We start from the raw sequence: 45,697 nt of genomic DNA on the forward strand, positions 1-45,697 counted from the left end.
CCATCCCGTCCCACTCAGAGGGCGTCGGCCGTCGTCACGGACGTTGGACGGGTTGCGGTGGACGCTGGTTTACGCCTCGACGACGGCGTGGATAAGCGTACGGCAAAACCGTGTGGTCCTGGCACCCGTTGCAGGTGTCAAGCTGTCGGAGAAGCGCAAGCGGGAACGGCGGCGACGGAGTCAACCAGGAACTCGTCTCCGGGGAGATCACGGCATAAGCCGTAAAGCCATTGCGCAGGGAAGGCCGGGTGTTCTCCGCTGCCCTGTATGCTCGTGTGCACTTTGTTTTGTGCAAACCGCACGCGAGACCGCGGGTGCAGCGCGCACCCGGTCTTCTCTGCGCCCTCTGTTTGGAGGGCAAGGAAGTTTCTGGCAAAGCTCGGGCGCAATGCGTCGCGAGGACGCGCAGCCACGTTTGGACCTCGGTGCAACAACAAGCACCGCCGTCGTCCCGGCCTTGAGCCGGGACCCATAACCACAGGAGGAAGTTTGGCGAACGGTCTCTGTTACCGAGCCTCATCGAGAAATGGGTCCCGGCTCAAGGCCGGGACGACACCGTGATCCCAGTTCAATACCCACGTTGACGCCTCGTTTGACCTGCGCCAATCTCTTTCAAAACCAATAAACAAAACTCCGGAGGTCACGCCATGCTCCGCGCCGAAGACAACGCCTTCCTGACCGAAAGCGGTGCGGGAACGGGGATGGGCGAATTGCTGCGCCGGTTCTGGATGCCGGTGCTGCTGTCGGCGGAATTGCCTGAGGCCGACGGCACGCCGAAGAAGATCATGGTCATGGGCGAGGAGCTCCTGGCGTTCCGCGACAGCAGAGGCGTGGTTGGCGTGATCGATCAATATTGCCCGCACCGCGGCGCCAATCTCTGGCTCGGCCGCAACGAGGAGTGTGGCATCCGCTGCGTCTATCACGGCTGGAAGTTCGACACGTCAGGCAATTGCGTCGACATGCCGACCTCCTATCCCGATCTCAACGCCAAGGACCTGATCAAGATCAAATCCTATCCGGTGCGTGAATGGGGCGACATGATCTGGGCCTATATGGGCCCGGCCGATCAGGTGCCGGAATTGCCGGCGCTGGAAATGGCGCTGCTGCCGGCCTCGCACCGCTACGTCACCAAGAAATGGCAGGACTGCAACTGGGTGCAGGCGCTCGAAGGCTCGATCGACACCGCGCATTTCACCTTCGCGCATCTGAGCTTCGAGAAGGAAGAGAACGAGATCCTCGACATCAAGAAGCATTTTGTGAATCCGCTCACACGGGTTGCGACCGACCATATGCGCTGGATCGCCGAGGACCCGCGCCCGGTGATCAAGATCAGCCCGCACGCGGCCGGCCTCACCGTCGCCGGCGGGCGGCTCACCGGGTCCGACAACATCTACTGGCGCATCGCTCAGTTCCTGATGCCGGTGCATGCCTATGCGCCGAGCTCGATGCCGGGCGAGAACATCTTCGGCCAGAGTTTTGTTCCCGTGACCGATACCAGTTGCTGGATCTACACCTATGCGTGGAATCCGGAGCGGCCGCTGACGCAGGCCGAGCGCGACGGCTACGATCGCGGCAACGGCGTGATGTCGGAGGTCGACGAGAATTACGTTCCGCTGCGCAACAAGGCCAACGACTATCTGATCGATCGCAAGCTGCAGAAGACGAAAAGCTACACCGGCATCAAGGGCGTCTCCGAACAGGATGCCGCGGTGCAGGACAGCCAGGGCCCGATTGCCGACCGGACGCGAGAACATCTCGGCCCGACTGATTTGGGCATCATGCATTTCCGCAAACTGGTGATGGAGGCCGCCCGCGCGCTGCAGCAGGGCGAGGCACCGCCGCATGTCGCGCGTCAGGACCGCTACACCGTACGCTCCGGCGCCTGCGTCACCAGCAAGACGAAAGACCTCACCGCCGTGATGATCGAGCGCTTCGGCGATGCGGCGGGGTTCGTCGGCGGTCCCGGGCGGAATGTTGCGGCGGAGTAGGGGCGGGCTGCTTCTCTCGTGTCGTCCCGGCGAACGCCGGGACCCATACGCCGCGGCGGGCGTTGTTGAAAAAGAAAGACAACGATCAGCGTGTTAAAACAATGATCGCTGGTGGTTATGGGTCCCCCGATGCGCAATTGCGCATCTGAGCTCAAGGCCGGGACGACGTGTGGATGGATACGGGCCTACAACGGAATCCTCCGATACTCCCGATTGCTCAAACTCGCTTCCTCCAGATCGAGGTCGCGCTCGATCCGGCGCCGGGTCTCGTCGGTGATCTTGCCGTCGCGCAGCAAGGCGTGAATGAATTTACGCTCCGTCGCGATCAGCTCGCGGGTCAGTTCGGTGCCGGCCGCCGAGGCGTCCTGCACGTCGGGATCGAACGCATCTGGCAGCTGGTTGGTGCGGGATTCGTGCCGTGCGCGGAGCAGCTTGACGACTTCGTCGGTCAATTCGCGGTCGTTGGTAATGGCATCGAGCGATTTGAGCGCGGCATCGAGCGCCTCGCGCCGCGCAGCGATTTCGGCTTCGTGCTCGGCGATGTGTTCGTCGTGGCCGGCCTGCGTCAGGCCGAGCCACCGCACCACCAGTGGCAGGCCTGACCCCAATCCGACCAGGGTGATGAAAATGACGCCGAAGGAAACGAACAGGATCAGGTCGCGATGCGGGAACGCGTCGCCATTCGGCAGTGCAAGCGGCAGCGCCAGCGCCGCGGCAAGCGACACCGCGCCGCGCACGCCGGTGAAGGCGATCACGAATGTGTTTCGCCATGGAGGACTGGGATCGCGCGCCCGCAGGCGCGGGTTCAGCAGGCGCGGCAGATAGATGGCAGGAAAGACCCAGGCGAACCGCGCGACGATCACGATGACCGTGACCAGCGCGGTGGCGAACAGGATCTCGTCCAGCGGGAACGCCTTCGATTTCTCGAACAGCGAGCGCATCTGGAAGCCGGTCAGCAAGAACAGAAAACCCTCGACCAGATAGATCACGAGGTCCCAGAAGAAGATGCCCTGCAGGCGCGTCGCCGATGAGATCAAAAGCGGCCCGTTCCAGCTCATATAGAGCCCACAGGCGACGGTGGCGATCACGCCGGAACCACCGAAATGGTGGGGAATCCAGAAGGCGAGGTAGGGCGTGAGCAGCGACAGCGTGATCTCGACCTGCGGATCGCGGGCGCGGTGGCGCATGCGCAGGCTGAGCCAGCCTACCGCGAGACCGAACAGCAACTCGCCGACGACGATGACGGCGAACGTGCCGGTGGCCTTCGGCAGCGAGAACATGCCGGTCAGGATCGCCGCGACCGTGAAACGATACAGAATCAGCGCGGTTGCATCGTTGACCAGGCCCTCGCCCTCGAGCACGACCAGGATCCGGCGCGGCATGCCGAGCTTGCGGGCAATCGCCAGCGGCGCCACCACGTCGGGCGGTGCGACGATGGCCCCTAACAGGAAGCCGACGGTCCATGGCAGCCCGATCAGGTAATGCGTGGCGGCGGCGACCGCGAAGGCGGTGAAAATCACGCAGCCGACGGCCAGCAGCGTGATCGGGCGGAGGTTGAACTTGAATTCGCGCCAGCTCATGGCGACGCTGGCCGAATAGATCAGCGGCGGCAGCACCACCAGCAGCACCAGTTCCGGCGGCAGTTCGATCGACGGCATGCCCGGCACGAAGGCGAGCACGATGCCGACGAGCATCATCAGGATCGCCGACGCGACATTGATTCGCCGCGCCAGCAGGGCGGTGCCTGCCAGCACGGCGAGCAGGATCAAAAAGATCTGAAATTTGGCGTCCATGATCTCCCCAATTCGCAGGGAAACCCCTCGGACGTCAATCCGGTCGGATGGACCCGCGGACGGGCGAGGCTACCCGCGCAGATCGTAGCGGTAGGACTTTGAGACGATCTTCCAGCCATCCGAGAGCTTCATCGCCACCAGATAGTCGGTGAAATAGAGCGGCGGCAATTGGCAGCGCACCTTGATGAAGGCGGTGGATTGGTCCGAACGGTCGATCGTGACGACGAAATCCTCACGCGGCTTGCCTTCGGCCTTCGCCGACGGCCGCTTGCGGAAGTAATCCAGCCAGTCGGGCATGGCGAGGACCTTCAGCCTGCCCTTCTCCAGCGAGCGCAGGTCGGCGGAGGGGTGGAAGATCGCGCCGAGCTTGTCGACGTCGCCTTCGTAGACGGCGTCGAAGTAATGCTGGACCACGGCTTCGACGGTCGAACGGTCGTAGCTCACGGATCGGTCCTCCTATGCAGGCTTAAGCAGCGGTTACTCGCGCAGATCGTAGCGGTAGGATTTTGAGACGATCTTCCAGCCGTCGGAGAGCTTCATCGCCACCAGATAGTCGGTGAAATAACGCGGCGGCAATTGGCAGCGCACCTTGATGAAGGCGGTCGACTCGTCCGAGCGGTCGATGGTGACGATGAAATCCTCGCGCGGCTTGCCTTCGGCCTTGGCTGACGGGCGCTTGCGCACGCGATCCAGCCAGTCCGGTACGGTCAGCACCTGCAATTCGCCCTTCTCCACCCAGCGCAAGTCGGCGGTGGGGTCGAAGATGGCGCCGAGCTTGTCGGCATTGCCTTCGTACAGGCCGTCGAAATAATTCTGGACGACGGCTTCGACGCTCGATCGGTCTTCGCTCACGGTAGTCCTCCCCAAAGGTGCAGGATTGTTCGATCTGAAGTAAGCCACGAACGGATGAATTTCGCTACGGGTGAGTGCAAGACCGCGGGAGGGAATTGATCATGACGGGTTCAGTTAGTTCGAATGCTCGCATTCTGACCGGAGAATGCTTCTGCGGCGCGGTGCGTTACGCCGTGGCCGATTCATTCGAATATGCCCTCAATTGCCATTGTTCGAATTGCCGGCGGACCACCGGTTCGGCGTTCAAGCCGTTTGCCGGCATCGCGCGCGACAGGCTCAGTATCACCGTGGGTGACGACAATGTGATGATCCATGGCGACGATGCCGGTCATAACGCGCACTGTCGGCGATGTGGCTCCTTGCTCTATTCGGTGGTGCGCGATGGCGCCTTCGTCCATGTCACGATGGGTACACTGGTCGATGCTCCCTCGATCCGCCCGTCCGCCCACATCTTCGTGGGTTCCAAGGCGCCCTGGTTCTCCATCACCGACGATTTGCCGCAGTACCGGGGTCACGTTGTCCGGGCTGAACGCCCGGAATAGGCGTAGCAATTGGCGGGGCGCGGCCGGACGAGCCCGGCGTTAAACATGACCGGCCAACGGGCGAACCCGTGGCCTGTTTGCCGGATTGGCGGTAAAATGGCCGCGCGATCCGGGTCGATGCGGTTCGTGACCCAACTCACAAAGCCCGGCCCTATGCCCATGATAGGTATACCCGGTGCGAAAAAGTGCGAGGCTCCGGAAGCGTCATGTTCAGATCTGGATCTCTAAACTTGCATCGATGGGTGCTTGCCGCCGCGGCGCTGCTGGCCGTGTGCCAGCCGGCGCTTGCCGAGAAGCGCGTCGCCCTGGTGCTGGGCAATTCCGCCTACAGGAATGTCCCGCAGCTTGCCAATCCGGTTAACGACAGCGCCAAGATCGCCGCGACGCTGAAGGAGGCCGGCTTCGATGTCGTCGATTCCCGCCGCGATCTGCCCGCGGCCGAAACCCGGCGCGCGCTGCGCGACTTCGCCGACCGTGCCCGGGACGCCGACATCGCCGTCGTCTATTACGCCGGCCACGGCATCGAGGTGGACGGCTCGAACTATCTGATTCCGGTGGATGCAAAACTGGAACGCGACACGGACGTTTACGATGAGGCCCTGTCGCTGGATCGCGTGCTGATCGCGATCGAGCCGGCCAAGAAATTGCGGCTCGTCATTCTCGACGCCTGCCGGGACAATCCGTTTGCCAAGACCATGAAGCGGACCGTGGCCTCGCGCGCGATCGGGCAGGGCCTCGCCAAGGTCGAGCCGAGCAGCCCGAACGTGCTGATCGCCTATTCGGCCAAGGCCGGATTCACCGCCGCCGACGGCGACGGCCAGAACAGCCCGTTCACAGCAGCGCTGTCGCGCCATATCGCGACGCCGGGGCTCGACGTGCGCCGCGCTTTCGGATTTGTCCGCGACGAAGTGCTCAAGACCACCGGCAACCGGCAGGAGCCGTTCGTCTATGGTTCGCTCGGCGGCGAAGACGTGCCGCTGGTGCCGGCCCCTGCCAAACCGGCGCCCGCCGCCGCGGCGCCCGCGCCGGCGCTCAGCGCGCAGGCCGAAGCCCGCCGCGATTACGAACTGGCGCTTCAGCTCGGCAACAAGAACGCGCTCGATGCCTTCCTCAAGCAATATCCCGACGGCTTCTATGCCAGCCTCGCCAAGCTGCAGCTCGACAAGATCGCCGCCGAGGAAATCCGCATAGCCGCCACCGAGAAGGCGCGGCTGGCCGAGCAGGAGCGGGCACGGCTGGTCGCCGAAGGGGCTCAGAGATCGGAGCAGTCGAAGGCCGAGGCTGATGTCAGGGCCACCGAGCAGGCGCGTATCGCCGCCGAAAAAGCCAAACAGATTGCGCAGGACCAGGCTGCCGCGGCCGAACAGAAGCGCCTCGCGGCTGACGCGCCGGCGTCCGCCAAGGAAGCTGTCAAGGAAAAGGCCGTCAATCTCGCGGCCCTGCCCCCCGCCTCGGCCCCGGCCGACATCACCAAGTCGGTGCAGGCCGAACTGCGCCGCGTCGGCTGCCTGACCGGCGCTGCCGATGGCGACTGGAACGCGGCTTCGCAGCGCTCGCTGACGCTGTTCAACCGCCACGCCGGGACCAGGCTTGATGCCAAAGTGGCCAGCGTTGACGCGCTGGATGCGATCAAGCTGAAACCGTCACGCGTCTGTCCGCTGGTCTGCGAACATGGCTTCAGGGCCGATGGCGACCGCTGCAGCAAGATCACTTGCGCCCAGGGGTCGGTGCTCAACGACGACAATGAATGCGAAAAGCGCCGCGCCAACAAGCCGGTGGCCAAGCGCGATACCGATGATCGCCCCGAGCGTCCGGTGCGGGAACGGCCGCGGCCCGAGGTCAGTGCGCCCAGGCCTCAGGCATCCGGCCGGGCATCCGGCCAGGTCGTATGCGATCAGGCCGGTTGTCGCTCCGTGACCGCCGGCTGTCGCCTAGAATACAAGACGTTTGCCCAGGGCGGCCCGTATCCAAGCGGCGGCAATGTCGAGGTATGTCGCTGAGGCTCTAGATCGCACTCGCGGCGATATTGACCATCAGTGCGACCAGCGCGGTATTGAACACGAACGAGATGATGCCGTGGACGGTCGCGGTGCGGCGGATGATCTTGTCGGTAATCCCGACATCGGAAACCTGCGCGGTCATCCCGATCACGAACGAGAAGTAGACGAAATCCCAGTAATCGGCGTCCTCATGCTGGTCGCCGCTCGGGAACTGCAGGCCGCCCGGTTTGCCGCCGCGGTAATACTCATGCGCGTAATGCAGCGAGAACGCCGTGTGTACCGCCGCCCATGACAGGACGATGGTCACCGTCGCCAGCACCAGCCCCGGCGCGCTGCGGTTGGAGGCGCCGAGTTCGAACACGATGGCGGCGATGCTGGCAAACGCGCCGAGCGCCGTCAGCAGCAGAATCAGGAAACGGCCGTCGTCCTGCAGCGCCGCGTTGCGGCGGATGTGCAAAATGCCGCTGCGAAACACCATGGTGAAAACCAGCACCAGATACAGCGCGACGAAGATGTCCCAGCTGACCAGCAGCCGCGTTACCAGCCGCAGCGAGCCCGGCAGCAAAAAGAACGCAACGATACCGACTGCGATCGCGATGAAGGTGCGTGGCCGCCCATAGACCACACGGAGCAGAACCGGCTTTTTCCTGAACCGGTCGAGGAGCTCGTCGAGTTCCTTCTTCTGCGATGGCACGTCAGCTCTTGCGATCGGCGACGAAGCGCGACGCGGCCTTCAGTACGTCACCCTTGGCTCCGAAGATCGACAGCGCGGAATCCGCGCGCGCCAGCAAGTCGCGCACGCGCTGCTTGGCGCCGTCGATACCGAGCTGGGTGACGAAGGTGGTCTTGCCGAGCGCCGCATCGGCGCCGGCCGGCTTGCCGAGGGCTGCGGCGTCGCCTTCGACGTCGAGCAGATCGTCGGCGATCTGGAACGCCTCGCCGAGCGCGCGGCCGTAATCGTCGAGCGCCTGATATTCCTGTTGCGTGGACTGGCCGAGGATCGCGCCCGCGATGCAGCCATAGCGCAGCAGCGCGCCGGTCTTCATCTGCTGCAGCCGCGCCACGTCGACCGGTTCGCGGTCGCCGAACCGGCCTTCGCCGGCGAGGTCGAGTATTTGTCCACCGACCATGCCGCCGATCCCCGAGGCGCGGGCGAGCGCACGGGTCAGCAGCAGGCGCACGGTGGGATCCGAATGAATCTCGTCGCGGGTCACGATGTCGAACGCCAGCGTCAGCAGGCCGTCACCGGCGAGGATCGCGGTGGCGTCGTCGGTCTTCTTGTGCAGCGTGGGACGGCCGCGGCGCAGGTCGCTGTTGTCCATCGCCGGCAGATCGTCATGGATCAGCGAATAGCAGTGGATGCATTCGAGCGCGGCGCCCGCGAGCAGCGCCGCGTCGCGCGGAACGCCGAACACGGCCGAGCTCTCGACCACCAGAAACGGCCGCAGGCGCTTGCCGCCGCCGAGGCTTGAATAGCGCATCGCGTCCATCAGCCGCTTCGGCCGCGCGATCTCGTCTGATAACAGCGTATCCGACAGCAGCTTCGCCAGCAGGGCCTCGGTATCTTCGGCGGTCTGATCCAATCGTGTGGAGAAATCGGCAGTGGCGGTCGTCATTTAAGAATGGCTCCAGATCAATTTTGCCGGACAATCGTTGATGGCAGGGCGTCAGTCAATTCCGCTTCCCGGCTTGAGGCGCCTTAAAAGCGCTGGAAAACCCGCGAAATATCATGGTGATGTCACCTATTAAGGGGTCTGTTGACCGATCCTTACGCCGGCTGGGCTGAACCGGAAGCATCCGAATTTGCGCTTTGTCCGAATCTTATTGCTGATTTTGCTGGTGCTGCTGCTGTTGCCGTATCTGGTGACGCCGTTCTATCGCACCGGCCATCCGGTCTCGACGCTGATGGCCTGGCGCTGGCTCAAGGGCGCGCCGGTGTCGCGGCAATGGATCGATTTCAAGGCGATTTCGCCGGCGCTGCCGCGTTCGGTGGTGGGCTCCGAGGACGCCAAATTCTGCGGCCATCGCGGGGTCGATTGGAGCGCGCTGCAGGATGCGATCGAGGATCACGAAGAAGGCGAGGTGTCGGGTGGCGGCTCCACCATCACCCAGCAGGTGGCCAAGAACCTGTTCCTGTGGCCGGGCCGCAGCGTGGTCCGCAAGGCGCTGGAGCTGCCGCTGGCGATGTGGATCGACCTGGTGCTGTCCAAGCAGCGGATTCTCGAAATCTACCTCAATATCGCCGAACTGGGCCCCTCCGGGCAGTTCGGCGCCGAGGCAGGGTCCCAATACGCGTTCGGTCGTTCGGCTGCGACCCTGTCGCCGCGCGAGGCGGCCCTGCTGGCGGCGATCCTGCCCAATCCGGTCAGGCGCAGCGCCCGTAATCCCGGCCCCGGGGTGCGGCGTCTGGCCGGCACCTACATGGCGCGGGCGAATGCATCCGCGCTGCAGCGGTGCTGGAGCGAAAATCGTGCATTTTGAGCCAATTTTCGGCCGATTTAACCTTGGCAAAGCCTAGCTTTACGTCATCCCTTCCTCTATAAGCGCGGCCTTATCGGCATCGCAGCCCGTGCTTTGAAGCGCTGGGCGGTCCGCTACCAGGACGATGCCCTCCGACAACACCCCTAGAGGACCGTTATGGCCGTTCCCAGAAGAAAAACATCGCCCTCGCGGCGTGGCATGCGCCGCTCGGCGGACGCCCTGAAGAAGCCGACCTATGCCGAAGACAAGGATTCGGGCGAATTGCGCCGTCCGCACCACCTCGACCTGAAGACCGGCATGTACAAGGGCCGGCAGGTTCTGAAGGCCAAGAAGGAATCCTGATCGGGCCCAGGCTTGGCGCGGCGATTCAGCCGTGCCTGCCTGAATTCGGCCAACGGATGGGGTAAGACGGTTCCCGGTGGCGAAGCGCGATGCTTCGCCTTAGGAGCGTTCAAGTTTCCTTTAGTAAGGCCTCGCCGATGTCCATGGTCGGATTTCCGCTACTCCTGATTCCGCTCGCGATCTACAACATCATCGCCTTCCTGATGCCGGAAGTCGCTTTCAGCACGCCGCTGCTGAAGCTGATGCTGATGTCGGGTGTGGAATGGCAGGTGACGCTGAGCGACGTTCTGGTCGCGGTCGGCATCTTCCTGTTGATGTTCGAAGTCATCAAAGGCGCGCGTCCCGGCGCGAAATATCTCACCGACCATCTGCTGTCGCTGATCGTGTTCGGCGCGGCCGCTGCCGAATTCGTGCTGTGGCCGAAGTTCGGCACCTCGACCTATTTCCTGCTGACGTCGCTTGCGCTGGTCGATTTCCTGTCCGGCCTTGCCTTGCGCACGCGGCGGCGCGCGGTCGTTGCGCCTGCGGTGTCCGCCAAGGGCGCCAGAAGACCTGAGCCGAAAGCTGAGCCGCAGGCCGAGCCACCGGTGGCCGAGCCGAAACCCGAGCCTGTGCCGGCACAGGCGACAGCGCCGCCCGCGGCATCGGTTGCTGAATCAGTGTTGCTGGATCACCCCGAACCGGCGTCCGCGCCGGCTGTCGCGCCCCATGCGGCCTCGCCGGAAGTCCCCTCGCCGGGGATACAGCCAGGCAGCGGTACGACACCGTCGCCGGACAAGCCGCCGCGCTGACCGGTCGTCGGCTCAGATTTCCTGCTCAGATGACCTGCCGGGTTCGCCGTGCCACGCTGCGGCGTTCCTGCGGGTGTGCGCCATAGGCGGCCTGCGCATCCTCGATCGAGGCACGTCGCATGCAGCGCGTTTGTGGGGCCTGGTCGGCGGTCGCGATCAGTTGAGTCAGAAAGGTCGGGTCGGGTCGCGCCATGGTCGCTTTCCGCGACCAGTGCACCGTTTGGGTCACCGGCACGAGCGCGACACAGGCCGGCGCGTCGGCGTCGGAGACGTCTACGTCCAAAATATCTTCTGATCGTTCGGTATCGAGCATCGCACTGAACCGGCTAAAACTGTCACGTTTTGGGACGTGACACCCTACTGCGATTCGCTCTTCGCAAGGCCTATGCCGATGCGTCCCGGTTGGTTCCCTCAAGGTTTGCGACAGCCGTAAAACGTGGTTTCCAGATTATTTATGAACTTTGCCTAGCCTCTGATTCGATAGAACCACTATCCTCAGGCTAGCCAGAATCACCGTGCCTGTCTTTGGGCTGTCCCGAATCGAGGCGACTTTGATGTCCGCTGTCCCGCAAGCCTCCAGCATCCTCGCTTCGCTCGGGCAGGCCACGTTCGTCTGGGATCTCGCCGCCGACAGCATCGCCTGGAGCGACAACGCCGCCTCCGTCTTTACCGACATCGCCCCGGAAGCGCTGGCCAGCGGCGCCGCGTTCGCCAAGCTGATCGAGCCGAAAGGGTCGATCCGGTCAGACGCGCTGGGTCACACCGCCCCGGCACGCGGCGGCGAAGGTGTCGCCTACCGGGTCGAATATGGCGTGCGGGCCTCGACCTCCGCGCCCGTGATCTGGATCGAGGAAACCGGTTGCTGGTTTGCCGGCGCCGACGGCAAGCCGGCGCGCGCGCAAGGCGTCGTCCGCGTCGACAATGAGCGCCGCGCCCGCGATGAGCAGCTCGTGCGGCTCTCGCGGCACGACCCGCTGACCGGCGAACTCAATCGCACCCACCTGATCGCAGCGCTCGCCGAGGCGATCGAGGAAGCCGCGCGCTTCCGTTCGTCATGCGCCTTCATGCTGATCGGCATCGACCATCTGGCGCGCGTCAACGACGCTTTCGGCTTCGATGTCGCCGATGGCGTGATCGCGGAAGTCGGAAAACGCATTCGTGCGCGGCTGCGCGGCGGCGACGTGCTCGGGCGATTCTCCGGCAACAAATTCGGGCTGATCCTGCGCAACTGCACCGTCGACGACACCAATGTCGCGGCCGAGCGGTTTCTCGCCGGTATTCGTGACGAGGTGGTGCCGACCGTGTCCGGGCCGGTGTCGGTAACGGCGTCGATCGGCGCGATCAGCATCCCGCGTTATGCCCGCAGCGCCGATGAGGCCGTCACCCGCGCCCAGGAAACGCTGGATGGCGCCAAGAGCCGCCGGGCCGGATCATTTGCGCTGTGGAAGCCGAATGTCGAACGCGACGCCCAGCGCCGCGTCAACATCCGCGTCACCGATGAAATCGTCACTGCGCTGAATGAGCGCCGGATCGTGACCGCGTTCGAGCCGGTGGTCGAAGCGCGCTCGCGCCAGCCGGCGTTCTACGAATGCCTGGTGCGGATGGAGCAGGACAACGGCCAGGCGTTGCTGGCACCGGATATCGTTCCCGTCGCGGAACGACTTGGCCTGATCCGGCTGGTCGATCACCGCGTGCTGGAACTCGCGGTCGCCGAACTCGCGGCGTCACCGAACGTGCAGCTCAGCCTCAACATCTCACCCGACACCACGATGGATCCGGACTGGTCGGCTTCGATCGAATCCCTGATGCGTGCGCATCCGGGCGTGGCCGAACGGCTGATCGTGGAAATCACCGAGACCGTGGCGATCCAGGATATCGACGACATCAGAGGCTTCGTCACCAGGCTGAAGAATTTCGGCAGCCGGATCGCGATCGACGATTTCGGCGCCGGCTACACCTCGTTCCGCAATTTGCGCAAGCTCGGTGTCGACATCGTCAAGATCGACGGCGCCTTCGTGCAGAACATCGCGCGCTCGGCCGATGACCGCGCCTTCGTGCAGACGCTGATTGATCTGGCGCGGCGGCTGCAGATCAAGACGGTGGCGGAATGGGTGCAGGACGAAGAGTCCGCGGTCATGCTGCGCGAATGGGGCTGCGACTACATCCAGGGCCGCCTGATCGGCCTCGCATCACCGGAGCGGCCGTGGGCCGTGCCGGCCGAGACGGTGTTGCCGGCGGCGAGTTGATCAGCGTAGCGTTGAAATGTTTCCGTCGTCCCGGCGAAGGCCGGGACCTATACGCCGCGGCTCATCGATGGGGCGCGGTGGTAGACGCCCTCACGCGACAACAAAGATTTGTGGTTATGGGTCCCGGCTCAAGGCCGGGACGACGTATGGAGAGAGTGGAGCGCGGAAAAAAAACTACTCTTCCTTCTTCGGCTCTTTCGACATGCGCTCGAGGCGGTCCTGCATGTCTTTCATCTGACGGCGAAGATCATCGATATTGTCTTCGGCAGCCGCCGGCTCCGGCAGCTTCTCGGGTTCGACTGACGTCACGCCGCCGCGCGGCGGCACGAACGGCTTGAACATCGAGAACGTCTGCTGAAACAGTTCCATGTTGCGGCGGACGTGTTCTTCGAGCGGCGCAAATGGCGTTCCCGAGAACGTGTTGGTGAGCTGCTTGCGGAACTTTTCCTGCTCGCGCGTCAGCGTGTCGATCGATTGTTCCAAATATTTCGGAACCACCATCTGCATGCTGTCGCCGTAGAAGCGGATCAGCTGGCGCAGGAACGTGGTCGGCAGCAGATTTTGCCCCGCCTTGTTTTCCTGCTCGAAGATGATCTGCGCCAGCACCGAGCGGGTGATGTCGTCACCGGTCTTGGCGTCATAGACGAGAAAATCCTCGCCATCCTTCACCATCGCTGCGAGATCCTCGAGCGTCACATAGGTGCTGGTGCCGGTATTATAGAGCCGCCGGTTAGCGTATTTCTTGATCGTGGTGGGTTGGTCTGACTTGGCCATGGCCATGGGGCTCACACATCGATACCGAGAGCGGGGAACCCGACGGCATCGCCGGCGGGCAGACGAGCAACGCAACGCAGCAAAGTAAGCATTTTCAATGCGGCTCGGCTACCGTTTTGTGCGGCACGGTTAATTCCAAGGCATGGGTACTGCTATGGAAACTGCCAAGGACGCTATTTTGAATGCGCCGCGGCGTGATTTTCCCCTCTGGCCGATTGACACAGGATGCCTAGGTTAACAGGATAGTCCCAAGAGACAGGCCCGCCATCCGGCCGCCCGCCGTCGAGAAACCTCAAGCCCACAGGAGATGTCCATGTCAGACGATGTCGTCATCGTCAGCGCCGCCCGCACCCCGGTCGGCAGCTTCAACGGCGCGTTCGCCACCACCCCGGCCCATGATCTTGGCGCCATCGCCATCAAGGCCGCGCTGGAGCGGGCTGGCATCGAGCCGGGCCGCGTGTCCGAAGTCATCCTGGGCCAGATCCTGACCGCGGCGCAGGGCCAGAATCCCGCCCGCCAGGCCTCGATCGCGGCCGGCATCCCGGTGGAAAGCCCGGCCTGGGGCGTCAACCAACTCTGCGGCTCGGGCCTGCGCACCGTTGCGCTCGGCTATCAGGCGCTGCTCAACGGCGATTCGGAAATCGTCGTCGCCGGCGGCCAGGAATCCATGAGCATGGCCCCGCACGCGCAATATCTGCGTGGCGGCGTCAAGATGGGCGGCCTCGAACTGGTCGACACCATGATCAAGGACGGCCTGTGGGATGCCTTCAACGGCTATCACATGGGCAACACCGCCGAGAACGTCGCGCGGCAGTACCAGATCACCCGCGCGCAGCAGGACGAGTTCGCGGTTCACTCGCAGAACAAGGCCGAGGCCGCTCAGAAGGCCGGCAAGTTCAATGACGAGATCGTCCCCGTCACCATCAAATCCCGCAAGGGCGACATCATCGTCAGCGCCGATGAATATCCGCGCCATGGCGCCACCGTCGATGCGATGGCCAAGCTGAAGCCCGCCTTCGAGAAGGACGGCACGGTCACCGCCGGCAGCGCGTCCGGCATCAATGACGGCGCCGGCGTGGTGGTGCTGATGACCGCCAAGCAGGCCGCCAAGGAAGGCAAGAAGATCCTCGGCCGCATCGCGTCCTGGGGCCAGGCCGGCGTCGATCCCAAGATCATGGGCACCGGGCCGATCCCTGCTTCCCGCGCCGCGCTGAAGAAGGCCGGCTGGAACATCGCCGATCTGGACCTGATCGAGGCCAATGAAGCGTTCGCGGCGCAGGCCTGCGCCGTCAACAAGGACCTCGGCTGGGATACCTCCAAGGTCAACGTCAATGGCGGTGCGATCGCGATCGGCCATCCCGTCGGCGCTTCCGGCGCCCGCGTGCTGGTGACGCTGCTGCACGAAATGCAGAAGCGCGATGCCAAGAAAGGCCTCGCCACGCTGTGCATCGGCGGCGGCATGGGCATTGCCATGTGCATCGCACGCGACTGAACCATAGCGTTTTCAAGCGAAGCGGGTATCGGTTCGCGTCAAGAAAACGCGTACAGATAAAAGGCAGATAGGATGCGTTGTTGATGAAAAGTTCATCTGTCAACCACGGCTCAAATCGATAAAACTGAAATGCCCGGTCTTGCGCCGGGCATTTTCATCTCTGGTGCGTTATCGAGTGAGAAAACGCGCCGCACTTTGAAGAGCAGGCTTCGTCAAAAGACCGGGACAATTCCGGCTCGTAAAAAAACCACCAAGGAGGACTACGCATGGCACGTGTTGCATTGGTTACGGGGGGCACGAGAGGCATTGGTGCTGCGATCAGCAAATCGCTGAAGGCGGCGGGCTACAAGGTTGCGGCGAGCTATGCCGGGAATGACGCCGCGGCGGAGAAATTCAAATCGGAGACCGGCATTCCCGTTTACAAATGGGACGTCAGCTCGTTCGACGCGTGTGCGGCCGGCGTCAAGCAGGTCGAGGCCGATCTCGGCCCGGTCGACGTGCTGATCAACAATGCCGGCATCACCAAGGACGGCGCCTTCCACAAGATGACGCTCGAGCAGTGGAACGCGGTCATCAACACCAATCTCGGCTCGCTGTTCAACATGACCCGCCAGGTGATCGAAGGCATGCGCGCCCGCAAGTTCGGCCGCGTCATCAACATCTCCTCGATCAACGGCCAGAAGGGACAGTTCGGCCAGGTCAATTACTCGGCGGCCAAGGCCGGCGACATCGGCTTCACCAAGGCCTTGGCGCTGGAGAATGCCAAGGGCGGCATCACCGTGAACGCGATCTGCCCCGGCTACATCAACACCGAAATGGTGCAGGCGGTGCCGAAGGACGTGCTGGAGAAGAGCATCCTGCCGCTGATCCCGGTCAATCGCCTCGGCGAGCCCGAAGAAATCGCCCGCGCGGTGGTCTTCCTCGCCGCCGACGAGGCCGGCGCCATCACCGGCTCGACGCTGACGATCAACGGCGGGCAGTACATGGTGTGATTGCTGCGGTCCCGTCGGATCCTCGCAGCTACAATCTATCAAGAAGGCGTCATGCCCGGCCTTGTGCCGGGCATCCACGTCTTTACTACTCCATAACAAGAAGACGTGGATGGCCGGGACAAGCCCGGCCATGACGGAAAAATCTCGCACCGTTGCCGGCCAAGATGACTCCCCGTACCGCCACACTTATCGGACTGACCGCGATCCTGATGTGGTCGCTGCTGTCGGTCCTCACGGTTGCGACCGGGAAAATTCCGGCGTTTCAGCTCGCGGCGATGACGTTCGCGATCGGGGCGGCGGTCGCTTTCATCAGCTTCATCTGGCGGCCCGCGGCCTTCGCCGCGTTACGGCAATCGCCGACCGCGTGGGTGGTCGGCGTCGGCGGGCTGTTCGGCTATCACGCGCTGTATTTCCTGGCGCTGCGCTTTGCGCCGCCGGCCGAAGCCGGGCTCTTGAACTATCTCTGGCCGCTTTTGATCGTGCTGTTCTCCTCGCTGCTGCCGGGCGAGCGGCTGGCGGCGCATCACATCATCGGCGCGCTGCTCGGTCTCGCCGGCACGGTGTTGCTGTTGTCAGGCAATAGCGGCGGCGGCTTTGCGCCGGCGCAGATTCCGGGACTGGCGGCGGCCTTCGTCGCCGCCTTTGTGTGGGCGGCCTATTCGGTGATGTCGCGCAAGCTCAAGGCGGTGCCGACCGACGCGGTGGCCGGCTTTTGCCTCGCCACCGCACTGCTCGCGGCTCTCGTCCACGGCATGGTCGAGACCACGGTCTGGCCTGAAACGTCAGGGCAATGGCTTGCCATTATCGCACTCGGCGTCGGTCCGGTCGGCGCTGCGTTCTTTACCTGGGACATCGGCATGAAGCGTGGCGACATCCGCGTGCTCGGCGCGGCATCCTATGCGACGCCGTTACTGTCGACCGCGTTCCTGATTCTCGCAGGCTTTGCCACGGCGAGCGCCACGATTGCGATTGCCGCGATCCTGATCGCCGGCGGCGGCCTGATCGCGGCAAAGGATATGGTGTGGAGAAAAAGACCGTAGGATGGGTGGAGCGCAGCGATACCCATCATCTCACCGCACGGACGCAATTGATGGGTATCGCTTCGCTCCACCCATCCTACGAAGAAGGCTCCCAATCCTTCGGCGCCATCTCGAACGTTGCAAAATCGAATCCCGGCGCAACCGTGCAGCCGACCAATGTCCAGTCGCCGGTGCTCTCGGCGGCTTGCCAGGTGTCGGGCGGCACGATCGCCTGCGGCTGTTCGCCGGCGGCGAGGTTCGGGCCGAGCCTGAAACTCCATTGCCCGTCATCGTCGGCGATTTTCAACGTCAGCGCGCTGCCGGCGTAGTAATGCCAGACCTCGACGGCATCGATGCGATGCCAGTGCGAGCGCTCGCCGCGCGCCAGCAGGAAATAGATCGCGGTGGACCGCGAACGGCCGCTCGCATCGGTGCGGGAATCGCGAAACGTCTCGCGATAATGCCCGCCTTCCGGATGCGGCTTCAGCTCGAGCCGCGCGATGATCTCGGCGGCACTTGTCTCGGCAGTACTTGCCGGGAGCGTCATCAGGACTTGTTCTTGCGTTCACGCAATTCGCCGAACACGTCGGCGGCGTTGGCGCCCTTCATGTGCAGCTTGGCGGCGACCGACGGCTCGTCGGCGCGCAGGAACACGTTGGCCTTCTTTTCCTCGCCGAGCAGGGTTGGAATCGTCGGCTTGTTCTCCGCGCGCAGTCTGGTCACTTCCGCGGCGCGCGCGACCAGCGCGGCATTGTCGGGCTCGACCGTGAGCGCGAATTTGACGTTGGATGCGGTATATTCGTGGCCGCAATAGAGTTTGAAATCATCCGGCAGCGCGCGCAGCTTCAGCAGCGAATCCCACATCATGGGATAGTCGCCTTCGAACACCCGGCCGCATCCGATCGAGAACAGCGTGTCGGCGGCGAACAGCGCTTTCTCGCTGTCGAACACATAGGAGATGTGGTCGAGCGTGTGGCCGGGCGTTTCCAGCACACGCACCAGGAGGCTGCCGACCTTGATGACGTCGCCATGGGCGGCGCGCAGATCGACATTGGCGATCGCGGCGGATTTGTCGTGCGGGGCGACGACGCGGCAATTGTACTTCTGCTTCAGCTCGGCGACGCCGCCGACATGGTCGTGGTGGTGATGGGTGATCAGAATATCCGTCAGCGTCCAGCCTTCGCGCTCCAGCGCCTTGAGGATGGGGCCGGCTTCCGGCGCGTCGATCGAGGCGGTCGCTTTGGTCGCGGGATCGTGGATCAGATAGCCGAAATTGTCGTTGAGGCAGGTAAAGGTGCGAATTTCCGAAGCCATGGTATCTCCACGAACAGTATGAGTGATTTCTTGCTTGAGCATGATCTCTTCGGAAAACCGGGGCCCACCCCGCCATTGAAGTGAGGGGCGCGCCTTTCCCGATCAAGCTCTAACACGCCACATATGGGCAGGAAATATGGCGTTAACGCTCCTGCGGCAATGCAAATTTCCAGGCTCCGCGGGGAACAGCGGCGTGATAGATTGAACCCATGACCATCGACGTCATCGACCTCCGCGATTTCTATTCGCGCCGCCTCGGCATCGTGGCGCGGCAGCTGATCAATCGCGGCATCCGGGCGCGATGGCCCGATGCGGATGGGCTTCGCGTGCTCGGGCTAGGTTATCCCACGCCCTATCTCGGGCTGTTTCGCGAAGATTCCGAACGCTGCATCGCGTTCATGCCGGCGGCGCAGGGCGTGCTGAAATGGCCGACGGCGCGGCCGGCGCTGGCGACCCTGATCGATGAATTCTCGATGCCGTTGCCGGACGCCGCCGTCGATCGCATCCTGCTGGTGCATGCGCTGGAAATGTCGGACGATCCGGAACGTTTGCTGCGCGAGGTGTGGCGTGTGCTGGCGCCGTCGGGGCGCCTGATCGCGGTGATTCCCAATCGCCGCGGCGTGTGGACCCGCACCGACAACACGCCGTTCGGCCATGGCCGGCCCTATTCGCGCGCGCAGATCACGCAATTGCTGCGGCAGACCTGGTTCACGCCGACGGCGTGGGGCGAGGCGCTGTTCCTGCCGCCGGTCGGCAAAGGCTGGTTCCTGCGTTCGGCGATGGCGTGGGAGCGCGTCGGCGCTGCGCTGTCGCTGCCGTTCGCCGGCGTGCATATCGTGGAAGCGACCAAGCAGGTCTATCGCGCGATTCCCGCGCATCGCGAACGCACGCGGCTGATTCCTTCGCTGCAGCCGGTGCTGGTGCCATCGTCGACGACGGCGACGCGGGCATGAAAAAGGGCGGGCACGCTTGCGCGATGCCCACCCTTTGAAAACTGCCTGTGCGCAGCTGGCGCTTACGCTGGTTACTCATTCCCCGGATTGAAATCTTCGCTCGGGACCGGCGCGGCGGCTGCGTTGTCGGGACGCGGGCCGTGCGGCCGGCGGCGCCGGCGCGGGAAACGTTCACCGCCGCCATTGCCTTCGAAGGCGCCGGGCGCGGCGTTCACCTGCGGCTGCGGCCCGGTGATGAATGACGGCAGACGATCGACACCGCCGGTATCGGCAATCACCGGCTGCGGCTGGGGCTGCGGCTGATATTGCGGCTGCGGACGATGTTCGCGCTGTTCGCGATGATGCTCGCGCGGCTGCTGGTCGCGGTCGCGCGGGAAGGGTTGCCCCTCACGCGGCTGGAAATCGCGCTGCTGATTGTTCTCGCGTGGCACGAACGGCTGTTGCTGCTGCGGCACGAAGCCCGGCTCCTGGCCGAAATGATTGAAGTTCTCGCCCTCTTCGTCGTGCTCCTCGGCCGGCATTTCGTTTTCGGTGCGCGGCTGCGGCTGGTTCTGCCGGAATTGCTCCTGGGCGGCAGCGATCAGGCGGAAATAATGTTCGGCGTGCTGGTAGTAATTCTCGGCCGCAACCGGGTCGCCGGATGAGCGTGCGTCACGCGCCAGCTGGACGTATTTCTCCGCAACGTGGGAGGCGGTGCCGCGAATCTTGATGTCGGGTCCGTTCGATTCGAACACCCGGGTCATCGGGTTTTGACCGCGCCGGTTATTATTATTGTTGTTGTTGTTATTGTTGTTATTCCGGTTACGCATCCGCTTGTTGTTCTGACCGTTTCTCATGTCTCGCCTTTATTCCAGCCCTGAAGTTATGCCGTTGCCGTCGTAGCCTCACCGGATAGGGCACACGACTGTGCGCACCGATTCACGGTGTCGTTCAAATTCATGACGTCGATTTCGCCAACCCTCGCGTTCAACAAGGACGCGTTCCCCAACCGCCGGCGTTCACAGCCGGCCGGACCAAATGACTTAGCCTGCCAAAACCAGCCCAACAGAAACACGCCCGGCCGAAACAAGCTCAACAGCCGCTGGAGCACAGGCTCTACGTAACTGTTTTGCGTGACTGTTTCTTGCGTAGGTATTCAAGCGCAATATCAGGCTTTCGTTCGCTTTGCGGTCGAGAGCAGCACAGCTCAGGCTATTGCGCTCGATTGGACCTGCGTTTTGGAACCTTTCACTCGGCGGGCTCTCGTTTCGAGAACTCAGGCCTCCACCCGTTATTACGGGGGCGGCAACCCTGGACCGATGTTGTGAGCGGAACGTAGTCGCTCCCGGGCAATATTCCAAGAGGTTTTTTTGCGTTCCAATAGGACTTTATCTAGGCATTTTGCGTCCCGCGACCGCCCTCTGGATGCCCGCCAGATCGGCTTTGGGAGCGCCTGCAGGCGATAATCCCGCCCCTGTCATGATACCTTCAATTGGCCCGCTTTGGCCCTCGCCGGCCTCCACAACCAGCACGGCGCCCGGCGCCAGAAGACCCGCGGCCTGGGGAATCAGGGCGCGGTAGGCATCCAGCCCGTCGGCGCCGCCATCGAGCGCCGCCCGCGGGTCATATTCCCTGACATCGGCGGCCAGACCCGCGATATCAGCCGAGCGGATATAGGGCGGGTTGGACACGATCAGGTCGAAGGGTGCGGACAACCCGGTGGCGTAATCGCACGCGACGAACGTTGCGCGATCGGCAAGGCCCGCATCCGCGGCGTTGGTCTCGGCGGTCTGCAAGGCCGCCACCGAAATATCGGTGCCGAACCCGTGCGCGCCTGGCAATTCCGACAACAGCGCTAGCAGAATCGCGCCCGAGCCGGTGCCGAGATCGGCGATGCGCAATGTGCGACCTGGCGCGCCGTCGGCACGCAGCAATTCCAGCGCCAGCTCGACCACCGTCTCGGTATCGGGCCGCGGCACCAGCGTCGCTGCCGAGAGTTTGAGCGGCAGGCCCCAGAACTCCTTGTGACCGACAATGCGCGCGACCGGCTCGCTTTGCAGCCGACGCTGCGCGAAATGGTCCAGCCGCGTTGCTTCATCTGCCGTGAGCTGCCGCTGTGCGGCCGTGATCAAACCAGTGAGATCGAGGCCAAGCACCGCGCCAATCAGCAAACGCGCATCGATTTCGCTGGAGTCGATCGCGCCGGTTTTGAAGCGCGCGGCGAGCGTGCGCCGCGCCGTCTCGACGGTTTGTCCGGCGAAAGCGTCGTCGGCGCTCACGCCGCCGTGCCCTGGGCGGCGAGTTGAGCGGCCTGGTGCTCGGTCGTCAGCGCGTCGGTCAATTCGCTCAAGCTTTCGCCCGCGATTACCTGCGGCAGTTTGTAGAGCGTCAGATTGATGCGGTGATCGGTGACGCGGCCTTGCGGGAAATTATAGGTGCGGATGCGCTCGCTTCTGTCGCCGGAGCCGACCTTCTCGCGGCGGTCGGCCGCGCGGGTCGCATTGATGCGCTGTTGCTCGGCGTCGTAGATGCGCGAGCGCAGGATGTTCATCGCCGAGGCGCGGTTCTTATGCTGCGAGCGGCTGTCCTGCATCATCACGACGATGCCGGTCGGGATATGGGTGATGCGGATCGCCGATTCGGTCTTGTTGACGTGCTGGCCGCCGGCGCCCTGTGCGCGCATGGTCTCGATCCGCAGATCGTCGTTCTTGATGTCGACGTCGACATCCTCGACCTCGGGCAGCACCGCAACCGTTGCCGCCGAGGTGTGGATGCGGCCCTGGGTCTCGGTGTCGGGCACCCGCTGCACCCGATGCACGCCGGATTCGAATTTCAGTTTGGCGAACGCGCCGCGGCCCTGCACCTCGGCGATGATTTCCTTGTAGCCGCCCATGGTGCCCTCGCTGGCGGAGATCACCTCGACCTTCCAGCCCTGCAGCGCGGCAAAACGCTCATACATCCGGAACAGGTCGCCGGCGAACAGCGAGGCCTCGTCGCCGCCGGTGCCGGCGCGGATTTCCAGCATCACGTTGCGGTCGTCCATCGCGTCTTTCGGTAACAGTGCGACGCGGATCTTCTGCTCGAGTTCGCCAACGCGCGTCTGCAGCGTCTCGAGCTCGGCTTCCGCCATGCCGCGCATGTCAGGATCGGCCGCGGAATCCGCCAGCAACGTCTCGGTGTCTGTTATCTCGGCGCGCGCCGCGCGATAGGCCTTGACGGCATCGATCAGTGGATTGAGCTCGGCGAGCTCGCGCGTGATCTGGACGTATTTCTCTGAGCTCAATTGACCGAGCAGCTCCGCCTCGAGCGAAGCGTGATGGGCGAGCAGGATATCGAGTTTGGCTTCGGGTAACATGTCGGAGTTCTCAATGGCGCAAAGGGAAGGGGGCGTTGCCGGGGCAGAGCCTCGCTACAACGACAACCCTTCGGCTTCCGCGAATTCCGTCAGCTTCTGCCGGATCGAGACGCTGCCGGACGGCGCTTCAAGTAGCGGCATCATGACGGCCTCGGCCTTCCTGGCATCGAGATCGAGGATCAGCGCTTTCACCGGGCCATGCGCGGTCGCCGACAGCGACAGCGAGCGGTAACCAAGCGCGATCAGCGCCAGCGCGCCGAGCGGTTTTGACGCCATCTCGCCGCATAGCGAGGCGCTTTTCTTTGCTGCATCGGCCTTGCGCACGATGTCGCGCAAGGCCCTCAAGATCGGCGCCGACATCGTGTCGAACCGTTCGGAGACCTTGGCATTGCCGCGGTCGACCGCGAACATGAACTGGAACAGGTCGTTCGATCCGATCGAGATGAAATCGACCTTCTTCAGGAGTTCGTCCATCTGGTAAAGCAACGCCGGCACTTCGACCATGGTGCCGACGTCGATGCGTTCCGGCAGCGCGTGGCCGTGCTGACGCAGATAGGTCAGCTCGCGCTCGACGATGGCCTTGGCCTGATCGAACTCGGCGACTTCCGAAATCATCGGGAACATGATCTTCAGCGCGCGGCCGCCGCCGGCGCGCAATAGCGCGCGAATCTGGCCGCGCAACAGGCCGGGACGGTCGAGCCCGAGCCGGATCGCGCGCCAGCCGAGCGCGGGATTTTCCTCGATCACGGTCTCCATGTAGGGCAGCGCCTTGTCGCCGCCGATGTCGAGCGTGCGGAACGTGACCGGTTTCGATCCCGCTGCGTCCAGCACCGTGCGATACAGCGCGAGCTGGTCAGAGGTACGCGGCAGGCTCTGGCCGACCATGAATTGCAGTTCGGTGCGGAACAGGCCGATGCCGGCGCTGCCGGTGTCGTCGATATGCGGCAGGTCGATGACGAGGCCGGCATTGATCATCAGCTCGATCTTCTGGCCGTCCCTGGTCACGCAGGGCTTGTCGCGCAGCGCCGAATATTGCGCCTGCCGCCGCGCGCGGAACCGGACCCGCTCGGCATAGGCCGATTCGATCTCGGCCGAAGGGCGCACATAGATCGAGCCCGAGGTGCCATCGACGATGATGGCGTCGCCGGGATCGGCGAGCCCCGGCGCGTTGGGGATTTCGCCGACCGCGGGAATGCCGAGCGCGCGCGCCACGATCGAGACGTGGGAATTGGCGGTGCCTTCCTCCAGCACCAGGCCGCGCAGGCGCTTGCGGTCATAGTCGAGCAGGGCGGCCGGGCCCATCGCGCGCGCGATCAGGATCGCATTGTCGGGCAGCTGTTCACGTGACGGCGCGTGGTCCTGGCCGACCAATTGCCGCATCAGGCGGTGGCCGAGGTCTTCGAGGTCGTGCAAGCGATCGCGCAAGTAGGGATCGGTCGAACGTAGCATGCGCGCGCGGGTGTCGGACTGCACGCGCTCGACGGCGGCTTCCGCCGTGAGGCCGGTGGCGACCGCCTCGTGCAGCTTGTGCGACCAGCCATGGTCGTTGGCGAACATGCGGTAGGCTTCCAGCACCTCGCGGTGCTCGCCGCCCTCGGCGACGTCGCCGCGCTCCAGCATGCGGTCGAGATCGGCGCGCAGCTTGGTCAGCGCCGCGTCCAGCTTCTTGATTTCCTTCGGCAGGTCTTCGGCAATGTAATTGGTGATGACGACGCGCGGCTCGTGCAGCACGACGTGGCCGAGCGCGATGCCGTCGGACAGGATCGCGCCGGCCTTGTGCAGGGAATGCCGCGCCGCGGGTTCCGCGCCGGGCTGCGCCAGCGCCGCCAGTTCGCCGGAGGCGATCATCTCGGCGACCACCATCGCGGTGGTCTGCAGCGCCTCGACCTCTTCCTCGACGTAAGTGCGCTTGGCGCGGTTCTGCACGACCAGCACGCCGAGCGTGTTGCCGGCGCGCAAGATCGGCACGCCGAGGAACGAATGATAGATTTCTTCGCCGGTTTCCGGGCGGAACGAGAACGCCGGGTGGGTTTGCGCGTCGGAGAGGTTGAGCGGGGTGGCCTCGCTGGCGACCAGGCCGACCAGGCCCTCATGCGCGCTCAAGACCGTTCTATGGACAGCGTCGCGGTTCAGACCCTCGGTGGCGTAGAGTTCGAGCGTGTTATCGACGCGCAGCACGTAGGTCGAGCACACCTCGGCCACCATGTTGGCCGCGATCAGGACCACGATCTTGTCCAGCCGCTCCTGGGCGGAGACCTGCTCCGCCATGGTTTCGCGGAGCCGTCTCAACAAGACGCGGGGGCCTCCCGACGTGCTCCGCATCTGTCAAAATCCTCCCCCGCGAGGCCAGCGTGCCGGGTGGCCGGGCGCTGGCGTGAAACTCAACAATAGCAACAATTTTATTCATTCGGCGCCGCCGCAAGCCGCCCCAAAACCATCGTTCCCGGCCGAATCGGGATCGCCAAACTGTGGCACAGTTTGCGGCAGCTCACCTGTCAGGCCGTATAGCCAATCGAGGCTTGCTTTGCCAAGCAAAACGCCTGCCAGTAGCAATAACGTCTGTGTAAGGCCAATGCTGCGGGCGCTAAGAGAAAGTAATTCTAGAGCAGAACCGATGCTCTAGGTCTGGTCGAGCCCATAGAGCGTGTGCAGCGTGCGCACCGCAAGCTCGGTATAGGCGGCGTCGATCAGCACCGAGAACTTGATCTCGGAGGTGGTGATGGCGCGGATATTGATATTTCGCGCGGCAAGTGCGGTGAACGCCTGTGCGGCGACGCCGGCATGGCTGCGCATGCCGCTGCCGATCACCGAAACCTTGGCGACGTCAGTGGCACTGTCCAGCCGCTTATAGCCGATCTTGTCCTTGGCCGAGGCGATGGTGTCCCTGGCGCGGGTATAGTCGGAGGCCGGCACCGTGAAGGTCAGGTCGGTGGTCTTGCCGTCCTCGGAGACGTTCTGCACGATCATGTCGACATTGATGTTGGCGTCCGCGAGCGGTCCGAAGATCGCGGCGGCAACGCCCGGCTTGTCCTCGATCTGGCGCACGGAAATCTGGGCTTCGTCCTTGGAGAAGGCGATGCCGGTGACGACGTGGTTTTCCATGATTTCCTCCTCGCTGCAGATCAGCGTGCCCGGCGGCGTGGCGTGCGGGTCGATATCCTCGGGCTTGTCGAAGCTGGAACGGACGAAAACCGGCATACTATGCACCATGCCGAGTTCCACCGAGCGCACCTGCAGAACCTTGGCGCCCTGGGAGGCCAGTTCCAGCATGTCCTCGAAGGCGATCTTGTCGAGCCGCCGCGCCTTGGGAACCACGCGCGGGTCGGTGGTATAGACGCCGTCGACGTCGGTGTAGATGTCGCAGCGGTCGGCATGGATGGCGGCCGCGATCGCCACCGCCGAGGTGTCCGAACCGCCGCGCCCCAGCGTGGTGATTCGGCCCGTCTGCGGATTGATGCCCTGGAAGCCGGCGATGACGGCGACTTCCTTGCGGTCCTTGAAACGGTTGATGATCTCGCTGCCGTCGATTTCGAGGATCCGCGCCGAGGCGTGCGCGTCCGAGGTCCGGATCGGAATTTGCCAGCCCTGCCAGGAGCGGGCCTGAATGCCGATCGCCTGCAGCGCGATCGCCAGCAGTCCGGACGTGACCTGTTCGCCGGAGGCCACCACCGCATCATATTCGCGGGCGTCGTGCATCGGCGAGGCGTCGCGGCACCAGTCCACCAGCTCGTTGGTCTTGCCGGACATCGCCGACACCACCACGGCGACGTCGTGCCCCGCATCGACTTCGCGCTTCACGTGACGCGCGACGTTGCGGATTCGGTCGATATTGGCGACGGATGTACCGCCGAATTTCATCACGAGGCGGCCCATGACGACGCGTGCATTCCCTGTGAGGATAAGTATGGTGACCCGCACGAAAATGGAGCGCCCGGGCCGAAAGCGGCGTATACATAGCGGCGCGTCCCGGGGCAAGCATCCGGGTGCATTTTCGGTCTAAAATGGCGCAAAATGCTGTGGTAGCGGGTTAATTCAGGTCAGGCGCAATTTAGGTCAGGTGCAAGGTTAGGTGTATGGGGCGTTATATCGACGATATCCTGCAGCCCGGCGAGAAGGTGCTGTATTCCACCAATGCACACTGGATCTTCTTTCTGCCGGCGATCGTGCTCTGGGCCGCGGCACTGGCGCTCTTCGTGGGCTCGGGAATGATCCCGGCGGGGCCCATGGTTTTGGTCCTCTGGTCGCTGTCGGCGATCGTGGCCATTGGCGCGTTGTACAAGACGGCTACCGCCTGGTTCCATCGCTGGACCACCGAAACCGACGTCACGAATTTCCGTGTCATCCACAAGACCGGTTTTGTTAAGCGGCAAACGTTCGAGATGAGCGTGGACAAGGTCGAGAGCGTCGACGTCAACCAGAGCATCCTCGGCCGCATCCTCAACTACGGCGACGTGACGGTGCTTGGGGTCGGCGAGGGTGGCAAGACCCTCGACACCATTGCTTCGCCGTTGGCATTTCGCAATGCCATCACGGCACGACCGGCCGGTGCGTAAATCATGGCCATGCAAACAAATCACGCCGGCGCATCGGGCAGCACGGTCGATCCTGCCGAAGTCGCAAAATTCTCAAAGCTGTCGGACGAGTGGTGGGACCCCAAGGGCAAGATGGCCCCGCTGCACAAGATCAATCCGCTGCGGCTGACCTATATCCGCGACGCCGCCTGCCGCAAGTTCGAGCGCAACGTCAAAAGCCTGAACTGCCTGGGCGGCCTGCGCATCCTCGATATCGGCTGCGGCGCCGGCCTGCTCTGCGAGCCGTTCACGCGGCTGGGCGCGCAGGTGATCGGGATCGATCCCTCCGCCACCAATATCGCGGCCGCCAAGCTGCATGCCGACAAGGGCCATCTGTCGATCGATTACCGCTGCACCACGGCCGAGGAGATGGACGTGCGCGAGCGCTTCGACATCGTGCTGGCGATGGAAGTGGTCGAGCACGTCACTGACGTCGGCGTCTTCCTCAACCGCTGCGCGGCGATGCTCAAGCCGGGCGGCATGATGGTGCTCTCGACGTTGAACCGCAACTGGAAGAGCTTTGCGCTGGCGATCGTCGGCGCCGAATATGTGCTGCGCTGGCTGCCGCGCGGCACCCATGAGTGGAACAAATTCGTCACCCCCGACGAACTCGCCCAGCATCTGGCCAACAACCGGCTTGCCATCACCGAACAGGCCGGCGTGGTCTACAACCCGCTCGCCGACAAATGGAGCATCTCGTCCGACATGGACGTGAACTACATGGTGGTCGCGGAGGAGATGTAATTTTACCTCGCCCCGCTTGCGGGGAGAGGTCGGCGCGTAGCGCCGGGTGAGGGGGTACAGGTCTAGCGATACATCGTGCTCGCGGTGAGAGCCCCTCACCCCAACCCTCTAAGAGCGAGCTTTGCTCGTCTCAACCCCGTAACAACGGGGAGAGGGAGCAGATCGCAATCCTGTCATGCGCCGTTCCGGTTGACCGCGTGCGCTGCGCCCGGCACGGTGCGGTACCCCTCCGACGGTATCCCCATGTTCACGGTCGCCTCGCTCTGGATTCCCTTCACCATCATTGCTGCGCTCGGCCAGGTCGCGCGCAATGCGATGCAGCGGTCGTTGACGGGGCCGCTCGGGACCTGGGGCGCGACCAATATCCGTTTCCTGTTCGGCTTCCCGTTCTCGATCATCTTCTTTGCGGTTGTCGTGACAGTCACCGGCGACCATATCCCGTGGCCGACGGCGGCGTTCTGGCCCTGGCTTTTGCTGGGTGCGCTGAGCCAGATCGTCGGCACCGGCATGATGCTGCTGGCGATGAACGACCGCTCGTTCGTGGTGACGACGGCGTACCTGAAAACCGAGGCGATCCAGACCGCGATCTTCGGCTTCATCTTTCTGGCCGATCATCTGACGGTGCTGAAAGTGGTCGCGATCCTGATTGCGACCGCCGGTGTCGTCATCGCGGCGCTGCGGCCGGCTGGCGGTAAGGGTTTTGCCGACCTGAAGCCGACGCTGCTGGGCCTTGGTGCCGCCGCGGCATTCGCGTTATCGGCGGTCGGCTTTCGCGGCGCTGTCATCGTGGTGCCCGGCGTTTCCTTCGTGACGGCCGCGTCCTACACGCTGGTGTTCGGCCTGTTCGTGCAGACGCTGGTGCTGTCGATCTATCTGCTGATCCGCGCGCCCGACGTGCTCAAGAAAATCCTGGGTCTGTGGAAGCCCTCGATGCTGGCGGGCTTCATGGGCGCGTTCGCCTCGCAATTCTGGTTTTTGGCGTTCGCGCTGACGGCAGCTGCCAATGTCCGCACGCTGGCGCTGGTCGAGGTGCTGTTCGCGCAGGCTGTGGCGTATTATTCGTTCAAGCAACCGCTATCGGCGCGGGAATTGGCGGGGATCGTGCTGATCGTGGCAGGGGTGGCGCTGCTGGTGGCGGCGTAGCTGCCGTCATTGCTCACGCAAGCCTGGACAGCACGTCAGGCGCGATGGTTGCCAATCGGCCACGAAGCTCAGGGTTTGCAAGATCGTGTATTGCGGCCGCTATTGTCTCCTCGTGGCCGGCTTCAGACTGAATATCCTCGCGGCATTCCACAAGGTTCGCCCACTCTTCGACGACGGCAGCGTCAATCTCGCCACGGACGAATCGCTGCAGAACGGTAGCGATGTCCTGCCGTGCCAGTGTGATGGTTGGTTCAGCATCCCAGGAGATTGAAGCAAGTGCCAGCTTCAAGTCGGCCAGTGGCGCATCCAGATGGATCAGCGAGGAGAGGATCGCCTGTCGGCTCATGTCGGGGACGAGATCAGTTTCTGTCGTCCGGCAGCACCGGCAGCGGCGAGACCTCGACGCCTTCGTCGATCAGGGCGCGGGCTTCGTCGGGCGACGCCTCGCCATAGATCGGGCGGTGCTCGATATCGCCGTAATGCATCTTGCGCGCTTCGTTGGGGAAGCGCTCGCCGACATTATCGGCGTTCTTTACGATGTGATCGCGCAATTCCTTGATCTTGGCGCGCAGCTCGAGTTCCTGCGCCATCAACAGCGGCGTGGCCTCGGTTGCCGTACCTTCGGTGCTTGCGACTTCCGCAGGCGGCACGGCGCGCGCGTCCTCGCGGCCCTTTTTGCTGACGATCTGCGGAGCCATGATGGCGCGCTCGACCTTGACCGAGCCGCACGACGGACAGCTCACCAGCTTGCGCTTCTCCTGGCTCTCATAGGCCGACGAGCTCTGAAACCAGCTTTCGAAAGCATGGCCCCGTTGGCAGCGCAGGCTGTAGCGGATCATGCCGAGCCCCGGACCAGATGCAGATGTTCAGGGCCGGCCTTGGGATCGGCGATGCCAAAGCGACGTCCGTGCTGCAGCGACGGCACGGTCTTGCGTGCGGTCTCGACTTTGGAAGTGTCGATCTCGGCGAGGAACACGCCGGGTTCGACGCCGCCCTCGGCGAGGATCTCGCCCCAGGGCGCGACGATCAGCGAATGCCCATAGGTCTCGCGCTTGTTCTCATGCAGGCCGCATTGCGCGGCGGCGAACACGAAGCAACCGGTTTCGATGGCGCGGGCGCGCAGCAGGATGTGCCAATGCGCTTCGCCGGTCTTGCGGGTGAAGGCGGACGGCACGGTGAGGAACGACGCGCCGCTTTCGGCGAGCGCGCGGTAGAGCGCCGGAAAGCGCACATCGTAGCAGATCGTGAGCCCGATCCGGCCCCACGGCAGGTCCGAGATCACGGCGGTTTCGCCCGGCTGGTAATTGGCTGACTCGCGATAGCTCTCGCCGCCGGGCAGGTCGATGTCGAACATATGGATCTTGTCGTAGCTGGCGAGCAGATTGCCGTCAGGCCCGATCAGGAACGAACGGTTGACCGCGCGCTCCGGCGAGAAGCGCAGCGCGAGCGAGCCGACATGCAGATGGATCTTCAGCTCCGCCGCCAGCGCCCGATAGGCCTTCAGCGACTTGTCGTCTTCCTCAGCTGCCAGATGCTCGAACAGCGCCTTGCGGTTCAGCTGCATCATGTTGCTCACCTCGGGGGTTTGCACATAATCAGCGCCCTGCGCCGCCGCTTCGCGGATCAGTTTCATGCCCTGCTCGAGGCTCGGCTCCGGCAGCAGGGAGGTGCGCATCTGCACCATCGCGGCGGTGAAGGTCGTGGCAGCGCTCATGACGAGGCCTTTTCTCCCGCCAGCAACGCATCGAGCCTGCCCGCGCGATCCAGCGCGTAAAGCTCGTCGCAGCCACCGACATGGGTTGCGCCGATGAAGATTTGCGGAAACGTCGAGCCGGCGCCGGCCCGATCGTACATCTGTTCGCGATAGGAAGGGTCGTTGGATACGCTGAGTTCGGTAAACGCGGCATTCTTGCGCGTCAGCAGGGATTTGGCCGCGGTGCAGTAACCGCAGCCGGGGCGGGTGTAGATTTCAATGGCAGCGGTCATGGAGCGCTCTGGTTCGCAAGTTCCGGAAATGGCAAGTCTTTGAATTATATGGGAGCCCGGTGGGTGTCCACAACCCGCGCGAATACCAGCACGTCGACCTGCGCGGCCTTGGCGCGCAATAAGGCACGGGCGCAGGCGTCGGTCGTCGCGCCGGAGGTCAGGACGTCGTCGATCAGGACCACGCGGCGGCCCTGGATGTCAGCGCTGCGGTCAGGGGCGACCTTGAAGGCGCCCTGCACATTGCTGGCACGCTGCGACCGCGACAGCCCGATCTGCTGTTCGGTCGCCCGGACCCGCCGGAGCGCCTCGGAGGCCAGTTTCACCCCGGTTTGACGCGAAATCACCCGCGCCAGCGCGCCGGACTGGTTGTAGCGGCGGCTCCAGCCACGCCGCCAATGCAGGGGAACCGGGACCAGCACGTCGGCTTCCCCAAGCAATTCCTGGCCCGCGCGGGCCATCCAGCGCCCCATCGCGGGGGCCAGATCGGTGCGGTCCTGGTATTTCAGCGAATGAACCAGCGTGCGCGCGACATCGTCGTAGCGCACGGCGGCGCGGGCGCGCTGGTAGGCCGGCGGATTGGCAATCGCCTCCATCGACAGCAAATCGGGACCGGGGTCGTAGACAAAGGGAATGCCGAGCCGCGGGCAAAATGGCGGCGCGATGAACGACAATTTGGCCCAGCATTCCGAGCAGACGCCCTCGCCATCGACCGGCTCGCGGCAGGAAACACACAGCGTCGGCAGCGCGATGTCGAGCGCCAGCCTTGGAATATGCGCAAACACGCCGCGCGCGGCGTTCAGCACGCCGCGCAAATGGGTGGAGATGGAGCGTGCTGGTGATGCCTCGGCGTCCATGGGGTGAGGCTAGCGCCGCGCGGCGCAGTGCTCAAGCGACGAAAACCGGTCTCCGTTCCCCGGATGCTGCGCAGCGCGCCGCACTTGCGGCGTGGTGCGCTGCTGATCCGGGGTCCATCTGACTGCGAGTCTGGGTCCCGGTTCTGCGAAGCACCGCTGCGCGCTGCATCGCGCCCGGGACACGAGATAGGCGCATCCCAGATTGCCAGAGACGCGCTAACCAGCGTACCAACCGCCATGGCTCCGAGCCCGACCGCCGCACCCATCCTGTTCGACCGCGCGCTGTTGCGCGCGCGGCAGGATCGTGCGCGCCGCCTTGGGCCAGCGACGTTCCTGCTCGATCGCGTCACCGAGGATATGGAAGAGCGGCTGGCGGCGGTGACGCGGGATTTTTCCGACGTCGCCGAAATCTGGACGCCGGTCGAGCTGCTGCGCAAGCCGGTGGCGAATCGTTTCAAATCCATCACCCGGGTCGAACCGGATGAAACGGAAACGCTGCGGCTTGCGCCGGAATCGCTCGATCTTGCGGTCTCCGCGCTCGCCTTTCAATTCGTCAATGATTTGCCTGGCGTGCTGGCGCAGATCAGGCGCGCGCTGCGGCCGGATGGATTGCTGCTGGCGGCGATGATCGGCGGCGATACGCTGACCGAACTCCGGCAGTCGTTTGCGGCGGCGGAGGCCGAATGCGAGGGCGGAGTGTCGCCGCGCGTCGCACCCTTTGCCGATCTGCGCGATGTCGGCGCGCTGCTGCAACGCGCGGGCTTTGCGCTGCCGGTCACCGACGTCGATCGCGTCGTGGTGCGCTACGACAGCGCATTGGCGCTGACGGCCGATCTGAGAAGGATGGGCGCGACCAATATTCTGGTCGAGCGCCGGCGGGCACCCACCCGCCGCGCCACGCTGCTGCGGATGGCGCAGATCTACGGCGAACGCTTTGCCGATTCGGACGGCCGTATCCGCGCCACCTTCGACGTGATCTGGCTGTCCGGCTGGGCGCCACATGAAAGCCAGCCCAAACCGCTGCGGCCGGGTTCGGCGAAAGCCAGCCTGGAGGCGGCGGTGAAGGGGAAGACGAAGTAGAATTGTGATTCGTGAGCCGTCTGGTCAGGCTACGATGGAGGACAGGGTCAGCGTCGAAATCACCCCCGCAAGCAGGCCGAGGCCCGCCGCAAACCACACACGGTATCCGGCAAGCCACATCAGCAGGAGATGCCTGGCAGGAAATGCGCCGATCTGGGTCAGGATCGTGAGCATGTCAGCGCAGATCCACTCCTCGGCGATCTTGCCATCAGCAATGCGGTACAGTTCGCAGCTTTGGTAATCGACGCGCTTTCCGGTCGGCTGATTTCCCAGGAACTCGCCGGTGTGCGTTCCGGTAAAGCGAAGACGCACCGCCACCTTGTCATCGGCTGCAAACATGTCCTGCGCTTCGATCTGAATGTCGGGAAAAGCGTTGAAGAAGGCTTCCGAATTCCTTCGCCATATGCGCCGGCCGCGCATTTGATGCGGCACCCCGGCCAAGTTAATGATGAAGTCCGGCGACAGGAACTCGGCAGCAGCCACAATGTCCCTGCGGCTCAAGGCGGCGAAGGCGCTACGCATCAATGCGATATTTCCCTGGGATGCGGTATTGGTGGCGAGCACGACGGGACTCCAATTGATAATCGAATTGGTATAAAGCACATCGTGAATATGATACACAATGTAGATAATACATCACTTTGCAGCGACGTGCTGTCGCAGCTATTCCTGGTCACAACGCTGATGTCGGCGGATATGCAGCGTGGCTTGGCCGAGCGCGGCCTGACGCAGACAAGGGCGCAAGTGTTGTGGGTGCTGGGTGGGGCCGAGCGTATGACGCAGGCGGAACTGGCCGCGGAATTGAAGGTCACGCCGCGTAACGTAACCACGCTCATCGATGCGCTGGAGGAGACCGGTTTTGTCCGTCGCACGGCACACCCGACGGATCGGCGTGCTGCCGTCATTGTTCTGACGGCGAAAGGGCAAAAATCCTTCGCAAGACTGCAATCGGAGACGACCGAGTTCGCCAAACTGCTGTTCGGCAACCGGTCCGAACGCGATCTGAAGACATTCCAGGGGATACTTCACGACGTCGCTACGAAGCTGACCGAACTGGCGAAGGAAACTGGCGGCCGGTAGCGCCACCGGCGGCGGCTCTGACAATGGCGCTCATGTGCTGGTCCTTTCCTGACTTGTTCGCAGATGCCCGATCCCATCGGGCGACGTTGGCCTGGCTTTGCACGAGCCGTTGTCACGCCGCGCGAGAACAGGACTATGCGGCCTTCAAACTCTCGATCGCGGCCTGCGGCGTGTTGCGAAAACTGATGGCCAGGCGGTTGTAGGCGTTCATCAGGCCGATCGCGATCGTGAGGTCGACGAGCTCGCGCTCCTCGAACACGGCGCGGGCGGCCTGATACGCCTGATCCGGCACGCCGGTATCGGCAACGCGCGTCACCGTCTCGGCCCATGCCAGGGCGGCGCGTTCGCGCGCATCGAACAGATTGCCGGCTTCCGCCCATGCCTGCAGCAGCGCGAGCTTCTCGATCTTCTGCCCCTTCTTGAGCAGGTCGCGCGTGTGCATGTCGAGGCAGTAGGCGCAGTTGTTGATCTGGGAAATCCGTAAGTAGACCAGGTCGACCAGCACGGGCGAAAGACCGCTCTGCATGACGTAGCCGTAGACGCCGCCCAGCGCTTTCACGCCTGCCGGTGCAACCTGGTTGTAGTCCAATCGCTTGCTCATGTTCGTGCTCCATCTTGTTTGGAAAGGTTGATCACTTGCGAACCGCGGTCTTCAGCGAGTCGACGAGCACCCAGAAGGAGGCGGCGAACAGGCCGACGTCTTTCAGGAGGAACTGACCCGGCGCGACCGAGATCGCGGGGAAGCCGAGCTCCGGCACGACGACATCAGGCGTCGAGATCATGAAGCTGAGGGTCGTGACGAAGAGCCCGGCCGAGAGAACGCCGCCGGCCGCGGAAAAGATCGGGCTCGCCAATCTGAGGGCGATCAGCAGACCGATGCTGAGTTCGACAAAGCCGAGGAAGGTGGAGAAGCCGCGGACCGAAAGCAGCGCATAGAACCAGCCGACCAGCGGGCTGTTCTCCACCAGCGGCACCAGCCCGTTGGCCTCGTATTCGGTAAACTTCATCCCGCCGAACCAGGCGTAGATGACCGCGAGCGAGACGTAGAGGCCGGCGCGGCTGACCGGTTCGGCATAGGCGAGCAGGTGTTCGGCATGATCGCGCCAGTTGGAGGCGGTGCGCGATGCCAGGGCGGGGGTCGGAAGCTGAGTTGTAATGTACGACATGGTGAACTCCGTTTTCAGGGTGATGGTTTCAATTCGATGTTCGGCTGGACTTGTTGCCCGTCGCCTAGGCGCTGATGCGTTCGTGGTTGCGCAAGTTGTAGCGGGGGGCCGGGATGGCGCTCGAAATCTTGTCCGACATTGCGCGGCGCGCCGCCTCATAACGATCCCATTCCGCCTGGTTGGGCAGCGACGGGATGGTCACGGTCTCGCCAAGGTCGAGGCCCGCAAGGGCAGCGTCGACCAGGTCGTTGGCCGACATCACCATCTGCTGCGGCAAATGATGAACCGGCATGCCGGCGACGTCCCAGAATTCGGTGGCCGTGGCGCCCGGCAGCACCGCCTGCACGCGGACGCCCTTGTCGGCGAGCTCGTGAACCAGCGAGTGGTTGAACGCGAGCACGAACGCTTTCGTGCCGCCGTAGACACCGTTCAGCACCTCCGGCGCGATCGCGACGATCGACGAAATGTTGATGATCGTGCCGTGGCCGCGGGCAACAAATCCCGGCGCCGCTGCATAGGTCAGGCGCGTCAGCGCTGTGACGTTCAGGCTGATCATGTCGTCCATCTTGTCGACGTCGGAGGAGACCAGGGGCCCGGTGGCGCCCACGCCCGCATTGTTGACCAGCATGGAGATGCCGGCGTTGGTCCGCAGGATGTCCCCGACGCGCCGGAGATCCGCAGCGACGGTGAGATCGGCTTCGACCGTCTCGACCTTGCGGCCGGTGTCGCCCGCGATCCGGCGCGCCAGGGAGGCGAGCCGATCCTTGTTGCGGGCGACCAGAATGAGGTCATGGCCGCGCTTCGCCAGCCGGTCGGCGTAGATTGCGCCGATGCCGGTTGATGCGCCGGTGATCAGGGCGATGCCTTTGGTCTGGATCGAGGTCATGTCGGTCTCCTGGAATTCGGGGTTGGGGCAAGCCGTTGCTGTGCGTTCGTAACTAGACCCTTCCGAAAACGATGGGTATCTGGTAAAATCGGGAAAGACCCTTCCACCAGATGGAAACACATCCAATGGACCGCTTCGAAGCCATGTCGCTGGTGCTGGCGGTTGCCGAGGCCGGCAGCCTGTCGGCTGCGGCGCGTCGGCAGAAAACGCCGCTCGCAACGGTCAGCCGGAAAGTCTCCGAGCTCGAAGCGCACCTGCAGACCAAGCTGTTCAACCGCTCAAGCCGTGCGCTCGTGCCGACGGATGCGGGCCGCTCCTACATCGCCGCCTCGAAACGAATCCTCGCCGACGTGGCCGAAGCCGAACGCACGGCGTCCGGCGAGTACACGACGCCGCGCGGAGATTTGATTGTGTCGTCGCCGTTTGCGTTTGGCCGGCTACATCTGGTGCCGGTGATGGCGGAGTTCGTGGCTGTCTTTCCGGAGGTGGACATTCAACTCGATTTGCAGGACCGGCCGGTCAATCTTGTCGAGGACCATGTCGATGTCGCGCTTCGGATCGGGATCCTCACCGACAGCAGCCTGATTGCCATCCGGATTGGAGAAATCCGCCGCGTGTTGTGCGCGAGTCCGGCGTATCTGAAATCGCGGGGGACGCCCAAATCCCCTGAAGACCTCTCCACCCACGACTGCATCAGCTTCCTGCCGTTCCACTCATCAACCACATGGACGTTCAAACGGGACCAGACCGAATATGTGGTGCCGGTGCGGTCGCGCCTCGTCTTGAACAACCTTGAAGCAACCTGCGATGCCGCGCGCGCGGGTATGGGGATCGCCGCGGCGTTCTCCTACCAACTTGCCGAATCGATCAAATCCGGCGAGCTCGTGCTGCTGCTGCAGGATTTTGAGCCGCCGCCGCTGCCCGTCAGCCTTGTGTACCCGCCCAACCGTTTCATGCCGGTCAAATTGCGGGCCTTCCTGGACTTCGCGCTGCCGCGCCTCAGAGCGCGCATTGGCGACCTGCCGAAACGCGCCGTGCCGCGAGCGCGAGCCGGTTCGTCGCCATTGGAGTGAGGAGCGGTTCAATATTCGCTGCCGCGAGCGCTTGGCCAATCCCGACGGCCGGATCCAGACCGCCTTCGACGTGATCGGGCTGTACGGCCGGGCGCCGCATGAAATCCAGACCGAGCTAGGCTCGGCGGAAGTCTCGAGGCAGCGGTAAAGCGGACGTCGAAGCAGGCTGCCCGTGCGAATAGCTTCTCCGCACCATCAGGACATTGCTTGCAGCAGGGCTGCGATCTTGATGGTCGCAAAGTTGGAGTAGGTGTCGGATATGGCGTAGGGCAAAATGATCTGGTCATTGTGCCGCATCGCGCCGCAGGTATAGACCACGTTGGGAACATAGCCTTCGCGTTCTGACTGTTCGGGATGCAGCAACGGCTCGACCGAACGCGCCAGCACCCTGGACGGGTCTTTCTTGTCGAGCAGCGCCGCGCCGATCGAATATTTCCGGACCGGACCGACGCCGTGCGTGAGCAGCAGCCAGCCTTCATCCAACTCGATCGGTGACCCGCAGTTTCCGATCTGCACGAACTCCCAGGGGAATTGTGGTTTCAGGATCGCCTGACCGCCGTCCCACTGATGCAGGTCATCCGAATAGATCAGATAGAGGTTCTCATTATCCTGACGCGCGATCATGGCGTACTTGCCGTCGATCCTGCGCGGGAACAGCGCCATGCCCTTGTTGTGGGCCGCGGTCCCCTGCAGCGGCGACATTCGAAATGACAGGAAGTCGCTGGTCTCGATCAACTCCGATCGTATCGCTCTGCCGGTATAGGCGGTGAAGGTAGCGTAGTAAGTCTTGTGGTCACCATCGCGGAATTCGACGAAACGGGCGTCTTCGATGCCCTGGGATTGGGATGCGGTAACCGGAAATATCACGCGTTCGCTGATATCCTGTTCCTCCTTGAAGGTGATCTCAACCGCTTCGCCTGATGGTCCGGATACGCGACGTCCGACCCGGGGGCTGGAGGCCAGCCGCGCGGTCGGATCGACGGCCAAGCTGCCGTCGGCGGCAATGGTGCCGGTGCGAAATGTCAGCGAAGACACGTGGCCTTCGCCAACGGCCCGGAGACTAAGCACGAAGCGGAGGCCGCCTTTCGGCGCTCCAGACTGGTCGGGATGCGGTACGATGCTGGGATTGAACAGCGCAGAGGCCTCGAACGAGTACTCGTTCAGGAAATAAGCACCGATCAACTGGCGCTGGACGCTGGAAAAAGCGCCGTGAGCCGCCAGCGCCTGTTCCATCTCGTCGGCGCGGAACTCGAATTCCTGCAGCAGGTTGCGATGCCGGCCTTGGAAGTTCTCCAGCACGTCGGCCAACAGGCTGGCTGTGACTTGCGGATCGAGTGCGAGCACGCGCTCGACGATGTGGTTGGCGCGGGTCTTGTCGGTCGGGTTGAGGTCGCGCGGTTCAGTCGTCGGCTTGAACGGGCGTACGATCACGCGCGTGGGGTCGGGGCGCAGATAGAGTGCTTGCCGATGCAGGAAAGTGGCTTGCAACAAGATGTCCTCGGTTAGTTGGAGGAAACTGGACTCAGGCGCCGATGGCGCGAAGCGCCACGGGGGGTGTCACGCTGACATTGACGCGCGCAAGCTGACGAATATCGGCAAGACCGAGCAGATAGGACACGACCGACTCGCCGCCGCGGTTTTCGTTGGCGCGGTCGGGATGCAAGCCATCCCGGCAACTGCCGGTCTCGGGATCGACCAGCGCGATCGATAAATCGTTGCGGCCGAGAAACCAGGCGAAAACGTTGTTTGCGATCGCCTTCCATTCGGCGTCACCCTCCGCGCGCCAGGCGGTCAGGCAGGCCGCGATCGTCGCCGCTGCCTCTACCGGCTGCTGGTCGAACGCGCGCGGCGCCCGGCGCAGTTCACCGAAGCCGGCGGTGCCGACGGGGCGGAAATGTCCCATCGAGGTCGTTTGTTGTGTCATCAGCCAACGCAGGGACCGCAATCCGGCAGCGAGGTAATCGGGTGTTTGCGTGGCCATGCCTGTCAGCATCAAGGCTTGCGGCAGGCGCGCATTGTCATACGCCAGGCCTTCCTCGAACCACGACCAGTCTGGCGTTTCGACCGACGCGAGCCCCGACATCAACCTGTCGGCGAGAACGCGCCGGATTTCCCGGGCGTGCGCATCATCGCGAGCAACGGCGCAATAGCCGTCCAGACCCAGCAGGGTGAAGGCCAGTGCGCGGGGCGAACTGAAGGCCTCGACGGCCGGCAATGCCTCGGCAAACAAGGCGGCGGCCCATCGGCGTCGCGACGGGCTTGCGTCCCTGCGCGCGCACTCACCCAGCGCCCATAAGGTTCGCCCATGACTGTCTTCGGAGCCGCGATCTTCGAGCCAGGTTCGATTGAAGCCCATGAAATTGCGAAAGCGTTTGGTGTCCGGATTCCACGCATGCTGCACGAAGGCGGCAAAACGGGCCGTCAATACTTCGGACAAGCGCGTTTCGCCCGGATTGTTGAGGGCGCACGCCAGCAGCAAGGCGCGGGCATTGTCATCCACGCAATAGCCATGGGCGCGATCGGGCACCGAATGCACCGCATGCTGGAACAGGCCGGTATCGTCGCACATGGAAAGAAAGTGATCCAACTGCATGTCCGACGCCGCCGGGCTGTGCGCGATCGCGACCGGCCCGGTACGCGCCACCACCTTGAGCCAGTCCCCATGGCGCGCATGTTCGAAAGTGGCCATGTAACGCTCGGCCGTACGCTCCCATGTCATCGATCGGCTGATCGAGTAGGCACGCTCGCGCATTGCCTGCCGACGAGGGGCATTGGTGAGCAATTGCGCAATTTCCTTGCCGATAGCGACCGCGTTGCCGAAGGGAACGATGACGCCACGGCCGTCATCCAGCAGCTCCAGCGCGTGCCAATACGGCGTCGACACCACCGGCTTGCCCAATCCGAAGCTGTAGGCCAGCGTCCCCGACGTCATCTGCGCTTCATTGAGATAGGGTGTGACGTAGACATCGCACATCGAAATGAACTCTAACAACGTCGCCTGATCGACGAACTGGTCGAGGAATACGACATGGTTCTCGACGCCAAGTTCGCGCACGCGCGTCACAAGGCTCTCGCGATAGGCTTCGCCCTGGTCGCGCACCAGATTTGGATGCGTCGCGCCGAGCACGACATAGACCGCGTCCGCGCGACGTTCCAGGATCAAGGGCATGGCGTCGATCATGACCTCAATGCCCTTGCTGGGGGAGAGCAGGCCGAACGTCAGAATGACGGAGCGGTCGCTGAATCCGAGTTTGGCCTTTGCCGCGTCGGGCTCGACAAACGGAAAATCGGGAATGCCGTGCGCGATCACCTCGATCTTGTTGTCCGGTACGCGGTAAACGCTGCGCAGCATCTCGCGGCCCTTGTTGGCCATCACAATGATCTTCGAAGAAGCATCGACGATGCGCTCCATGACCGCACGCTGGGCGGCGGTCGGCTTGGCCAGCACTGTGTGCAGCGTGGTGATGACGGGCATGCTGAGGCGTGAAAGCAGCTCGAGGATGTGCCCGCCGGCTTCGCCACCGAAGATTCCGAACTCATGTTGCAGGCAGACGACGTCGAACCGGCCGGCGTTCAGGAAGGCCGCGGCACGCACATAGTCTTCAATGGTGTCATCCTTGATCTGCAAGGCAACCGAAGCGGGATAGTCGTAAGCTTGTCCGTGGTCGTTCATTGCGACAATGCTGACCTCCAGATCCGGCCGTGAACTGGAAAGCGCGCGTTCCAGATCGGTCGTGAAGGTGGCGATACCGCAGCGGCGGGGCAGCGAATTGCCGATGACGGCGATGCGGCGAAGCGGCGTCATGTTCGCGCCTCCTTGGCGCCTTCAAACTGCGGAACAGCAGGAGCAGCCGGATTGGCAGCGTTGCCCGGTGTTTCACCAAGCCTTTGCAACAGGGAATCGATCGGACGGCTCGCCGGATACGCGATCAAGGCACTCAATCCATGGCTGCCGACCTCGATGCTGGTGCGACCGCCGGCAACGAAGATGGCCTCCCCGATCGAGGCCGCGACTAGTCCAATGGCGGCGTGACCGTTGAGAACAAGAATCCAGGTCTCCGGTTCGGCAAGCAGCGCCCAGCTTGAACCCTCGGGCAGCTCAACGCGCTCGAGAACGAAATGCCGGCTGGCGACGAGGACCGTTCGGTCCGCGGAAAGGCGCGTCGGATTGCAGGGCGTTCGAAGCGGCCATGGGTGAGCGACCGCGACCCCGTCGTCTTCGTGCAATTCGCGTTGCCGGCCATAGTCGAACAGGCGGAATGTCGCGTCACTGCGCTGCTGAATTTCGGCCAGCACAATACCGGCGCCGATGGCGTGGATGGTGCCGGCCGGGATGTAGATGACGTCGTCTTTCGCAACCGCTCGCCAGTGCATCAGTTCGGCGATCGACCCGTCCCGGATGGACGCCCGCAATTGCTGTGGTGTTACCTGGTGCTTTAATCCAGCGCCGATCTGCGTGTCGGGCTCAGCCGAAAGGATATACCACGCTTCGCTCTTGCCGTTCGGCATCCCGATCGCGCGTGCGTAGGTGTCGTCCGGATGTACCTGGATCGACAAGGGTTCGCTGGTGAATAGCAGCTTGAGGAGCAAGGCCGGGATAGGCGCATCCTTGTCGGCCCGCTCGAACCACAGCTCGCCGATGGCGTCACCAGAGCCGTCAATATTGCTCCAGGGGTGCAGATCACGGGCCCCCCAGGGCTTGTGGACGACCCGCACGGCGGCATGTTCGGTAGGCATAGGATGTCCCTGACCCATGACGCGCACGTCAGGGCGACGTGCCGTTGGCCGCGATCGTTGTTAGGATTTGGCGTGGCTAAGGCGTGGCGTACCCGCACGGGTGCTTAAAGCGGATCGGACGCCGAGTGTTCCTTAGGTGGCTACTCCACCACGCGATTACAACCTGTCGCGGCCTGTTTACTCTCCTTGCCCTCAAGCGGAAGCGGTCGCCTCCATTTCCCCGGAAGCGCAGCATCGATGGCCGAAAGACGCTGCCAATCGGTCTAACAGGGGAACCGGGGCCGTTATGGTTGGTCGAGTGTCGATGGGGTGCCAGACTTTGGTCCCCAGGAGGGACGAGGCCCGGTCCACGCCGGGAGCGCATCCCATTCGGCCCATCGCATGCGGCGCTCCTCATTTCCAACTCTGACAAAAACGAAAGCAGCGTCATCGCTGCCCGTTTTTGATCCGGCGAACATGGCCGGCACGCCATACGCGTTCCTGACAGTTGCTTTGTTGGCCATTGCGACCTTCCGATGGGTTTTGTTCTGCGGTCTTGCGTAGACGGATCAACTTTGAAAAATGACCGCGGCGGCTATCAGCATGACGAAAAAGTTCGGCAGCGGCACCGGAGGCACAAGCCACTCACGGAAGTCGGGGGATTTGACAACGGACCGCCTGCTTGGTTGAGGCGGGAGCGCAACGCTCTCAGTCATCGATAACTGCCGGGGGCGCGCGATGATATTCCACATATAGTCTCTTTTGCCCAAATAGCGAGATGGCAACCGGCTTATTTCAGCATTTGTTTGGACGCTGCCTGCGGCACTGTCGGACATTCGTTAACTGCATGTGCTTACAGTTTCTGCACATGGTCACGATTTGTGTTTCATGAACGGATTGGCGGGATACGTGCAGCAGATCGAAACCAATGACCCTACCGAGGCCCGACGCAGCCGCTACGCCCAGTATCGAGGACAAGTGGCCACGCTGACCTTTGGCTCTGCGACCGTGAGGGGCATGGTCCGATCGGTCAAGGAAGACAGTTCCAGTATTCCCGTTCGATGGCTGGTTACCGTCGTTTCGCCATAGCGGCGACCAACATTGCAGATTGATCAAATGATGCCGCGCCTCACGTTGGTGAGATTTGAACTTACGGATTTGGATGCCGCCAGCTTCGTCTAGCCGCCCAACCGCTTCATGCCGGTCAATCAAGTTGCGCGCCTTTCTGGACTTCATGCTGCCACGCCTCCGGGCACGCATTGGCGACCTGCCGAAACGTACCGTGCCGCGGGGACGAACCCGTTCGGCCCCATTGGATTGAGGAGCGGCCGCGGCCGCGACGGCGCTTTCGTTCGCAATGCCCGTGGCGGAAGACCTTTGCAGGGCCTGGAATCCCTCACTTGTCCGGAAAATCACTTGCCATCCCAGGCCGCCAGCGATTTCAGGTACGTATCTGTCTGGTCGACGCTGAACTCGGTCCACATGATCAGGTGATCCGACATTTGGTAGGTGCGCCATTGCGGGAATGCCTTGGTGGTCGGTGCGCTCTTGCCGCCTTTGAATTCCTTCGGATCGTCAAAAACGTATTTGAAGAAGTCGAAGATGCCGGCATTCGTGCTCGTCACACCTACCTTCTGTTTGAAAAACGCGATCTGGTCATAGAACTTGTCCTGGGCCACGTTGCTTCCGGCGGGCAGTTTCTGCAGTGCGGCCGGCACCACGAACTTGTTCTTCGTGAGCGCCTCATACGTCTTGTCGGTGCGCGAGAAGATGTTGAAGTCGCCAAGCAACACAAGATGTTCGGGCGAATAATCAACCGGCGTCTTGGTGTTGATGTAGTCTTTCGCCTTCGCGGCAAGCAGCTTGGCGAGTGCGTTGATCTCGTCGACGCGCTTCGGATCCTCGGCCTTGCTCGTACCGTAGTAGATGTGAACCGTGCAGAGATTGAACTTGGCCCAGCCGACCTGAAAGCCACAGACGAACGGCGTGCGGGAGATCTGGCTCATGATCTCCGTCGCGCTCTTGCCGGGCAGGACCAGTTCACCGGCAAGGCCGGTAAAGCTGACCTTGGTCGTGTTGTAGACGAAGGCAAGCCGTTCGCCATTGCCGCTGTCGGCGTAGCTGACATCCGTGAAGATGACGTTCCATTGCCGGCCTAGCAGCCGCATGATGTCCCTGAGCGCCTTGAGATCGGCTCGGACTTCCTGAACCGCAATCAGGTCGAAGCGGCTCATGCACTCCGCGATGTAATACATCGCGTCGGGCGTGCGTCCGCCGTATTTGGCGCCGCCGAACTCACGAATGTTCCACGTCGCCAGCAGCAGCGAGTGGTCGCTTTTGGCCGGCACCTTGCTTTTAAGTCCGGCGCGCAACTTTCGCAGCCCGGCTATGATGCGTTGCCGCTGCTTCGTATCCTTGATCCACCGCAGACCCGTGTAATTCACGACGCTCTCCCCCGTTGCGAAGGTGCTCTCCGATTGCGAAATGTGGTTATACAATCACTGATTTAGGCGATCCGAAAGGGGCAGTCGCGGAAAGCCACAACAACTTGTGCGGGGTGCCATCTCCGCAACATGCCCGTTATCCGGTCTTTCCCGGACCTGCGGGTATCGACGATAGAAGCTCTGAATAGGCGTGATCGATCTCCACCGAAGGCTCTGCTCGCAATGGCGGTGGCCGCAGACTTGCGAACCACGCGTGTCGCAATTCCTTGGCCGAATTGCGAACACCGACTGCGTCGCCTCGTGCGCAAGCGCAATCTTGCGGTCCGGCTGCGACAAATCAACCCGACGGGCAAATCAGTTCTGATTGTCAGAAATAACGTCAAGTCCAAAATTTCCGAAAATCAAAATATTCTTGTTTCCATGCGACCCAAATCAGTGCACATTTATGCCCATCCCGTCCCACTCAGAGGGGCGTTGGCCATCGTCACAACGAGGGGCGGGTCGCGGTGGACGCTGATGTTGCGCCTTGACGCGTGCAGCATTGGCGTACGGTGAAGTCGTGTGGTCCTGACGCCCGTAACGGCGTCAAGTCCCGCGGGAGCTAACGCTTCCGAGGGGCGACGGTGGCAATAGAGGCCGTCTCACCGGGGAGAGCACGATATAAGCCGTAAAGCCACTGCGCAGGGAAGGCCGGGTGTTCTCCGCTGCCCTGTATGCTCGTGTGCAGCTTTCTTAGCACAATCGCACACGAGACCGCGGGTGCAGCGCGCACCCGGTCTTCCCTGCGCCCTCTTTCTTATGGGGCGAAACGATTTGCAAAACTTCGGGCGTATTGCGCCGCGAGAATAATTTTCGTCGTCCCGGACAAGTGAGCGCAGCGAACGCGATCCGGGACCCATACGCCGCGGCCCATCAACGAGAGCGCTGGCGTCAGATACCTTCCTTAACAAGGATCGCCGCGGAGTATGGGTCGTAAGTCTCGGTGCCTCGATTAAGATGGGGCGATCGAGGCGGGCGTTGCGGGGTTTATGGGAGGTCGTT

44 protein-coding genes are annotated in these 45,697 nt (G+C 63.3%); 17 read left to right on the forward strand and 27 right to left on the reverse strand.

The genetic code is table 11. From position 1 onward, the window contains the following. Window positions 1–647: 647 nt before the first annotated feature. Window positions 648–1,988 carry a Rieske 2Fe-2S domain-containing protein gene (locus tag JQ597_RS34400; protein WP_212269852.1) on the forward strand — a complete coding sequence of 447 codons (1,341 nt, stop codon included), beginning with the start codon at window positions 648–650 and terminating at the stop codon, window positions 1,986–1,988. A gap of 185 nt (window positions 1,989–2,173) precedes the next feature. On the opposite strand, the gene JQ597_RS34405 is transcribed toward JQ597_RS34400, so the two are convergent. From JQ597_RS34405 to JQ597_RS34415, 3 genes are all read right to left on the reverse strand, one after another. Further along, complete coding sequence (locus JQ597_RS34405) at window positions 2,174–3,781, reverse strand: Na+/H+ antiporter (RefSeq protein ID WP_212269853.1); 1,608 nt, start codon at window positions 3,779–3,781, stop codon at window positions 2,174–2,176. A gap of 69 nt (window positions 3,782–3,850) precedes the next feature. Then, window positions 3,851–4,225: a nuclear transport factor 2 family protein gene (locus JQ597_RS34410; protein ID WP_212269854.1), complete on the reverse strand. Its 375-nt coding sequence runs from the start codon at window positions 4,223–4,225 to the stop codon at window positions 3,851–3,853. Window positions 4,226–4,258: 33 nt separating this feature from the next. Continuing rightward, complete coding sequence (locus JQ597_RS34415; protein ID WP_211998201.1) at window positions 4,259–4,633, reverse strand: nuclear transport factor 2 family protein; 375 nt, start codon at window positions 4,631–4,633, stop codon at window positions 4,259–4,261. A 101-nt stretch (window positions 4,634–4,734) separates the two neighbouring features. Between JQ597_RS34415 and JQ597_RS34420 the strand changes: the two genes are divergently transcribed. Beyond that, window positions 4,735–5,175 carry a GFA family protein gene (locus tag JQ597_RS34420; protein WP_212269855.1) on the forward strand — a complete coding sequence of 147 codons (441 nt, stop codon included), beginning with the start codon at window positions 4,735–4,737 and terminating at the stop codon, window positions 5,173–5,175. Window positions 5,176–5,381: 206 nt separating this feature from the next. Next, entirely contained in the window at window positions 5,382–7,175 is a 1,794-nt protein-coding gene (locus JQ597_RS34425; RefSeq protein ID WP_212269856.1) for a caspase family protein, read from the forward strand. Window positions 7,176–7,179: 4 nt separating this feature from the next. Here JQ597_RS34425 and JQ597_RS34430 read toward each other — a convergent pair whose 3' ends face one another. Together JQ597_RS34430 and JQ597_RS34435 are read right to left on the reverse strand one after the other, a co-directional pair. Next, window positions 7,180–7,869, reverse strand: coding sequence for a DUF1345 domain-containing protein (locus tag JQ597_RS34430; protein WP_212269857.1), 690 nt, complete (start codon window positions 7,867–7,869; stop codon window positions 7,180–7,182). 1 nt (window position 7,870) lies between these two features. After that, window positions 7,871–8,791 carry a polyprenyl synthetase family protein gene (locus tag JQ597_RS34435; protein WP_212269858.1) on the reverse strand — a complete coding sequence of 307 codons (921 nt, stop codon included), beginning with the start codon at window positions 8,789–8,791 and terminating at the stop codon, window positions 7,871–7,873. Between the two features lie 187 nt (window positions 8,792–8,978). Between JQ597_RS34435 and mtgA the strand changes: the two genes are divergently transcribed. The 3 genes from mtgA (at window position 8,979) to JQ597_RS34450 (ending at window position 10,789) form a co-directional block, all read left to right on the forward strand. Continuing rightward, the gene (gene mtgA, locus JQ597_RS34440) at window positions 8,979–9,656 is read left to right on the forward strand and encodes a monofunctional biosynthetic peptidoglycan transglycosylase (RefSeq protein WP_212269859.1); all 678 of its coding nucleotides are present in this window, start codon (window positions 8,979–8,981) and stop codon (window positions 9,654–9,656) included. A 156-nt stretch (window positions 9,657–9,812) separates the two neighbouring features. Continuing rightward, window positions 9,813–9,998 carry a 50S ribosomal protein L32 gene (rpmF, locus tag JQ597_RS34445; RefSeq protein WP_027540899.1) on the forward strand — a complete coding sequence of 62 codons (186 nt, stop codon included), beginning with the start codon at window positions 9,813–9,815 and terminating at the stop codon, window positions 9,996–9,998. Between the two features lie 143 nt (window positions 9,999–10,141). Beyond that, complete coding sequence (locus JQ597_RS34450; RefSeq protein ID WP_212269887.1) at window positions 10,142–10,789, forward strand: hypothetical protein; 648 nt, start codon at window positions 10,142–10,144, stop codon at window positions 10,787–10,789. A gap of 25 nt (window positions 10,790–10,814) precedes the next feature. Here JQ597_RS34450 and JQ597_RS34455 read toward each other — a convergent pair whose 3' ends face one another. Next, the gene (locus JQ597_RS34455; RefSeq protein WP_249133637.1) at window positions 10,815–11,102 is read right to left on the reverse strand and encodes a hypothetical protein; all 288 of its coding nucleotides are present in this window, start codon (window positions 11,100–11,102) and stop codon (window positions 10,815–10,817) included. A gap of 241 nt (window positions 11,103–11,343) precedes the next feature. Here JQ597_RS34455 and JQ597_RS34460 point away from each other — a divergent pair, with 241 nt between their 5' ends. Continuing rightward, window positions 11,344–13,035, forward strand: a complete 1,692-nt coding sequence (locus tag JQ597_RS34460) for a bifunctional diguanylate cyclase/phosphodiesterase (RefSeq protein WP_212269860.1) — start codon at window positions 11,344–11,346, stop codon at window positions 13,033–13,035. Between the two features lie 174 nt (window positions 13,036–13,209). On the opposite strand, the gene phaR is transcribed toward JQ597_RS34460, so the two are convergent. Further along, window positions 13,210–13,809, reverse strand: coding sequence for a polyhydroxyalkanoate synthesis repressor PhaR (gene phaR / locus JQ597_RS34465; RefSeq protein WP_212269861.1), 600 nt, complete (start codon window positions 13,807–13,809; stop codon window positions 13,210–13,212). Between the two features lie 313 nt (window positions 13,810–14,122). On the opposite strand from phaR, the gene JQ597_RS34470 reads away from it, so the two are divergent. The 3 genes from JQ597_RS34470 (at window position 14,123) to yddG (ending at window position 17,333) form a co-directional block, all read left to right on the forward strand. Next, window positions 14,123–15,301, forward strand: coding sequence for an acetyl-CoA C-acetyltransferase (locus JQ597_RS34470; RefSeq protein ID WP_212269862.1), 1,179 nt, complete (start codon window positions 14,123–14,125; stop codon window positions 15,299–15,301). A gap of 266 nt (window positions 15,302–15,567) precedes the next feature. Continuing rightward, complete coding sequence (phbB, locus tag JQ597_RS34475) at window positions 15,568–16,293, forward strand: acetoacetyl-CoA reductase (RefSeq protein ID WP_192736448.1); 726 nt, start codon at window positions 15,568–15,570, stop codon at window positions 16,291–16,293. 164 nt (window positions 16,294–16,457) lie between these two features. Further along, window positions 16,458–17,333, forward strand: a complete 876-nt coding sequence (gene yddG, locus JQ597_RS34480) for an aromatic amino acid exporter YddG (RefSeq protein WP_212269863.1) — start codon at window positions 16,458–16,460, stop codon at window positions 17,331–17,333. 76 nt (window positions 17,334–17,409) lie between these two features. On the opposite strand, the gene JQ597_RS34485 is transcribed toward yddG, so the two are convergent. Both JQ597_RS34485 and gloB read right to left on the reverse strand, forming a co-directional pair. Then, window positions 17,410–17,859, reverse strand: coding sequence for a cupin domain-containing protein (locus JQ597_RS34485; RefSeq protein ID WP_212269864.1), 450 nt, complete (start codon window positions 17,857–17,859; stop codon window positions 17,410–17,412). After that, window positions 17,859–18,626, reverse strand: coding sequence for a hydroxyacylglutathione hydrolase (gene gloB, locus JQ597_RS34490; protein WP_212269865.1), 768 nt, complete (start codon window positions 18,624–18,626; stop codon window positions 17,859–17,861). Before gloB ends, JQ597_RS34485 begins: the two co-directional genes overlap by 1 nt. 209 nt (window positions 18,627–18,835) lie before the next feature. On the opposite strand from gloB, the gene JQ597_RS34495 reads away from it, so the two are divergent. Next, window positions 18,836–19,579: a methyltransferase domain-containing protein gene (locus JQ597_RS34495; RefSeq protein ID WP_212213815.1), complete on the forward strand. Its 744-nt coding sequence runs from the start codon at window positions 18,836–18,838 to the stop codon at window positions 19,577–19,579. 71 nt (window positions 19,580–19,650) lie between these two features. Here the strand turns inward: JQ597_RS34495 and JQ597_RS34500 are convergent, their stop codons facing one another. From JQ597_RS34500 to JQ597_RS34520, 5 genes are all read right to left on the reverse strand, one after another. After that, on the reverse strand, window positions 19,651–20,415 hold the full coding sequence (locus tag JQ597_RS34500) for a DUF4167 domain-containing protein (RefSeq protein ID WP_212035821.1): 765 nt from the start codon (window positions 20,413–20,415) through the stop codon (window positions 19,651–19,653). Between the two features lie 531 nt (window positions 20,416–20,946). After that, entirely contained in the window at window positions 20,947–21,837 is an 891-nt protein-coding gene (gene prmC, locus JQ597_RS34505) for a peptide chain release factor N(5)-glutamine methyltransferase (RefSeq protein ID WP_212269866.1), read from the reverse strand. After that, window positions 21,834–22,913, reverse strand: coding sequence for a peptide chain release factor 1 (gene prfA / locus JQ597_RS34510; protein ID WP_212269867.1), 1,080 nt, complete (start codon window positions 22,911–22,913; stop codon window positions 21,834–21,836). Before prfA ends, prmC begins: the two co-directional genes overlap by 4 nt. A gap of 54 nt (window positions 22,914–22,967) precedes the next feature. Further along, window positions 22,968–25,235 carry a phosphoenolpyruvate--protein phosphotransferase gene (ptsP, locus tag JQ597_RS34515; RefSeq protein ID WP_212269868.1) on the reverse strand — a complete coding sequence of 756 codons (2,268 nt, stop codon included), beginning with the start codon at window positions 25,233–25,235 and terminating at the stop codon, window positions 22,968–22,970. Window positions 25,236–25,532: 297 nt separating this feature from the next. Next, complete coding sequence (locus JQ597_RS34520) at window positions 25,533–26,786, reverse strand: aspartate kinase (protein ID WP_212269869.1); 1,254 nt, start codon at window positions 26,784–26,786, stop codon at window positions 25,533–25,535. Between the two features lie 200 nt (window positions 26,787–26,986). On the opposite strand from JQ597_RS34520, the gene JQ597_RS34525 reads away from it, so the two are divergent. The 3 genes from JQ597_RS34525 (at window position 26,987) to JQ597_RS34535 (ending at window position 29,371) form a co-directional block, all read left to right on the forward strand. Beyond that, window positions 26,987–27,466, forward strand: a complete 480-nt coding sequence (locus JQ597_RS34525) for a PH domain-containing protein (RefSeq protein ID WP_212269870.1) — start codon at window positions 26,987–26,989, stop codon at window positions 27,464–27,466. A 3-nt stretch (window positions 27,467–27,469) separates the two neighbouring features. Continuing rightward, on the forward strand, window positions 27,470–28,228 hold the full coding sequence (gene ubiG, locus JQ597_RS34530) for a bifunctional 2-polyprenyl-6-hydroxyphenol methylase/3-demethylubiquinol 3-O-methyltransferase UbiG (protein WP_192736458.1): 759 nt from the start codon (window positions 27,470–27,472) through the stop codon (window positions 28,226–28,228). A gap of 243 nt (window positions 28,229–28,471) precedes the next feature. Further along, window positions 28,472–29,371, forward strand: coding sequence for an EamA family transporter (locus JQ597_RS34535; RefSeq protein WP_212269871.1), 900 nt, complete (start codon window positions 28,472–28,474; stop codon window positions 29,369–29,371). Window positions 29,372–29,384: 13 nt separating this feature from the next. Here JQ597_RS34535 and JQ597_RS34540 read toward each other — a convergent pair whose 3' ends face one another. Genes JQ597_RS34540 through JQ597_RS34560 form a run of 5 tightly spaced genes read right to left on the reverse strand, consistent with a single transcriptional unit; the run spans window position 29,385 to window position 32,211 of the window. Then, window positions 29,385–29,717: a hypothetical protein gene (locus JQ597_RS34540; protein WP_212269872.1), complete on the reverse strand. Its 333-nt coding sequence runs from the start codon at window positions 29,715–29,717 to the stop codon at window positions 29,385–29,387. 13 nt (window positions 29,718–29,730) lie between these two features. Then, a complete protein-coding gene (locus tag JQ597_RS34545; protein ID WP_212269873.1) occupies window positions 29,731–30,210 on the reverse strand; it encodes a DUF1178 family protein in 480 nt (159 codons plus the stop codon). Then, entirely contained in the window at window positions 30,207–31,085 is an 879-nt protein-coding gene (locus tag JQ597_RS34550) for a carbon-nitrogen hydrolase family protein (RefSeq protein ID WP_212269874.1), read from the reverse strand. Before JQ597_RS34550 ends, JQ597_RS34545 begins: the two co-directional genes overlap by 4 nt. Continuing rightward, complete coding sequence (grxC, locus tag JQ597_RS34555; RefSeq protein WP_212269875.1) at window positions 31,082–31,357, reverse strand: glutaredoxin 3; 276 nt, start codon at window positions 31,355–31,357, stop codon at window positions 31,082–31,084. The genes JQ597_RS34550 and grxC overlap by 4 nt, the downstream gene beginning before the upstream one ends. A gap of 44 nt (window positions 31,358–31,401) precedes the next feature. Beyond that, window positions 31,402–32,211, reverse strand: a complete 810-nt coding sequence (locus tag JQ597_RS34560; RefSeq protein WP_212269876.1) for a ComF family protein — start codon at window positions 32,209–32,211, stop codon at window positions 31,402–31,404. Between the two features lie 237 nt (window positions 32,212–32,448). Between JQ597_RS34560 and JQ597_RS34565 the strand changes: the two genes are divergently transcribed. Next, on the forward strand, window positions 32,449–33,291 hold the full coding sequence (locus JQ597_RS34565) for a methyltransferase domain-containing protein (protein WP_212269877.1): 843 nt from the start codon (window positions 32,449–32,451) through the stop codon (window positions 33,289–33,291). Window positions 33,292–33,315: 24 nt separating this feature from the next. Here the strand turns inward: JQ597_RS34565 and JQ597_RS34570 are convergent, their stop codons facing one another. Further along, complete coding sequence (locus tag JQ597_RS34570) at window positions 33,316–33,855, reverse strand: ester cyclase (protein WP_212269878.1); 540 nt, start codon at window positions 33,853–33,855, stop codon at window positions 33,316–33,318. 87 nt (window positions 33,856–33,942) lie between these two features. Between JQ597_RS34570 and JQ597_RS34575 the strand changes: the two genes are divergently transcribed. Further along, on the forward strand, window positions 33,943–34,371 hold the full coding sequence (locus JQ597_RS34575; RefSeq protein ID WP_212269879.1) for a MarR family winged helix-turn-helix transcriptional regulator: 429 nt from the start codon (window positions 33,943–33,945) through the stop codon (window positions 34,369–34,371). A 133-nt stretch (window positions 34,372–34,504) separates the two neighbouring features. Here JQ597_RS34575 and JQ597_RS34580 read toward each other — a convergent pair whose 3' ends face one another. From JQ597_RS34580 to JQ597_RS34590, 3 genes are all read right to left on the reverse strand, one after another. Continuing rightward, window positions 34,505–34,972, reverse strand: coding sequence for a carboxymuconolactone decarboxylase family protein (locus JQ597_RS34580; protein WP_212269880.1), 468 nt, complete (start codon window positions 34,970–34,972; stop codon window positions 34,505–34,507). Window positions 34,973–35,003: 31 nt separating this feature from the next. Continuing rightward, window positions 35,004–35,537 carry a YkgB family protein gene (locus JQ597_RS34585; protein ID WP_212269881.1) on the reverse strand — a complete coding sequence of 178 codons (534 nt, stop codon included), beginning with the start codon at window positions 35,535–35,537 and terminating at the stop codon, window positions 35,004–35,006. 64 nt (window positions 35,538–35,601) lie between these two features. Next, complete coding sequence (locus JQ597_RS34590; protein WP_212269882.1) at window positions 35,602–36,423, reverse strand: SDR family NAD(P)-dependent oxidoreductase; 822 nt, start codon at window positions 36,421–36,423, stop codon at window positions 35,602–35,604. Window positions 36,424–36,548: 125 nt separating this feature from the next. Between JQ597_RS34590 and JQ597_RS34595 the strand changes: the two genes are divergently transcribed. Further along, window positions 36,549–37,496 carry a LysR family transcriptional regulator gene (locus JQ597_RS34595; protein WP_212269883.1) on the forward strand — a complete coding sequence of 316 codons (948 nt, stop codon included), beginning with the start codon at window positions 36,549–36,551 and terminating at the stop codon, window positions 37,494–37,496. 195 nt (window positions 37,497–37,691) lie between these two features. Here JQ597_RS34595 and JQ597_RS34600 read toward each other — a convergent pair whose 3' ends face one another. From JQ597_RS34600 to JQ597_RS34615, 4 genes are all read right to left on the reverse strand, one after another. Further along, window positions 37,692–38,987, reverse strand: coding sequence for a glycoside hydrolase family 130 protein (locus tag JQ597_RS34600; protein ID WP_212269884.1), 1,296 nt, complete (start codon window positions 38,985–38,987; stop codon window positions 37,692–37,694). A gap of 31 nt (window positions 38,988–39,018) precedes the next feature. Beyond that, window positions 39,019–41,301: a glycosyltransferase family 4 protein gene (locus tag JQ597_RS34605; RefSeq protein ID WP_212269885.1), complete on the reverse strand. Its 2,283-nt coding sequence runs from the start codon at window positions 41,299–41,301 to the stop codon at window positions 39,019–39,021. Then, window positions 41,298–42,251 (reverse strand): class I mannose-6-phosphate isomerase, encoded by a 954-nt coding sequence (locus JQ597_RS34610; protein ID WP_249133642.1) that lies wholly within the window; start codon window positions 42,249–42,251, stop codon window positions 41,298–41,300. The genes JQ597_RS34605 and JQ597_RS34610 overlap by 4 nt, the downstream gene beginning before the upstream one ends. 1,373 nt (window positions 42,252–43,624) lie before the next feature. After that, a complete protein-coding gene (locus tag JQ597_RS34615) occupies window positions 43,625–44,656 on the reverse strand; it encodes an endonuclease/exonuclease/phosphatase family protein (RefSeq protein WP_212269886.1) in 1,032 nt (343 codons plus the stop codon). Between the last annotated feature and the right edge of the window lie 1,041 nt (window positions 44,657–45,697).

This window comes from Bradyrhizobium sp. AUGA SZCCT0177 (assembly GCF_018130125.1).
Lineage (GTDB): Bacteria > Pseudomonadota > Alphaproteobacteria > Rhizobiales > Xanthobacteraceae > Bradyrhizobium.

Bases quoted from the DNA above. Each gene is read 5' to 3' on its own strand.
- JQ597_RS34400 (WP_212269852.1), top strand. From the start codon at position 648: ATGCTCCGCGCCGAAGACAACGCCTTCCTGACCGAAAGCGGTGCGGGA.
- JQ597_RS34405 (WP_212269853.1), bottom strand. From the start codon at position 3,781: ATGGACGCCAAATTTCAGATCTTTTTGATCCTGCTCGCCGTGCTGGCA.
- JQ597_RS34420 (WP_212269855.1), top strand. From the start codon at position 4,735: ATGACGGGTTCAGTTAGTTCGAATGCTCGCATTCTGACCGGAGAATGC.
- JQ597_RS34425 (WP_212269856.1), top strand. From the start codon at position 5,382: ATGTTCAGATCTGGATCTCTAAACTTGCATCGATGGGTGCTTGCCGCC.
- JQ597_RS34435 (WP_212269858.1), bottom strand. From the start codon at position 8,791: ATGACGACCGCCACTGCCGATTTCTCCACACGATTGGATCAGACCGCC.
- rpmF (WP_027540899.1), top strand. From the start codon at position 9,813: ATGGCCGTTCCCAGAAGAAAAACATCGCCCTCGCGGCGTGGCATGCGC.
- JQ597_RS34450 (WP_212269887.1), top strand. From the start codon at position 10,142: ATGGTCGGATTTCCGCTACTCCTGATTCCGCTCGCGATCTACAACATC.
- JQ597_RS34455 (WP_249133637.1), bottom strand. From the start codon at position 11,102: ATGCTCGATACCGAACGATCAGAAGATATTTTGGACGTAGACGTCTCC.
- JQ597_RS34460 (WP_212269860.1), top strand. From the start codon at position 11,344: ATGTCCGCTGTCCCGCAAGCCTCCAGCATCCTCGCTTCGCTCGGGCAG.
- phaR (WP_212269861.1), bottom strand. From the start codon at position 13,809: ATGGCCAAGTCAGACCAACCCACCACGATCAAGAAATACGCTAACCGG.
- JQ597_RS34470 (WP_212269862.1), top strand. From the start codon at position 14,123: ATGTCAGACGATGTCGTCATCGTCAGCGCCGCCCGCACCCCGGTCGGC.
- phbB (WP_192736448.1), top strand. From the start codon at position 15,568: ATGGCACGTGTTGCATTGGTTACGGGGGGCACGAGAGGCATTGGTGCT.
- yddG (WP_212269863.1), top strand. From the start codon at position 16,458: ATGACTCCCCGTACCGCCACACTTATCGGACTGACCGCGATCCTGATG.
- JQ597_RS34485 (WP_212269864.1), bottom strand. From the start codon at position 17,859: ATGACGCTCCCGGCAAGTACTGCCGAGACAAGTGCCGCCGAGATCATC.
- gloB (WP_212269865.1), bottom strand. From the start codon at position 18,626: ATGGCTTCGGAAATTCGCACCTTTACCTGCCTCAACGACAATTTCGGC.
- JQ597_RS34495 (WP_212213815.1), top strand. From the start codon at position 18,836: ATGACCATCGACGTCATCGACCTCCGCGATTTCTATTCGCGCCGCCTC.
- JQ597_RS34500 (WP_212035821.1), bottom strand. From the start codon at position 20,415: ATGAGAAACGGTCAGAACAACAAGCGGATGCGTAACCGGAATAACAAC.
- prfA (WP_212269867.1), bottom strand. From the start codon at position 22,913: ATGTTACCCGAAGCCAAACTCGATATCCTGCTCGCCCATCACGCTTCG.
- ptsP (WP_212269868.1), bottom strand. From the start codon at position 25,235: ATGCGGAGCACGTCGGGAGGCCCCCGCGTCTTGTTGAGACGGCTCCGC.
- JQ597_RS34520 (WP_212269869.1), bottom strand. From the start codon at position 26,786: ATGGGCCGCCTCGTGATGAAATTCGGCGGTACATCCGTCGCCAATATC.
- JQ597_RS34525 (WP_212269870.1), top strand. From the start codon at position 26,987: ATGGGGCGTTATATCGACGATATCCTGCAGCCCGGCGAGAAGGTGCTG.
- ubiG (WP_192736458.1), top strand. From the start codon at position 27,470: ATGGCCATGCAAACAAATCACGCCGGCGCATCGGGCAGCACGGTCGAT.
- JQ597_RS34535 (WP_212269871.1), top strand. From the start codon at position 28,472: ATGTTCACGGTCGCCTCGCTCTGGATTCCCTTCACCATCATTGCTGCG.
- JQ597_RS34540 (WP_212269872.1), bottom strand. From the start codon at position 29,717: ATGAGCCGACAGGCGATCCTCTCCTCGCTGATCCATCTGGATGCGCCA.
- JQ597_RS34545 (WP_212269873.1), bottom strand. From the start codon at position 30,210: ATGATCCGCTACAGCCTGCGCTGCCAACGGGGCCATGCTTTCGAAAGC.
- JQ597_RS34550 (WP_212269874.1), bottom strand. From the start codon at position 31,085: ATGAGCGCTGCCACGACCTTCACCGCCGCGATGGTGCAGATGCGCACC.
- grxC (WP_212269875.1), bottom strand. From the start codon at position 31,357: ATGACCGCTGCCATTGAAATCTACACCCGCCCCGGCTGCGGTTACTGC.
- JQ597_RS34560 (WP_212269876.1), bottom strand. From the start codon at position 32,211: ATGGACGCCGAGGCATCACCAGCACGCTCCATCTCCACCCATTTGCGC.
- JQ597_RS34565 (WP_212269877.1), top strand. From the start codon at position 32,449: ATGGCTCCGAGCCCGACCGCCGCACCCATCCTGTTCGACCGCGCGCTG.
- JQ597_RS34580 (WP_212269880.1), bottom strand. From the start codon at position 34,972: ATGAGCAAGCGATTGGACTACAACCAGGTTGCACCGGCAGGCGTGAAA.
- JQ597_RS34585 (WP_212269881.1), bottom strand. From the start codon at position 35,537: ATGTCGTACATTACAACTCAGCTTCCGACCCCCGCCCTGGCATCGCGC.
- JQ597_RS34590 (WP_212269882.1), bottom strand. From the start codon at position 36,423: ATGACCTCGATCCAGACCAAAGGCATCGCCCTGATCACCGGCGCATCA.
- JQ597_RS34595 (WP_212269883.1), top strand. From the start codon at position 36,549: ATGGACCGCTTCGAAGCCATGTCGCTGGTGCTGGCGGTTGCCGAGGCC.
- JQ597_RS34605 (WP_212269885.1), bottom strand. From the start codon at position 41,301: ATGACGCCGCTTCGCCGCATCGCCGTCATCGGCAATTCGCTGCCCCGC.
- JQ597_RS34610 (WP_249133642.1), bottom strand. From the start codon at position 42,251: ATGGGTCAGGGACATCCTATGCCTACCGAACATGCCGCCGTGCGGGTC.